The organism is uncultured Tateyamaria sp., from assembly GCF_947497045.1.
In the GTDB taxonomy this organism is placed as follows: Bacteria; Pseudomonadota; Alphaproteobacteria; order Rhodobacterales; family Rhodobacteraceae; genus Tateyamaria.
In genome coordinates, this window is sequence record NZ_CANMEU010000013.1 from 1 (window position 1) to 55,704 (window position 55,704).

Sequence of the window (55,704 nt, forward strand, 5' to 3'; positions counted from 1 at the left end):
CCAAGGGTTACGATGAGCGAAAGACACTCCCTTAGCAAAACAATGCTGTCTGTCTCAAAGGCCGTGACGGGTTACAGACCGTATCGCCGCACCCAACCCGCTGAATTTGGTGGTGGATAGCGAACGGATTGCAGTGATTGGATTTTCCGCAGGCGGTGCGACTGCACTTGCCCTTGGCGGACTACGACCTTCGATGGGCGAAGCGGTAAACCATTGTGAGGCCTATAGCGATCCCTTTTGCCGCTTTGTTGACCCCAAGGATCGACGCTTCGAGGACACCAAGCTAATGTCTGGACTGGGCGATAGCCGCATCCGTAGCATAGTCGCTTTGGCTCCAGTAACGGCCTATTTCAGTGATGCTGAATTGGCCACGCTTACGGTTCCAATCTTCGTGTTTGCACCAGCGCAAGATGCCGAGCTATCGCCTACCGCCAATTCAGAGAGGCTGCGCGATAATATTCAGACTGGGCTGACATTCTATGAGGAGCCAGAGGCAGGACATTTTTCCGTCTTGCCTGTCTTCCCAGAAGCCACATGGGGCGAGGTCCCGATAGTGCTGCGAGCAGATATTGAAGGCTTCGACCGTTCCGCGTTTCATCAGCGGCTTTTTTACCGAGTGGTTGGCTTCTTGGACGAATCTTTAAGCCACTAACAATGGCCAAATTCGCGGCGGTTGGAATGTAACTACTACAAGGCCAAATCGAACCTCCGCTGCTTGGATAAACCCTTCCAAAAAGGACCGTTTTTGGCATGGGAGTTCTGTCAGGGGGTTTTTGTCCGGTATGCGGGGCAAGCCGAGCTTCCGCTGTGGTTGCGCCAAGATCTGGTCTTTGGAGATCATCAAGGCTGTCTGACTAGGGCCAGAGGCGTGTGGCTACCCAGCTTTCTCCGTCTTCGGTTCTGTACCGCAGCCGCTTGTGATTGCGGTCAGTGGCACCCTGCCAGAATTCGACAACAGACGGAGCTACGGCATAAACTTGCCACCCCTTTTCGACATGATCTGGATTGTTTTCCAAGAATACCTCTGCTTCGCCCAACTTTCGATTTAGGTCCTCAGGGTCTTCCAGTATGTCGCTTTGTAGCGATGCAATAGCGGCCGTTCGCGAGCCGATTGGGCGATCTAAAAAATCAGATGCACATTCCTCAGGAGTAAGCACAACTGCTGGACCGCGTAGGCGGACCTGCTTACCCAAGTCAGGCCAGTAAAATGTCAGAGATACTTCAGGGTTAGCGTCGATTTGCTTGCCCTTCGGGCTATTGGCCTTGATTGCAAAATGCCAACCGCGTTCATCAACGTTTTTCAGAATTAAAACGCGCGCGTCAGGACAGCCGTTGTCGTCAACAGTTGACAAGGTCATCGCATGAGGCTCGCGTACTCCTGCTTCAAGAGCATTCATCAGCCAAAGCCGAAATGCTTCATGTGGGCATGTCGGCAGCGTCGTCAAATCCTCGTCAGGCAAGGGTCCTTTCAATGAAGGAATTTTGCGGAGAATTTCTTTCATAGGCTGTTCATTATTCATCAAAGTATCTCTTGGATTATCCTTACATTGACCAAGGGTGGTCAATTTACGTTAAGCTTGAAAGTTATGGCTTTGACACGCGTAACAGTATCGCGCCCGAGATTGTCAAAAATGTCGAGAGTACTTTGGCCAGATTGAGGCGCTCCTTTAGGAAGAAAACACCGATAAACAAAGCAAAAACAATCGACGTTTCTCGAAGCGCGGTAACGAGTGCAATTGGCGCTTGAGTGAATGCCCAGATGACTAGCCCATAGGCCATGAATGACGCTGTGCCGCCTGCAAGTCCGAACCATATCGTAGAGCGATCTGCCTTCAGTACCTTGAAAGTACGAGGTCTAAAAAACGCCGTCCAAGCTGACATACCCACGGCATTGCCAATGGCTGCCCACGTCCAAAACCCAACAGCTGTCGTCGCAATTCTTGCGCCGATCCCATCAACGAGGGAGTACGCAGCAATGAATGCACCGGTAACGAGCGCCATGACAACGGCCCGTGGGTTTCTCGATCCATCCGCGCCTCGGACAAGGGCAAGTGACGCGAGACCAAGCGCAATAAAGAGTACGCCAGTGAGTTCCGTCGTTGTGAAGGACACTCCCAAAACCCCAATTGAGACAGCAGTAACAATCAACGGAGCCGATCCTCGTGCGATAGGATAAACGAGCGTCAGATCGCCGATCCGGTACCCGGCAATGAGGGACAGCTGATAGCCCAAATGCAGAATGACACCTCCAATGATCCACGGCACTGCCGTCATATCAATCGTAGGACTGAACGGGAGGATCAACATGGCGATTGGTAGGTGACCGAGGACCACAGCAAGCATCGTTGCGTGTTTGTCCGTGCTACCTTTCACGAGAGAATTCCAAGTCGCGTGCAGACCAGCCGCCAGCAATACTGCCAAGAAAACTGAACTGCTCATTTCGTGCTCCATACCCCCAAAGTTGCTCATAAATATCTATTCTGTGTCAGTAATAACATTTCTACCAAAAGCCAATTGAGATAGCGAAAGCGGACGTCCATGCAGCATCATGCACTTTGGGCTGATTTCGTTGAAAAACTCTTCCTTGATTGGTGCATGAACTGCTGATTCTATTCTCTCAACGAGCGGGAGAATTAGCCATGATGGGACCGAAGCAGGAAGCGCAGGCGAGGCTATTCTATGAGTTTTCGCTGGAAGGCTATGTGCCCCAAGATCACTTATTGCGTTCGATTGATCGGTTCGTTGACCTGAGCAGCATCCGCGAACTTCTGTCAGATTTCTACAGTAACACGGGCCGCCCCTCGGTCGATCCTGAACTTCTGATCCGGATGCTGCTGGTTGGGTATTGCTTCGGCATCCGTTCGGAACGACGGCTCTGCGAAGAGGTCTATCTGAACCTCGCGTATCGATGGTTTTGCCGCCTTGATTTGACGGACCGTATCCCGGATCACTCGACCTTTTCCAAGAACCGGCACGGTCGGTTCCGCGAAAGCGATCTGCTGCGCCATGTATTTGAGACGACGGTCGCGCGCTGCATGGAAGAGGGTCTGGTTGGTGGCCAGGGCTTCGCAGTCGACGCCAGTTTAATCAGCGCCGATGTCCAGAAACAGAACTCGAGCAATCCCGAAGACTGGGCGGCCCGCGAGATTGATCCGAATGATGCCCCCCGCGCAGTGCGAGAGTATCTCGACACGCTGGAGGACGAAGCTTTCGGTGCGGCGACCACGGCAAAGCCCAAGTTTACCGCACATGCTGATCCCGCCAGCCAGTGGACGGCGGCACGTAAAGGTCCAGCTTTCTTTGCGTATTCCACCAATTATCTGATCGATACGGATCACAGCATCATCGTGGATGTGGACGCCAGCCGGCCCAACAAGACCGCCGAAGTAGGGGCCATGCGCAAGATGATCGACCGCACCGAAGACCGTTTTGGGCTGAAGCCCGATTGGATCGCTGCCGACACCGCATATGGATCAGAAGACAATCTGGTCTGGCTTGCATTGAAGCGCCAAATCCTTCCCTTCATCCCGTCTTCGACAAGGGTGAGCGCACAGATGGAACGTTCTCACGATCCGACTTCAAGTGGGACGATGAGAACGATCACTATATCTGTCCAGGCGGCAAAGAAATGCGGCACACTTGGCGCACCTATTCCGACCCCGCCCGGAATGCACCAAGCTGGAAAGCGCGCAAGTATCGGGCGCTGAAGTCCGATTGCACAGGGTGCGCGTTGAAAGAAAAGTGCTGCCCCAACTCCGAGGCCCGCGCGGTCCATCGCGAGAAATATGAAATCGTCAGGGACTTCGCCCGTCAATGCACGGCATCAGACTTCAATCCGACCGCGCAGAAGCGGCGAAAGAAAGTTGAGATGCTTTTTGCCCACCTCAAACGCATCCTCGGGTTGGGACGGCTCCGATTACGAGGCCCCTGCGGTGTCCAAGATGAATTTACCCTCGCAGCCGCAGCCCAAAACCTCCGAAAGCTAGCCAAACTCAAGCCAATGGTGCCTGTCGAAGGGTAGAAAGGCGGCGTAGCCACAGATTGCTCCAAAAAATCAAATCAATAAACCCAGACGTACCGCCAAAAACAACGAGTTTTTCAACGGAATCGGCTCACTCCGGACCTTCTCCGCAGCGCAGGATGTGCCAAAACTCAACCGTTTCTGTCACCGGCGGAAAGGACCGTTTGTTGAACGGTTCACGAAAGCAGCCTTTGGCGCAGCCGCGGCCAGAGTCGGCTTCGCGTTAAGCTGCCATTTGGCCGCCTGTTAATTGTTCCAAGTCCTTAACCTGATATGACTTTGCGTATCAGCAACATCTGGCATAGCGCGGACCTGATCCAGCACGGCGTCTAGTCGTGCGAGCGAGGCGCATCGCAGTTCGATGACCAGATCAAACGTCCCGCTTAAGGTTGAGACTTGGGAGACTTCTTCGAGGCGATGAAGAGAAGCTTTGACGACTGTGTCATCATCGGCTTTCAGGTGTATCAATGCGAACGCGCTGATTTGATTGTCTTTCTCACCGCTTCCGACCTCGATCGTGAATTTCTCGATCACGCGCAGGCGCGTCAATTTATCAATGCGGTTTTGGATCGTGCCGCGTGAAACAGACAAGGCCCGCGCCAAATCTGCCGCCGAAGCGCGCGCGTCGCGTGTGAGGAGGAGGAGCAATCTTTTGTCTATGTCATCCATAAGGGCCATCCTTTCGTTGGATTTGACGAATAGTCATAACTTTCCCGAATAGGAAGGCAAATTGGTGTTTTTCTTGGCGCCACGTCCACCGACATTTGTTCAAACGAGTCGGTAGGGGGAGCGGCAAACAATGCCTGCAACGAAAACGAATACGACCTATTCAGAATTTTTGGCGGCATGCCAATTGAGCAGATATCTTGATGATACGGGCCGTTTAGACGTCACAACGCCTGTCGATGGCAGCGTTGTCGCGACACTTAAAGAACACACGCCAAAGGATGCGAAAGTTGTCATTTCGCGCTCTGCTGCTGCGTTCCAGGAATGGCGCTTGGTGCCGGCGCCACGCCGCGGTGAATTGGTGCGCTTGCTGGGCGAAGAATTGCGCCGCGAGAAAGAGAACCTTGGCCGTCTGGTCACGTTAGAATGCGGCAAGATCGTTCAAGAAGGCTTGGGCGAAGTTCAGGAAATGATCGACATTTGTGATTTCGCTGTAGGCCTGTCCCGCCAGCTTTACGGTTTGACTATTGCGTCGGAACGACCAGGGCATGCGATGCGCGAAACGTGGCATCCGATGGGACCTGTTGGGGTGATCACCGCGTTTAACTTTCCTGTGGCACCGTGGTGCTGGAATGCGGCTTTGGCCTTGGTGTGTGGCGATCCAGTGATCTGGAAGCCATCCGAGAAAACGCCACTGACAGCTTTGGCAGTGCAGGTCATTTGTGACCGCGTGACGAAGACGTTTGGTGATGACGCGCCTGATGGTTTGATCCAAGTGTTGATCGGTCAACGTGATCTTGGTGAAGCCCTGACCGCCGCACCAGAAGTTGCACTTGTTTCCGCAACGGGGTCTGTGCCAATGGGGCGCGCTGTGGCCAATGACATGTCCAAACGTTTGGGGCGAACAATCCTTGAGCTTGGCGGCAACAACGCGATGATTGTGGCCCCCTCCGCTGATCTGGAAATGGCGTTGCGCGCTATCGTTTTCTCTGCCGTTGGGACTGCTGGTCAGCGCTGTACCACGCTGCGCCGCCTGATCGTGCACGAGGACATTTATGATACGCTGATGCCAAAGCTGATAAAGGCATACTCGGGTTTGCCGATTGGTGATCCGCTGGTCGATGGGTCCTTGGTTGGCCCATTGATCGATACCGCCGCGATGGATGCCATGGCGCACGGTTTGATCCAAGCCAAGGATCAGGGCGGCGTTGTGCATGGCGGCGGGCAGGCGCTTGAAGGGGATTTCCCCCGCGCGGCTTACGTCCATCCTGCCATTGTCGAAATGCCATCGCAAACCGCGATCATGCATCACGAGACATTCGCACCCATTCTTTATGTCGTGAAATACCAACGGCTAGAGCATGCGATCCGCATTCAGAACGACGTGCCTCAGGGCCTCAGCTCGTGCATCTTTTCAACGGATGTCCGCGAGACCGAGTTTTTCTTGTCAGCGGCAGGATCCGATTGCGGGATTGCTAACGTCAACATCGGCCCCTCCGGCGCTGAAATTGGTGGGGCGTTTGGCGGTGAAAAGGAAACCGGCGGCGGACGCGAAAGCGGCTCTGACGCGTGGAAAGCCTACATGCGTCGGCAAACCAACACTGTGAATTACTCGCGCGAGCTACCGCTTGCGCAGGGCATTAAATTCGACATTTAGGAAAAAAATATGGAAAATATTGCAGTCCTCGGTTTGGGTAAGATCGGCCGTCTGGCAGCAGAATTGCTGCACAATTCCGGCTTCACAGTTACGGGCATCGACAAAGAAGCCCCGAAGGGTGATCTATCCTTTGCATTTAAGACGCTGGATTTGTCATCAGCAACTGACGTCGTTGAAGAGTTTGGCAAACAAGACGCTGTTCTGTCTTGCCTGCCTTTCCAGTTGAACATCGCATTGGCGCAAGCCGCTCATGATGCAGGTGTGCATTATTTTGATCTGACAGAAGATGTGCCCACGACAAACGCGATCATCGAGATGAGCAAAACTGCCAAAAGCCTGATGGCCCCGCAATGCGGTTTAGCCCCCGGCTTCATCGGAATTGTGGGGGCAAACCTGATTTCCCAGTTTGACGATTGCAGGGCCTGTAAGATGCGCGTTGGTGCGTTGCCACAGCACCCGACCGGGTTGATGGGCTACGCATTTAACTGGTCCCCAGAGGGTGTGGTCAACGAATATCTGAACGACTGTGAAGTCCTTGAGAACGGTGAGCGCAAGTGGGTATCGCCGATGGAATGGGTCGAAGACGTCTACATCGATGGCATGAAACTTGAGGCGTTTACCACGTCGGGTGGTTTGGGCACGATGTGCGAGACATATCAGGGCAGCGTTGCAAATATTGACTATAAGACAATGCGTTACCCTGGCCATGTGCAGCAGATGAATTTCTTCTTCCATGAGCTTCTGATGCGGGACCGTCGTGAAGAAGCGGGCGAGATTTTGATCAACGCAAAACCACCTGTCCAAGACGATGTTGTCTATGTGCATGCCAGTGCCGAGGGCCATATCAATGGTCGTCTGGAACGTCGCGAATTCGTGCGCGGCTTTCGCCCCATTGAGGTCGCAGGCCAACAGCGGACGGCGATTGCATGGACAACTGCGGGGTCCGTCGTCGCGATTATTGAAATGGTCCGCGATGGAAAACTGCCCAATTCCGGTTTTCTCAAGCAAGAAGACATCTCGTTGGATGACTTCCTCGCAATGCCAACTGGCTCGTTTTATGCGGGCTAACGGGCACAAATCATACCTGAACGTCGAGGGATTGCACAAATCCTTCGGCGCACTTGAAGTGATAAAAGGGGTCAGCTTTGACGCCGGTGAGCATGAGGTTGTTTCGCTTTTAGGAGCGTCAGGGTCGGGCAAGTCTACGATCCTGCGGTGTATCAATTTGCTTGAGACACCAACGCGTGGCGAAATTTCGATTGATGGTGACAAGCTTCCGTTGAAACAGGGCAAAAAAGGCATGATTGTCAGCGACCACCGCGCGCTGTGCGTCATTCGTGCGCGCCTTGGAATGGTGTTCCAGCAATTCAATCTTTGGGCCCATATGACCGTCTTACAAAACGTGATTGAAGGGCCTGTTCAGGTCTTGGGCTTGCCAAAAGACCAAGCCATCGCCAAGGCTGAAGCCCTTTTGGATCGTGTCGGAATTGCCGGCAAAAAAGACAACTACCCAAGCCAACTTTCAGGTGGTCAGCAGCAACGTGTTGCCATTGCCCGCACCTTGGCGATGGATCCCAAAATTTTGTTGTTTGATGAGCCAACCTCCGCGCTGGACCCCGAGATGGTTGGCGAAGTTCTAGGCGTCATGAGAGACTTAGCCGCCGAAGGACGAACGATGATCGTCGTTACCCACGAGATGGGTTTTGCGCGCGAAGTTTCAGACAAAGTCATTTTTCTGCACCGCGGAAAGATCGCAGAAGAAGGCACGCCGGACGTTATTTTCGGCGCGCCAAGAACAGCCGAGTGCCAGCAATTTTTGGCTAAGGTTCTTTAAAAACTCAGGGAGAGAGAAAATGAAAAAGACACTCATGGGAGCAAGCCTTGCCGTTCTGGCAATGGCAACAACATCACAGGCGCAAGACGTTCTGCGTATCGCCACTGAGGGCGCATATCCTCCATTCAACAACGTCACCGCAGATGGTGAGCTTGTTGGATTTGACGTTGATATCGCAAAGGCACTTTGTGCCGCGATGGAACGCGAATGCGAAATTGTTGCCCAAGACTGGGACGGCATCATTCCGGGCCTCGTGAACAACAAATACGATGCCATTGTCGCGTCGATGTCCATCACTCAGGAACGTCTGGAGGCGATTAACTTCACTGCGCCTTATTATTCGAATTACCTGAGCGTTTTGGGCAAAGAAGGGTCAGATCTGACACTCGAAGGTTTGGGCGATGTGGCCATCGGTGCGCAGCGGTCGACGGTTGGTTCGCAGTGGGCCGAAGACGAGTATGGCAGCCGTGCTGACGTGCGTCTTTATGACACCAACCCTGCTGCTGTTTCCGACCTGGAAGCTGGTCGCATCGAAGCCATCGTCATGGACTTTTTGCCAGCTGCGGAAGTTCTGAACACCACGAGCGGCCTTGGGTATATCGAAGCAAAAATCGACATCAACGATCAGATCGGCATCGGTATCCGCAAGGGTGATGATGAACTGACCGATGCATTCAACGCGGCCCTCGAGACGATCCGCGCTGACGGCACATACGAAGCTATTAGTGTCGCATACTTTGGCACTGATATTTATTAAAGACACGGTGCGCCCGACGTTATCAATGTGGGGCGCATCGCTGGTATTCGCATGGAAACAATGAATTCATTCCTTGGCCCTTTGGCCTTTGGGAGCACCGGATGGGGCGATGATCTTTTGCGGGGTGCGTGGATCACGATCACGCTCGCGTTGTGGTCAATGACGCTTGGTTTGGTCATGGGCCTTGGTTTGGCAGCCCTCAAGCTGTCCCGCTTCGTGCTGCTGCGCTGGTTGGCCGAAAGCTATACACTTTTCATTCGTGGGATGCCGGAGTTTCTGATCTTACTGATTGTTTTCTTCGGGTCCGATCAGTTGATCAACGCATCACTTAGCGCTTTTGGCAGCGAGGCCCGCGTCGAGGTCCCCAAGTTTGTCGCCACTGTTGCAGGGCTGTCTGCAATTTTTGCCGCATACGCCTGCGAGATTTTTCGCGGCGCTTATCTTGCGGTGCCTGCAGGCCAGATTGAAGCGGCGCAAGCGGTTGGTCTGTCCGCGGGAAAAGTGTTTCGCCGCGTACGTTTCCCGCAGATGTGGCGCTATGCGATCCCGGGACTTGGCAATCTTTGGATGGTTGTTCTCAAGGACACGTCATTGGCAGCGGTCATTGCGTTGGACGAACTGTTGCGCATTTCAAAACTTGGGGGCGAAACCGAGGGACGTCAATTAACGTTTTTTGCCGCCGCAGGCGCGCTTTATTTGATGATGACGCTGCTGTCTGACTTAGGCCGTGCTTGGGCCGAGCAGCGTTCGCGCCGTGGTATTTCAGGAACATAACACGATGTACCAAGATCTAAAATTTGCAGCCTCCGATGGTGTGTGTGCCGGGCTCTCACCTGTCTCTGGTGCCTTGTTTAAAAAGTTTTGCCCGCGTTTTATTGATGGGTTTGCCGTTACAATCGAACTGTTGGTCCTGTCTTCAATCTTGGGGTTTCTGCTGGCCGTGAGCCTTGTGCTTGGGCGCATGTCGGGTCGTGCCGTGCTTTCGTGGCCCGCAAACGTTCTTGTCTATTGTTTTCGCGGCACGCCATTGCTGGTGCAGCTTTGGATCGTCTACTTCGGGATCGGCAGTTTTGGTGCTGACGGTTTGGGGGCCCTTTGGGTGTTCTTCAAAAATCCTTGGGCCGTCGGGTTGTTGGTGCTCGTCCTGAACACCAGCGCTTATGTATCCGAGATTTTGCGTGGCGGCCTTGTCAACTTGGACAAAGGGCAGATGGAGGCGGCGCAATCTGTCGGGATGTCATGGCTGACCGCCATGCGTCGCATCATGTTGCCGCAAGCCATTCGGATCGCATGGCCCGCTTACGGCAATGAACTGGTTTTATTGATGAAGGGGAGTGCGTTGATATCGACGATCACAGTCCTTGATCTTATGGGGCAAACGCGCACCGTATTTGCCCGCAATTTCGACCTGAACACATATCTATATGCCGCCGTTTTCTACCTGATCCTTGCCGGGATCATAACCGTGTTTGTTTCGGTCGTGCAGCGCAACTTCTCAAAATCAAGACTATCCTAGTGACGTTTCAAAAGGCCAATCGCATCGCCAACATGGCGTTATCCGAAATCGTTCAATTGTCCGAAGCTGCGGCGGCGAAACGTGCCGCCGGCGAGGATGTACTGTCGCTTGGCACCGGCGAGCCTGATTTTCCAACGCCCCCACATGTGATTGAAGCGGCGCATAAGGCGATGCTTGTGGGCGATACGCGGTATCCACCAACCGCAGGCAAACCCGCGCTACGTGCTGCGATTGCACAGAATGCACAGGGCGATTTGCGGCCAGAAAACGTGATCGTTTCGACAGGTGCAAAACAGGTGATCGCGAATGCCTTCGCCGCCAGCCTGAACGACGGGGATGAGGTCATCATGCCCGCGCCGTTCTGGACCAGTTACCAAGACGTGGTCGGTCTCTTTGGTGGCAAACCAGTCATCATCCCAACCAGTGAAACTGCGCGCTTTAAGCTGACGCCTGCGCAGCTAGAGACCGCGATTACGCCCAAGACAAAATGGCTATTGCTGAACTCGCCATCCAACCCCAGCGGGATGATTTATACCCCGCAAGAACTGACGGCATTGGGGGACGTTTTGCTGCGTTACCCAAATGTATGGGTGATGGCTGACGAGATTTACGAACATATTCGCTATGTCCCGTTCACGTCGTGCACGCAGGCGATCCCTGATCTGAAACACCGCACCCTAATTGTGAATGGCGTGTCCAAAGCGCATGCGATGACAGGCTGGCGCCTTGGCTGGGGACTTGGGCCCACAACCTTAATTAAAGCTATGACGACCGTACAAGGACAAGTGACCTCGGGTGCGTCTTCGGTCAGTCAGGCGGCGGCTTTAGCCGCGCTCACCAGTCCCCAAGATTATCTGGCGACACGGTGTGCACAATTTCAAAAACGCCGCGATAAACTTTGGACTGAGGTGAACGCAATCGATGGTCTTTCGGCGCTTTTGCCCGATGGCGCGTTCTATCTGTTCCCGTCGTGCAGGGACCTTTTGGACGCTGAGACACCGGACGGCACATTGATCGAAACAGATGCGGATTTCTGCGCCCATGTTTTGCAATCAAGTGACCTTGTGTTGGTGCCGGGCCAAGCCTTTGGTGCGCCTGGTTTTTTCCGCATGTCCTATGCCTATTCCGATTCCGAACTGGTCGATGCAATGACGCGTCTGATACGTGCCGTAAATTTATTGAAATCGAAAGCCTGAAAACCATGTCTGACTTTGTACGTTCCGATGATATCCGCTCTGCCTTTTCTGCCGCAATGTCGACGATGTATCGCGCCGAGGTTCCTGCCTATTCCGATCTTCTTGACATTGTAAATGGCACCAACGAGGCCGTTTTATCGAGCTCCCGCGCCGCAGACTTGCGCATCAACCCGGACGAGGATTTGCAACGTATCTCAGATGAACGCCACGGCGCGATCAGGGTCGGGACCGCCGATGAATTGTCGATGATCCGTCGTATTTTTGCGGTGATGGGGATGTTCCCAGTCAGTTATTACGACCTGAGCACTGCGGGCATCCCCGTCCATGCGACGGCGTTCCGGCCAATCGGGCGTGACGCCTTGGCACACAATCCGTTTCGTGTCTTCACGTCATTGCTGCGGCTCGAATTGATTGAAGACGACGCCCTCAGGGCTATCGCAGAAAACACATTGTCCAAACGCAACATTTTCACCGACCGCGCCGTTGCATTGACGAAACAGGCAGAAGAAACTGGTGGCTTGAACGACGCTGATACGGCCGATTTCATCAAGGAGGTGCTTGAAACATTCCGCTGGGCCGAAGACGCTATTGTGACCGCGGATGTCTATCAAACACTACACGACGCCCACCGGTTGATCGCAGATGTCGTAGGTTTTCAGGGGCCACATATCAATCATCTGACGCCGCGCACGCTTGATATTGATGCGGCTCAACAAGGGATGATCGATTATGGTCTTTCGACAAAAGCGATTGTCGAAGGCCCGCCCAAACGGGCATGTCCGATCTTATTGCGCCAAACCAGCTTTAAAGCATTGGAAGAAAAAGTGCGTTTTGTAGGTGCGCAGAATGCTGGCAACCACACCGCCAGGTTTGGCGAGATTGAGGAACGCGGCGTTGCCTTAACGCCAAAAGGTCGCGCGCTTTATGATCAGCTGCTGGCCGAAACACGTGCCAAAATTTTACCAAACCCCGATGGTAGCAACAGCATGGACTATATCGCCGAGCTCAACAAAACCTTCACGGCCTTCCCTGATGATTGGCGCGACCTGCATGACGATGGCCTTGCATATTTCCGTTACAAAGCTGTGGGTGATACGTCTGGTGATCTTGCAGACATGTTGGATCGTGGCACAGTTGAGATTTCACCAATTATCTACGAAGATTTTTTGCCTGTCAGTGCCGCTGGGATATTTCAATCGAATCTCGGGGATGAAACGTCAAAAGCGAAAATGACCCAATCCAGTCGCATGCAATTTGTCGCCGCTTTGGGTACACAACCTGCAGATGAATTCACCATATACCAAGCGATTCAAGACCAGTCGTTACAACACGCCTTGGGCCGGGCGGTATGACACGTTTCGTTGATCTAAAATCCGCGCTACCGGACATGGACGTGATTGAAGCTCCCGCAGACACCGCCCGTTTTGTCGCGGGTGTTCGGGGGGAAACGGGCAAGGCCCTTGCGGTTTTGCGTCCACGGACAACATCACAGTTGCTTACCGCCATTCAAGCCCTCAAGATTTTGGACATTTCTTACATGCCGCAAGGGGCCAACACTGGTCTGGTTGGCGCCTCAATACCTGATGAAACTGGAACACAAGTTGTCATCAGTTTTGACCGTATGAAAGAGGTCTTCGACGTAGATATTGAGAACCGTTCCTTGCGCGTATCTGCCGGTTTCCACCTGTCTGAGGTTAATGAACGCCTGAGCGAACAGGGATTGCACTTTCCGATTGATCTCGGCTCGGATCCCCAAATAGGCGGCATGATTGCAACAAACACGGGCGGGGGTCGTTTTTTACGTTACGGTGATGTGCGGCGTCATGTGCTGGGGCTCGATATCGTGACAGCCATGGGTGAGCTTGCCCCGCTTGGTGGTCCGGTGCGTAAGGCAAACATCGGGACCGATTGGAAACAACTGGCCATAGGCAGCGGTGCTGACTTTGGAATCATCACACAAGCCGTGCTCAATCTTGAACCGATTGCGAGACAGCAATCAGCGGCGCTTGTCGTGCCTCCAAACGATGCGGCTATTTTCTCGTTGCTTCAGGCGCTTGAACAGATGGCGGGGCCAATGCTGTCGGCATTTGAATTCATGTCACAAAATGCGATGAACGCCGCCTTTGACCACGTACCAACCCTGCGCAACCCGTTTGCGGGTGGCACCGTGCCGCAGATTGCACTTTTGATCGAACTGACACGCCCCAATCAGCCCGTGCCTTGGGAAGTTGATTTGGACGAGGTATTACAACAAATGCTGATGACCATTTGGGAGAACGGTGACGTTGCCATCGAAGACGCGCTTTTTGGTCGGCCAGACGATATGTGGGCGCTGCGCCATGCGCTTTCCGAAGGTGTGCGCACGGCAGGGAAACTCTATGCGTTCGATCTGGGATTTCGCCGGCCAGACGTGTTGGCGTTTAGGCGGGCGATTCAAGATGAGCTGCGGGACTTCGCCCCCGGGGTCACGATTTGCGATTTTGGCCATGTGGGTGACGGTGGACTGCATTTTAATCTTGTTGGCAGCAATGAAACCCATTCAGACGAATTTGAACAAGGCCTTAGAGATTGGGTTGTTGAGCAAGCTGTCGAGCACTTTGGCGCGTCATTTAGCGCGGAACATGGTATTGGACCAAAAAACATACGTTATTTTGAAAAGTACTCACCAAAGCGACCATTTTAACCAATATTAAAATGGTATCAGCAAAAATGTGCCGCGAAACGCTGTACTTTTTGTCAGATTTCTTCTTGACCTAAAGTTACTCAAGGCCGGTATCTGCCGGTCTAGAGGAGTTTTTGAACCATGCGCATCTCTGAGGCTGCGGCCCGGTCGGGGCTCAAAGTTGATACGATCCGATACTACGAGGCTCAGCGGCTCGTCCCGAACGTCGTGCGCGGTTCCGACGGGCACCGGCGGTTCTCGCCGGAAAATGTCGACTGGCTGACACTTCTCTACTGGCTTCGTGAAACCGGTATGCCAATGAAGGTGATGCAGCGATTTGCGGCACTTTATGCGCAGGGGGATGCGACCATCCTGGATCGAAAGAGCATTCTGCTCGATCACTCCCGGCTTTTGGCCAAACGCCGCGATGATCTTGATCGATGTGACGAAATTCTCGCCAGAAAGCTCGAAATCTATGAGGAGTACCTACAGTGAAGATCACTCTTGTTGGTGCTTCGGGTGATGTGGGAGAGGCCGCCTTTGCCGAGCTTTCACAGCGCCATGACGTAGTTCGCGTTGGTCGAAAGGCCGGGGACGCGCGCGCCGATATCTCCGACCGTCGCTCAATTGAAGCCATGTACGAAAAGGTTGGACCCTTTGATGCTCTCGTCTCAGCCGCTGGCCGCGTTCATTTTGCTCCGCTTGCAGAGCAGACGGACATGTCGCTCAAGATGGGACTTGAGAACAAGGTCATGGGGCAAATTAACCTTGTCTTGGAGGGGCTGAAGCGGATCGCGGGCAATGGTTCTTTCACGTTGACGAGCGGTGTCCTGGATCGTGACCCGGTTGTCGCTGGTTCGGGGGCGGCACTGGCAAACGGTGCGCTGGCGGGTTTCGTGACGAGTGCTGCGATCGAGATGCCGCCCGGGGTGCGCATCAATGTGGTGAGCCCGGGGCTTCTTGATGTGTCCGAACGTCGCTATGGCGGTTTGTTTCCGGAGCATGAGCGTGTGCCGTCGGAGCGGGTCGGACGGGCGTTTGCCAAATGCGTCGAAGGAACAATCAACGGTCAAGTGGTGATAGTGAAGTGAAGGTCGCATATCTCATTGAGCCGCCGTTCAACTATGTTGATGAAGCGGGAGAGGTGACCGGATGCGATGTCGAACTGGCGCGATACGCCCTCGATAAACTCGGCATAGACGATGTTGAGTTTGTTGAAACCGAATTCGCCCAGCTTCTGCCCGGTCTCGCCCGAAACGACTGGCAGATGACAACAGGGCTTTTTGCGTCCCCCGAACGGCGGCACGTTGCACTGTTCAGCAGGCCGATCTGGGCCTTACCTGATGGTTTGCTGGTCCGGGCAGCAGATGCAGAACACATAGCGGGGTACCGCAGCTTTGCCACAGCGGGTGATCTGAAACTGGCAGTCATCCAGGAGCAGATACAGCATGTGACCGCCCTTGAACTCGGCGTGACGCCTGGCCAGTTCCGCGTGTTCGAAACCTACACAGACGCGGCGCAGGCGGTGCAGGACGGAACGGTCAACGCTTTTGCCAGCGTCGCTCAGGCGCATCAAGGCTTCCTCCAAAGGAGGGCCGCTCGAGGCCTTGCCGTCGTGAACGTCCCGCTCCGAGAAAGGGCTCCGGCCTTTGGATGCTTCGCTTTTGCACGAGCTGCCACTGATCTCAGATATCGGGTTGATCACGTTCTGAATACGTTCATCGGCGGTACTGAACATCGATTATTGATGAAAGCGTTCGGGTTTGCAGACACCGACGTTGATCGCGTCCTTTGACCTCACGGACAAAGGGTTCGCCTGCGGATGTGGGCCATAGTCACAGCAACCGCGATCATTCTACAACCTGATGAGCGCCGGAAGGTTTGGCCAGTGTCTCGCGCGGGTGAATGTCGGCGAAGATTTCAATGACGTTGTGTTCCGGGTCGTGGAAAAACAGTGTCCTGTGGGGCCAGTCCTGATTTGTCGGAGGCTCGATAACGTCAATCCCGTCCTCGACCAGCTTGTCGTATGCGAAATCAACGTCCTCTGGCGGCACACGAAAGCTGATTTGAACGGATGCGGATAGCGTTGGCAGGCTTGGTCCGTCGTAGGGGCGACCGCGTTTCCTTAGACCAAGAAACAGAGTGCCGACGCGAAAGAAGACCATTTGGTCCGACAAACCCTCTTCGACTTGGAATTCGAACAGCCGTTCGTAGAACATTTTCATCTTTGCGAGGTCATCGCAAAGAAGGATCACATAGTCCAAGCTGCGAATGGTTTTGAAACCTTCATGTTTGTTCATAGCAGTTCAACCTCAGTATCTTGGTTCGTGAAAGCGATCGTCGGGGATCACGGCAATTGGCGCGACTTCCACCAGAAGGTCTGGTGTGATCAGCCCAGCAGCTTGGATGAGAATGCTAACGGGTCCGTCCTCCCGTTGGAGGCGTTCGGCCCTGACTTTTTGGATTGCAGGCATGTCTGCTGGATCAAGGTAGAAGATGGTCAGCGACACGATGTCGTCGAAACGCCCGCCGACAGCCTTTAAGATGCTCTCGACATTATCGAAACATTGCCGGGCCTGTGCTTCACAGTCGCCTTCGCCGATGGCGTTCCCGTCACTGTCCCAAGCGACCTGCCCCGTCATATGGAGAACGCGGCCCTTTGGTTCGACCACGCCATGATGGAAGGGGCGACCAAGTTGCGGCCATCCGGTTGGGGGATTGTATCTGATCGTCATAAGGTCCTCTTTCTGTCTGTTGAGAGGATTTGCATTGATGACACTGTTTTATTCAAACGATAGAAATTGAGCGTGAGACTTAGAAAATCTCGGCCTACTGCGCTGGCCACCCGTGCTAGGAAACTCCATGACCTATCGAATTCCGTCCCTGAACGGCCTCAAGGCGTTTGAAGCGGCCGCGCGACACTTGAGCTTCAAGGCAGCGGCCGCAGAGCTTGGGGTGACGGCTGGTGCCGTCAGCCAGCAGGTTAAACGCTTGGAGATGTCTCTGGGAATTTCGCTTTTCCGGCGGCTGCCACAGGGATTGTTGCTGACACGAGAGGGTGCGGCATACCTCCCCGATGTTTCGCGCGCTTTCGACGTTCTGACAGACGCAACTGAGATGGTTGCGCCTGCGCTCAACGGTCGGAAGTTGAGCTTGGGCGTTGATCCCCTCGTCGCTGACCGTTTACCAAACGGATGGCCTCGGCATTCAAAGGAGCTTGAGCCCTATGTCCGGGAGACGCGGGTGACAGATGACGTCGAACTGATCTGGTCTAACGAACTTGATGCACTGCTACTTGCCGCCAAAACAAGACATGGGTCACTTTCAGAGCGCGCCATTCGCCTAAATGGTATCGCTGCGGCTCTGTATTTCGTAACCCGGCCCGGCCTGGCCGAGTGCCGTCAATCGCGGGCCATACTTGACGCATTGGAGTCGTAGGAGCCAAGTAACCGCTACAGTAAGCAGGATCAGCGACAGACATTTTCAATCGTGAAATTCCGCAGTGAAAGGATGCGGCTGAACGAGTGTGTCGCTAAGGTAAGAGTCCGCCACTGCCGTCATTGAGAGAGTTCGTTTAGCACATCGACCCGCTCAAGCGCGCGCCTTAGGGCATGGTTCGAAACCCGCACGTAAATCTCGGTCGTCTTGAGATTGGCATGCCCAAGAAGGGCCTGAACCATGCGGATGTCGATACCCTCTTCGATCAGCAGCGTCGCGGCCGAGTGCCGGAACCGGTGTGGGGTCAGATGCGGTTCAATTCCGAGGCGCTTGGACAGCGCCCGCAGCCGCTTCCGGAAGGTGGCGGATCGGAGTCGACGTCCCTCATTATTGAGGAACAGCAGTGCGGCGACGGAGCCGTGTTCGGAACGCAGCTGACAGTAGCGCTGAAACTCCGTCTGCAGCTCACGGTTCGGCACGAAGACGATGCGCTCTTTGCTGCCTTTGCCGTTTACCAGGATTTGGCTTCCGTCCGCTGACAAATCGCAGACCTTCAGATTTGTCAGCTCACTGATGCGGAGCCCTGTCACGATCAGCAGCTTGATGATCAGGAGCGTGACGGCAATTTCAGAGGCCAGTGTCGCGTCATGCTCGCCAAGCTTCGACGGCACAGCGGTCGGGCCGTCATCGACTTGAAGAACCGCTCTGAGGACGCCTCGATCGATGGGGCGCGGCAGGCGGCGTGGGATCCTCACAGAGATGCGGACGTCGGCGAATGGGGAGGGCAGGGCGCTGTTCCGATCTGCGCGCCACGCAAAGTAGGACTTGAGGGTCACGAGGCGCCGCTCGATGGTCGCTGGCCGGGCGCCAAGCTCGTCGCGCAGATGCCGGTGGTAGGCGAGGATGTCGTCTTTCGACAGCGGATCGCTGAGTTGGCGTGACTTGATGAAGCGTGCGAATGTGCGCAGATCCTGGGCATAGGCCCGGAGCGTGTGGTGGCCGAGGCTGCGCTCGTCGCGGCGCGAATTGACGAAGGCGATATGATCGAAGTGGGACATGCTGAACTCCTTTGCTTAAGTTCAGCCAGTTCAACACAGACGGGTCGAGCCGACGGGCTTTGCTGCTCCTCCGTTTTCACGGCCACGAACGTCATTCCCGGGCGGGTCGCCGCCTCCGCGATCGCAGCTGCGTCGATAGCGTCGCTCTTGTGCCGCCTCACATACGGTTTGACGTACTGTGGCGGGATCAGCCGCACTTCATGGCCAACCGATTGCGCTACACGTCCCCAGTGGTGTGCGCCGCCGCATGTTTCCATAATGATCGTTGTTGCGGGGATTTCGTGAATGAATTTCGCAAACTGCGCACGGCTCAGTTTTTTCTGCCAGAGCGTTTCACCCTTTTCATTGATCGCATGTGCTTGAAACACGCGCTTGGCGATGTCGATCCCAATGAGATGTGGGTCTGTCATTTTCGTTCCTCCTGTTTACGCGCCGATCATGGCGCAACCGTTCACATTGTGAACCGGCAGGAGGGGCATCCAATCCATCAGTTATCGTTACTTAGTTTTCTTTAATTGATGGCCCCTGTCGCACCCTTGCGGGTGCGTCACCGCGCTCTTCAGACTCCGGTCGGCAATGCCGCCCTCCGCCCGGAACATCCGACCCGGTCAGACCCTGCTCATATTTGGCCCGTTCATCGTCTCCTTCGGAACCGCTGGCCGGGCCGTTCGCATGGGTCTGACTCGGGCCGATGATCCGCCCTTCTAGGGTTTCGATCTCTGGGGCTGCGGAACTGCGTTCCTTGAATCTTCCTGGTCTCATTGTCGGTCGCGCTTTGCGCTCGGTCCAAGGAGACGTTGCTTTAGAACCCGCTGGGTTCTCGCGCACGCAACCAAAATAGACAGGACCCGTGTCCTCGCGGCGCTGCCGCTGCGGGCCGCACCAGTCCCATCGATTTTGGTGGCGTTTGCTCACTCCGGCACTTCGCCAGTGGGTCAGGTTTTAGAGACGACGCCCCTCAAGGGGCTTGGCTCAAAACCAGACAGCAAGGGGCAGAGACCCCATCCAACCACAAAGGAGCAACCGGATGCAGAAAGAGACAGATACCTCAAATGATGCTCAGGCGGAGGCCGCTTTGGCGGCCAAGATCGCGGAACAAAATGACAAGTTTCGGCGGACATGGGGCGCGGATTTCACCGTACCGGGTCAGATCGTTCTGACACGCGGCGTAGCGGACCTGTCACCGGCGGCCAAGGCCATCATCATGCAACGGGTCCAAGGCTTTGATGTCTTCACCGAGGACAATGATCCTTGCGGCGATCACGGCTTCGGTGCGTTCGAGTTCGAGATCGGTGGCAACAGCTATCACATCTTCTGGAAGATCGATCTCTACGACACCGACTACAGCATGGGCAGTGACGACCCGGCGAACCCCACGGTGACCCGGCGCGTCCTCACCATCATGCACGCCTCTGAATACTGAACACCGAGCAGCCGCCGGGGCGAGCCGAATGCGTGCGTCTGCGCGAAGCATGTCCGTCCCGGCGAACCCCAACCAAACCACTTTCCCAACCAACCAAGAAGGATGACTTTCATGACAAACCAATCCAACACCTCACCTGACACGACCATCATCTACGCGTCACTAGACCAGCTTTACCTGCACGCGTTGAACCCACGCCAAGAGGTGGCGCAGGAGGCCGTGGAGGCTCTCGCCGAGAGCATCAAGACCTGCGGGCTTTTGCAAAACCTCGGCGGGCTACAGGACCAAAGCGGCAAGATCGGCATTGTTGCCGGTGGTCGTCGTCTTCGTGCTTTGGCCTATCTGGCCGAAAGCGATCCTGCGCAGGAGACCGCTAAATCCATCCCTGTCTTGCTGGCCAAGAACGCTGCGCAGGCGGAGGTCTGGGCAAATGCCGAAAACACGGCCCGCGCCGACCTCGACCCCGCAGACGAAATCCGCGCTTATGGCCGGATGGCACAATCTCAAGCTAGTGCGGATGACATCGCGAGCGCTTTCGGTGTCACGGTTGTCCATGTAAAAGGCCGTTTGAAACTCGCCCATCTGCCAGACGCGGCTTTGGACGCGCTCAAGGCGAAGACGATTAATCTGACGGTGGCACAGAAGCTGACAACAGCCAATGACGAGAAACTGATCCTCGAGGTGCTCCAGCTTATCGCAGACGGTCGGATCACGCATATGAACCAGATCGATGGAGTGCTACACCCGAAGGCCGTTAAAGCCACGGACCGCCGCGCGGTCTTTGTCGGGGCGGAAGCCTATGAGGCAGCTGGCGGCAAGATCGCACGTGATCTCTTCTCTGACGACGTGTTCTTCGAAGATCGGGATGTGCTCGACGAGGTCTTTGCCGAGCGCGTGAACGCTGCGGGACAGACGGTCGTGCAGGAGGAAGGTTGGGCGTGGGTCATGACCCACGGGGAAGCGTATCTCTCGTGGAATCTCATGGAGGAACACAAATTCGAGCGGGTCTATCCGGTCGAAGGTGTTCTCTCGGATGATCTTACCGAGCGCTACGACGAACTCGCAGAGCTTGCCGAAGGCGACGTGCTGAACGAGGCGGGACAAGCGGAGCTGGAAAAACTGCAATCCATCCTCGATGGCGATTTCACGGAAGACCAGAAGGCGCTGGCCGGATGCGTGGTCCATGTGGGTCAAAGCGGTGAGCTGCAGATCACGGGTGGGTTGATCCGGCCCGAAGACAAGAAGGCTGCGATTGAAGCAGGTGTTCTCGCACCATCGCATCATGGGTCCATCCAGAAAGCTCCAAAGAACCCGTACTCGCAAAAGCTGCGCGATGATCTGGAGGCGATCAAACTGGCCGTACTGCAAAACGCGATGCTGAACCAACCGGATCTGCTCCTCGATCTTCTGACGTTCCAGTTGAGCGGTATGACGGGTTTCCGGGACGTGCTGGGTGTCACGACAGGGCAGCCGACCAACGCACCGTCCTGCGCCGATGGGTTCGATGTGGACAAGCGTTTGAGCAAGCCAGACGCCGCGCCTGCGGATCGCTGGGACGTGGACCTCAAGAAAGCTTTTGCGACCTTCAAGAAGAAGGGCAAGAAGCACCGCGATGCAGAGCTGACTCGTCTGCTCGCGAAGCTCCTGACCGGAGGAGATGCCGACTTCTCCGATTTCCTCGAACAGAAATCAGGTGCGGCGATCCGTAAGGTCTGGACACCGACAGCGGACAATCTCTTCAAGCGGATTTCTGGTCCGATGATGGAAGGCATCTATTGCCACCTTCTGGAGCTCTCTCCGACCGATGACCGGGCCAAAGCCTTCGCCAAGATGAAGAAGGGCGAGAAGGCGGAAACGTTGGATGATCTGTTCTCGGACCCGGCCAAGCAGAAGCTGCATGGCGTGACCGAAGAGCAGAAGGCCCGCATCGAAGCGTGGGTGCCCGACTACCTCGTGTGAATAGAGATTGAGGGCGGTGCCGCACCGCCCTCAATCCGAACAACAGAACCGTATCGCCTTAAGAAAACATCGGCCTCGGTCTCAAAGCCGTTCGCCGATCGAGAAGGACGTAAAAGATGACGACGCTCACCAAATCGCTGCTCAGGGTCTGGAAGTCTGCTCAACTCTATATCGGGTTTCATCGTGATCCGGATGGCAGGGAGCGCAAAGCGCCCCATGTCTGGCCGCCGAAGAACGGCCGAGCGACGATCCACGAAGATCCGGACGAGCAGGAAGCGTTCGTCGTTCTCAAATCAGTCGATGGTGATGCCGCGCAGGATGTCCAGATCAAGTTGCGCCCTGACATGATCGTCTTGCGGCGCGATGCCCCGGACGCCTGGGAGGGCGTGATCGTCGAGCAATATGCCATCTCGGTCAAGGTCGGCGGTGTGTCAATCAGGATGGGTCGATCACCCGCGAGGACGGGGACAGCACAACCTGGGTCGAATCCGATGGTGGTGTTTTGAAGAAGACCGAGTTCGTGGGCGCGGCCATGTCTGCTGATGGCATCGAACTCACGCGTCGAACCCCAGACAACCTCACGGCCATCACAGGTCGCGGGTTGGTTTCTAAAGATCGATAGCGCCACTCCAATCCGCAACAGGTATTCGGTCCCTGTATTCGTGGTGTTGTTTCAACTGCGCAGGATCGCATGTGATGTCGCAGCTTGAGGCGCAGTGGTTGAAACTGGCCGAAAATCAGATATATTCATTTTGAATATTGGAGGTTTGAAATGGCATCCACCAGCATGACGCTCGGCGAGCACTGGGAAGGCTTTATTCAAGAGCAGATCAAAAGCGGTCGGTTCGCGTCGGCCAGCGAGGTTGTCCGGGCTGCGCTTAGAGAGCTCGAAACGAAGTCCGAGACACTTGATGCGTTGCGGGAGCACCTGAATCCCGGCGCAGATCAGGCTCGAGCTGGCGAGTTCGTGGAAGCGTGGTCGCCCGAGGACATCGTTGCGCGGGCCGTCGCACGACGTGGCTAGGTACCGACTGACGCCGCGCGCGTTGAGCGATCTGGATGCAATCGCTGATTACTCCCTGGACCGTTGGGGGCCGCACCAAACGGAAGACTATCTTAGGCAGTTGGCGGATCGGTTTCAGTGGTTGGCCGACAACCCGTCAGTTGGCCGCCCGCGCGACGATGTCGCCGATGGGTATCGGAGCTTCCCGGAAGGCAAACACGTGATCTTCTATCTGGTGATGCCGGAGGAAGAGATCGCCATTATCGGTGTGCCACATGCCGCCATGGACGTGACGGCAGACCTGTTCACCTGAGGCGCAGCATCTTTCCAGTCTCATGCCGTCGGGACTGGTTTGTGAACCCCGCCAGCCATATCGATCTCCTTTCGTTTTCTTCTTGATGCAATCTGCGTGACCTGGCCCGTCTGCCGCTTGCGGTGAATTGCCAGTTCGACGAGCGATCCGCTGCCTCTCGCTGCGCTCGAACGCGGATCACACTCAATTTTGCTTTGAGGCAATTCACCGGGCTTCAAGCAGAACTTTCCCCTGTGCGCTCCGCGCCCATTCCTCGCGAGACAAAGTTCTCCCTGACTTCCGGTCCGGTCGGTCTCGCTTGTTCGTTTGCATCGAAAACGAAAGGAGATCGATATGGCTAAGTACTTCACAGTTACCACACCCGAGACCGGCAAAGACGGCAAAACTCGCTTCCACAAAGTGGGCGTCGCCTTTCCTCAGAGCGAGAGCGCCAAGTCGCACATGACGATCCAGCTCTTCGCCACACCGATCAACGGCGAGCTCGTCCTCTTCGAGCCCCGGTCGGACGATGCGGACGACAATCCCGTCACCGAGTGACCAGCTCAGGGGAGGGGCGTCCCTCCCCGAAACGCCCCCCCTCTCTTTCCTCCCGCGCAAGGGTCGGTCGCTTCGGCATCCGGCCCTTGTTGCTGTCGGTTGGCGCGACGTGATCTGCGTTCGCTAACGAGCCCGATGGCAATGGGGTTTTCGACCGACTTCCCCACCAAGGGCGCCCACGAGGCGAATGCAGAGGTTCAAGCCGAAAGTTGCCGATTTCGGGCGGCCTCGCGCCTATGGCGCTCGGCAAAACGGAATTTAAGGCCGCCTCAAGGGATGATTCATACGTATAGCCATTGACTCGATACTATAGTTATGTAGGATGATGGGCGACCTTAAATGAAGGTGGCAGGAAATAGGGAGGCTTTCTTCCGCATGACCCGGACGAAAAGACTGACCAATGCAGAACGCATGGAGATCGTCCGCGAGGCGCAAGCGGGTGTGTCGACGAAGGAGCTGGCCAAGCGGTTTGGCGTGACGCCCCGGGCGGTACGCTACACGCTGAAGGCAGATGCTGAGCGGCAGACGGATGCTGCCGTTTCGACAGTCGGTGTGACCGTGAAGCTGACGATTGAAGAGGCTGAGGCCTTCGAAGGAGTGCTGCAGGCAGCGGGTATCGAGACGCGTACAGAGGGGCTAAGACGGCTCATTCAGGGGGCTGGGGGGACCTTCGTTCCTGACGCAAATTTGGCCTCTGAGATGGCGCGCTACAGAGAAGAATTGCACCGTGTTGGAAACGGGGTCGCGCAGCTCACCAAACAAATGCTTGAGGCCAACCGGCAAGGGCTGGGGGCAGCGGATGAATTCTCAGATTTGCGGCTTGCGCAGATGCGGGGATTGGCGCGGTTCGTTCTGGATACCGCCGACGAAATTGACCTCCTTGTGCGGCGTCGCCGCGACGCCATGAAGCTGCAGGCGACAGCCGCATTGAGGGAGTTTGCCCATGCGGCTGAATGATGCGCCACGGGCCGCCGCTGCGGTTGAGGCGGTCACCGGGGAGATTTTCCGGGACGGGTGGAGCCGGATCCGAGGCTCCATGCAGGGGCTGCATACATCCAAACAAAAGCAGCTGGTGCGGGCTGCGGTGGGGCATCGCGCGGCCGTCTTCAAGGCCATTCGCGGGGGTGGGACGCATAGCAAATCCCAGCTCACAAATCAGCTCGAATACCTCACCACGAAGTCCACTCATATCGTCGACTCGAGCGGGTTTCTGGACGGCAAAGCGCGGCTTGAAAAGGGTGAAATCAAGGACCTCACAGAGCGCTTTGCGAAGCGCTGGCAGGCGGGGTTCAAGCCCAAGTTGGGACAGACCACACATATGCTGTTGTCCTATCCAATCGGGACCCGAGGCGAGGATGTACGCGACATCACGGCGCAGGTTGCGGACCGGTTTTTTCAGACCGACGAGGGACATTTTGATTACATCATCGCAGTCCATGAGGACCGTGATCACCCGCATGCCCACATCGTTTTGAACCGCCGCTCGCAGGAGGGAGAGTTCTTCTTTTTGGGTCGTGATCACCGGTTCAACTTCGACGATTTTAGGCTCGCTATGGTCGAAGAGGCCGAGAAATATGGGGTGCGTTTGGAGGCCACGCGTAGGCTGGATCGGGGGGTTGTTCACTACCCAGCCAGAACCCGCGAGGTCTACCGCGCGAAGGAGAAAGGACGTCCGCCTGCGGTCCGTGCGCGGGTTGGTGCAGACCTTGAGCGGGCCTTAGAGGAGATCGCAAACACGCGCATTGTTTATCACTCGCTGGCTGCTGAAGCCTCATCTGAAAACCGGGAAGATATCGCGGACGCGCTGTTCCGGGCGGGCGAGGTTTTGGCGAAGGGTAGCAGGCTCAATTTGGAAGGAGATGTGTACATGGCAGAGGAGCAATCATTCGACGATCTCCGCACGCGTTACGCCGATCAGGTGACGCGCATCCAGGGTATGATTGACGACAAGCCGGAAGTTGAACGACCGCGTTTTGAACGCAGCCTCAATGAAATTCAGGCGCGTCTCGCGCATATGCAGCCACTGGGTCTCAGGTCAGTCACTCTTACTGAGCGACCCTCAGATGGTGGGGTCTATTCGGAGGCCAATATCGACCGGGACCAAGTGGAGCGGCTACAGGATCCAAGTGTCCGTGCCCAGGTTGATACGGCGCTGCGCGGGACCGGGATCAGCTCCTCAGTGGTGATCGCTCGGATGGAAACCGGGGCGCAGAATGCAGCGCTTGAGCGGCAATGGATCGCGGATGATCTGACCCGCGTCGCAGAGACCGACGGGCTGAACCTGGAACGCCGTGCGGATTTGGAGACGGCACGCGACAGGCTCAACACGGCCCATGTGCAGCTTGGGATCACGCTCGAGAGGAACGAGGTTCTGCGGCAAGATGGGCTCGTGGCAGAGACCCGGGAGGAGTTGATAGAAGAGCGCGATCGGGTCACGACCGAGGCGCAAGAACCGATCACTTTGGAGCGTGGCGAGGTTGTTGATGCGGATGTCCGGCGCGTCGTCGCGCATGAGCGCGATGGCAATCTGACATCCCCGTTTGCTGATGCCGAGGAGCGCCTTCTCTATCGCGACGCGGTGGAACGCGACCTTGAAGACGACGAGATTGATCGGCTGCGGGACGGCGATGTCGACGTTCTTGAAAGTCAGATCGAGGACCGTCTCGATCGGCTCTATGCCGCGAAGGTGTATCTGCAGTCTAACGCTGATACGGCGAACAGCGAAGCCGCCCGGGCGGTCGTCGAAGAAATCGCAGACCGGGAGTATGAGCTCAACCGCGCTGATCTTCGGGATGGGGAGTCTGAGCGTGGGGAGACGCACTGATGGGCCGTGGACGGCTTGCGGTTGGCGTGGTTCTGATCACCCTTGTGGCGATCGCGATGGGTTACGTGGTCGCCTCTGCGGTGCTCACCTTCAAAGACCTTGGGTTCCAGTCTGACATCGATTTCTACTACATCGCGCAAAACTATCTGGCGATCCGCGCCATCAGACCGGATGATTTCCAGCTAATCAATCTGATCATGGGGGGCGCTGGAGTTGGTGGTTTGATGGTCAGTCTGGCCCTCTCTGGTTCCGCGCTGACCCGCTTTGGGTACACCCATTGGCAGACGCGCCGCGAGTTGAAACGAAATGGGTTCTTTGGCACCCCGGGAACAGGCTTCGTGATCGGCAAGCTAGGCAAGCCGAAATCGCGCGGCCAGTTTCTGTGTTCCAAAACCTATCCGCATGCCCTGATCGTGGCCCCAACTGGACGAGGCAAGACGACGGGCTTTGTCATTCCCAATCTGCTAACCTGGCAGGGGTCTGCAGTCGTTCTCGATGTGAAGGGCGAATGCTTTGAAGCCTCAGCGCGTCACCGGGCGGGGCAGGGGGATACGGTCTATCGGTTTGCGCCGACGGACTGGGAGGACAAACGCACGCATCGCTACAACCCGCTCTTGCGCATCTATGAGTTGACCGATCCGGCACGCCAGCAGATGGAACTGCAGCTCCTGGCAACGCTTTTCTTGCAGAATGACAATGATCGTGTGCAGGGGCTTCTGAAGGGCGGTATCGATCTCTTTGTTGCTGCGGGTTTGCTGGCGTTCCAGCGCAAGCGTCCGACCCTTGGCGAGATCTACCGGATTGCGGCGTCAGGCGGGAATAAGCAAAAGGAGTACCTCACGCGCTGTCATGAGGTGGATAACGCGGCGGCCAAGCTGATTTTCACGCGATTGGCGTCCACCAACAACGACACGCTGACCTCCTATGTCTCGCTGTTGATGACCTCGGGTCTCGATCAGTGGCAAAACCCGGCGATAGATGATGCGACCTCTGTCTCCGACTTTGATTTCCGGACGATCCGGAAGAAGCCGTTCAGCGTCTATCTCGTGGTACAGCCTTTGATGGTAAAGCCGCTGGCACCGCTCATTCGATTGTTCTTCTCGGACCTCTTGTCAGCGCTGCAGGACAAGGAGCCAGGTCCGGATGAGCCTTGGCCGGTGATGATCATGCTCGACGAGTTCAACCGGCTGGGCAAGATGCCGATCGTGGCTGAAAGCATCGAGGTGCTGCGGCATTACCGTGGGCATCTGGCCGTGGTCACGCAAACGATCCCCGCCATTGACGAAATTTATGGGGAGAACACCCGTCGCGCGCTTCAGGGCAACGCCGGCGTGAAGCTCTACCTTACTCCATCGGACGAAAAGACGGTCGAGGAACTCAGCAAAGCCGTGGGCAAAACCACGAAGACGGTGGTGACCCGATCGCGGGCCGTCGGGAAAAACCCTTTCGAAGGGCGCAGCCAATCCGAGCGGACAGAAGAGACGCCGCTGCTCCCAGAGGATGAAGCGCGTCGCTTGCCGCTCGATGAAATCGTCGTCGTTGTCGATGCGCAGATGCCCGTGCGTGCAAAACGGGTCGTCTATTTTGAGGATCCGTTCTTCCAGAGCATTCATGCCGCGCAGCAGGGGGATTTGCCGTTCCCGGAAGGACCGCCGCCACTGCCCTTAGGGAATGTGCCCTTGAGCGTTCAAGCCATGCCGATGTCGCCGAGAGGTTCAGGGCTGTCGGAGCGGGATTTCGAGGCCAGAATGGGAATCGATGAAGCGAATGGGCAGGCGCCCATCAACCACGGTCCGTCGAGTGGGGCGCCACATGCGCGCGTCGCAGTGATAGCTGACGATCGGCGGCAGTTTGAGATGGATTTTGGCGGACAGGCCGACCTGGAGGTCGAAGGGCCCTCTAACAAGGATATCACGGAAGTCGAAAACGCGCTGAGTGACTTGGACGTTCTGGAAGGCGAAATCGGTGGCGTGTCTGTTGCGTGAATTTGAGTGCGCTTGAAAGCGTGTTCGATCTTTGTCCGGCCGGGTCTTGTGCCGTTTGAAATTGCGCTATCAACCAGCGACATGCGGGACGGAGCCGACCTTGCTAAACCGAAGATCAACGACTGCTTATGGTGGCGAGACCGTTTTGCAGGGTGCCGAGTCTGTCAATTACAGCGCCTCGCTTCTCATCGAGTTCCGCCCGAAGCCTGTCGATATGCTCCAGCTTTTCTCGCAACTTTTCCACGCCACCTTCGCACGGGCCTGATCCCTCGTCCGACAGGCAGGCAGCCATGGCGCGGATTTCGCGCGTAGAAAAGCCTGTCGCAATAAAGTCGCGGATGCGACCAGCGCGTCTCAGGTCAGCCTCTGTGTAGCTGCGGTAACCGTTAAGCGTGCGCCCAACTTCCAGCAGCCCTTCTTTTTCGTAGTGGCGCAACATGCGTTGCGTGATCTTCAGCCGTTCGGCAGCTTCTTTCGCTTGCATCTCAGACATCTCCTCCAAAGCCTGACCTACATGTTAACGTTAGACATGTTTATCAAGAAGACCCCGGTGATTGATGTTACCACCGGGGTCCCGTCAGATCATACGCGCAGTGACCACCCACCATCGATGGTCAAAACCTGACCCGTCAGCCATTCGTTTTCAGCACTCCCCAAGCGCAAGATCCAAGGCACGATGTCAGCGGTCACCCCCCGACGTCCCAACGGCACTTGCGCTGCTTCCTGTGCCTCAACCTGTTGGGCCATCTCTTCGGGCAGCCCCATCATTCCGGTCAACGCGCCCGTTTTGACGGGTCCCGGAGCAATAGCGTTGACCCGAATGCCGTCGCCCGCCAACTCTACCGCCCATGATTGGGTCAGATGTTCCAAGGCAACTTTGGTGGCACCATAATGCGAAAACATCGGTGCCGCATTGCGAGACACGGCAGTCCCGATATTCACGATGGCACCTTTGCTTTCGTTCAAAGCGGCACGGGCAGCCTTCACAAGTACGGAAGGGGCGACGATGTTCACAGCAGACATATTTGCAATGACATCCGCATCATAGGCATCTACGGGGGCCGGTTTCCCAGCCCCTGAATTGTTGACGACCAAATCGATACGTCCCCAACGAGACATGGCGGTTTCTACGATCCGCTCGCCACTCGTTGCGTCCGAGCTGTCCATCTGCAGACCTTCGATATTGTCACTCAAAGCGACAACTTCCGCCAGTTTTTCGGCATTGCGTCCCGTAATCAAGACATTTGCACCTTGTTCTGCCAGCGCGGTCGCGGTCGCTTGACCAATTCCAGAACTGCCCCCTGTGACTATCGCTACTTTGCCCTGCCACGCATCTTTGTTTGTCATTTCGCTTCGTCTCCTATTTGCGAATCTTTCGGGGTCGATAGGAGGCGTGCTTAGAGCCCTGACACTAATGTCAGTGTCAAAGGCTTTTTTGGGGGGGTGAACATTTTCCCTGGAAGCCGCCGTTCATGAAAGGCGCAGCATCGGTTAATCTGGGCTCTTCGGTCGCCTTCGCCGCAGAAACCATGAATAGCGGGATAGGGAAAATTCACCGTTCGCTGCGTCGTGCCCGAACTAGAAAGACGCGGACTCTACCGTCATTCGTTCCCATAACGAAGAAGTCTGCTATGAGTGATCGAGCAAAATAGCAGGTCGGGCTAGAACCATGAACATCAAACGCATTCTGAGCAGCGCACGAGGTCGTAGCGACGCTGTAGCTTTCAATGGCATGGCATTTCTAGTCGCCTACGATCCCGACGCGGCAGAAGGAATTCAAGCTCAGACGCGCAACTGTCTGCGGTTTCTTGAGACCAAGCTATCCGAGGTAAAAAGTGGAAAGCAGGCACTTCTTCAGGTTACGGTGTTCTTAAGCGACATGACAATGAAGCCAGCGATGGATGACGTATGGTGTGATTGGATCGGGCTAGAAACCAATTGGCCTCAAAGAGCATGCGTTGGTGCCGACTTAGGCGATGAGGTGACGCTTATCGAGATCACAGCCATTGCCGCACAATCTGAAACCTGACATTCGCCAACGCTGCGACCCTGGGCTCATTCGGGCTAATACACCGCGCGATCTATGAACGAAGGCTCCTAGAAACAGCGTCGTTCGCCGCGCCGTGGACGAACTGGTAAGGTGTGGATTTTTCGTGAATTCGCTGCGGCTGCGCCAATGACTGCTTCTCAAGAATTGGTTCATAGCAACACGATCACAGAAGTTCCCATCACAGTCATCGCAGCCCCAAGGATCGCTTGTGGGCGAGGCAAGATACCCTCTTTGAGCCACAGAATGGGAAGCACAAGAACTGGTGAAAGTGACCCAAGCACAGCGGCAATTCCTGCGTCAAATGTTGCAAATGCGTAGAGCAGCAATGTCGAAGAGACTCCATATCCAATAAAGCCCGGCAAAATGGTGCGACCAAGCAAATAGGGCGTGACAACTGCCTGAGGTTTGAAGGCCTTTGCAGGCCATAACGCCACAACAGAGATCAGAAACGCGGCACCCAACAATCGGATCGCGGAAGCTGCAATCGGGTCGGTACCTGCAAGCATCGCCGGTTTCATGACAAGAAAACCAAACCCTTGAAACGAAGTCGCGGCAACGCCGAGCATTGCAATCATCGCAAGAGTGCCAGTCGCCACATCGCTCTCGGAGCGTTCGTCACTTCCAAAGAACACGGCGACGCCAACACCCGAAAGAGTTATGCCCGCCCCGAGTAGGTCAGTCGTGCTCGGCGTTTCATTGAGCCAGAGATAGGCCATAACACCAACAAGCGGTGCCTTGAGCGAAAGAAGAAGCTCGGTCCGTCTTGGTCCTCCGCGTCGCAGACATTCGATCATGGCAAGGTTTCCGAGAACGATTCCGATGCCGATACTGGCTGTAAAGGAAAGCCAAAATTCCCATCTAACGGTTTGCCAAAGGCCAAATCCACTAACTCCGGCAGCGAGAATTGCCGAGCAGGCGATGAGTTGAATCCGGGTAAACTCGAATGCCCCCAACTGCCGCGCGGGCCACTGAGCCAAAACGATTCCTGTCGCCCAGCCAAAAGATGCACCGAGTGCCGCTAGGATAGGCAGTATGAACATGACAAGGCTCCGCTAGATCACTACAATAAGTGTAGCAATAGAATGCTACGCTTATTGTAGCAACAGGAGATTTCTATGCCTTCACGCGTTCCGGCCCCGGGAAACCCCGTCAGGGGGTCGAAATCGGGTAAGCCCATCATGGCGCTGTTCGACTTACTTGGAAGGAGCTGGTCACTTGGCGTGATCTGGCAGCTTGCGAACGGGCCGCTGACGTTCCGCCAAATCCAAGACAGGTGTGAGCAAATGTCGCCAACGATCCTGAATCGGCGGATTAAGGAACTGACTGCCAGCGGTTTTGTGGAAAAAGGTGATCAAGGATACCAGCTCACATCCGCCGGGGCAGAGTTATTCACCTTCCTCAAGCCGCTTGGTGGATGGTCCAAGAAGTGGGCTGATGCGCTATCTTCGGAGGAGCGCCAACAATAGCTGTTCGAGAGGACATACATCTACGAAACCAACATTCATTCACCGCGCAGCATCATGAAAAATGGGCTCATTCGTTGAATTCGCCGCGTTCTGGATGAAGGTCGGCCTAGCCTGAACTTCTTTGCATTCGAAAGTATGAGTTGGACATTTTGGGGAGGCTCAAAAGAACTACCGACGACCAAGCCTGCCTAGTCTGGCAAGTTGAGCAAGCATTAACGCCCCGGTACCAGTACCGTTGCCAGTGCTAGTATTGGCAGCTGCATCCTGTGAGCTACCTGCACCGGGACGTTGTGGCATTTGCTGAACGCCAAAAAACTGGCGCGCACGAAGTGCAGCGTACTCTGAACCGGTGGCGGAACCCATCAAATAGCGGTTTTGCGCTTGAACCGAACCAAACGCTGCACGTCCAAATGCGTAGGCGCCGCCCAGACCTCCCGAAATCGCTGGCATCATGATGTTTCCAGAAATGGCACGCACTATGAACGGGGTCGCGATGATGAAGCCTTTGGCCATCAGAACCATCATGAAGAACGGGATGAGTGCGCCAATGTTCGAGGCATCTTCGGGATCACCGAGCGATGTCAAAAGTGAGCCTGCGACGCCAGCGATGGTCGAGAATACGCCAGCAATTACGATTGGGTACATTGCAAATGAAACCACGGCGCTCAACCACCGCGCAAAGTAGTCTTTGGTAACGTCAAACAGCGTCAAGAAGATCATGATCGGGGCAAGGCCAAGCAGCAACGCGATCAAAAGCCTTGAGGCGACCATGAGAAATGCGGCGAGCCCTCCGAGCAAGGACAGTAGCAACACCCCAAGTGTATCAAGCAACGCTCCGACCATCCAATTGAGTTCGGAACCAGCGGCATTCAGATAGTCTCCAAGCTCCGCGATTAGATCATCAAACTCCTCGGCAAATGTCCCCGATGGTCCAGGTGTCCCTCCTCCAACAGCGGCAACGAGAGATCCCGCAATACTGTCCAACCCCGAGAGAATTGCGGATGACACCAGATTAAACTGAACCCAGTTCGTCGCAAAAATTCCGATCAGGGCGACTTTGAAAGCAAGCCAAAAGGCCGTCCGTCCATCCATTGCCCTGTATTGATAGATCATGTTGATACAAACGAGGATCAAAACCAACGTCACGGCAACGACGGCGATTGTTCCAACAGTTGCAGCAACCGCTCCAAACTGGGTTTCAGCGGCGTCGTCGAGATAGCCCTGAGCGGTATCGACAAAATAGGCCACGACACTCATGAGGTTGTCCTTCGCTTACCAGTTTCCAGCCTGTTCGCAGATTGGTTTAGCTATTCTGCGAAGTTCATTGGCAGTACGCCTGAAGGCAGAGATCGCCTCACGAAGCTCATTCCTATCTGCAGTTGAGAAGCGCTCAAGATAAACCGCTTCGGCCGCATCCCAAGTTGGGAACCGCGTCTCGCAAGAACATTCGTTTGCGTCCACAATCCTCTGCATGCCTTCGGCGCGATAAACCTGTTGGAGCAGCCGAGCCTTGTTTGGTTCGTCGTCCGCTAGGTCGGTTACAAATTGCGGCTGCGACGGTCGGTCTTGGCAAACATCAAATTCGCGCTCCAGTGTTGGAACAAGATGGCTTTCTGCAAACGCAATTGAACCGATCGATGACGCCAAGACCGCTAAACCGGCGACGAACGTTCTCATGCTGCCTCACTCGAGACATTCTCTGGGACGATATCCCGTTTGAGAAAGGCGCGCATGCCGATGTCAGCAAAGTCAGAGCCGACGACTGAAACTACCTCCCAACCTTGCAGACCATATTCGTTTAGAGAGGCCTGCATTTTTGTGAGCCCATCCTTTTTGTTCATCGGAAAACAAAGAATAACGTTCTCGAACTTTTTCATGCGGCAACCTCCTCGGATTGGCTTGCGCCCGGCAGGTAAAACTCGGTGATCCCGCGTTCGGAACCCTTCCGTCCGGCTTGAATGATGACGTCGATGGAGCTTTCGATATATTGTACCATGTCTTGGTAAGTCATTGGAATTTCTGTCTTTAGAGCGGCGATGGCTAGGCGTTGTACCGCCAATTGCGGTGTTTCGGCGTGCAGTGTCGTCATAGAGCCGCCGTGGCCTGTGTTGATCGCTTCCAGAAAGGTCATCGCTTCCTTGCCCCGGACTTCGCCCAGAATGATGCGGTCTGGGCGCATGCGCAGCGTGGCGGTGAGCAGAACATCAGCCGTTTGGAATTGGGCATCGCGATTTGCGATGAGCGTGACGGCATTTGGTTGCTTAGGAAGCAGCTCTGCGGCCTCTTCGATCGTTACAATGCGCTCTTCATCCCCAACCAGGGACAAGATCTTCCGGGCGGCGACGGTTTTTCCCGTCGAGGTTCCGCCTGACACAATCATGTTGAGTTTGTGCTCGGCGCAAAAGGCCAGTGCTTCATCAATCTCACCACGGGCAACGACTTCGCGAAGCTGGCGATTGGTCTCGTTGCGAAGCTCTTCCAGCTTGCGCTCTTCTCCGTAAAGGTACTTCAATTGAATGTTTTCGAGCGGCAGGGTCGAGAAGAACCGTAGACTGATCGACATGCCCGACACGACAGCCGGGGGTGTGACAACCTGCGCTCTGATATGCCTGCTGCGATAAGTGATGGACACCGAAACAATTGGGCGATCCTTGCTCATGATGGTGCTGGCATCTGAGGCGATCTGGTTTCCGAGGTCCTTGATTTCAGTCTCAGTCAGGGTTTGTCCAAGAGGGCGCATGAAGTGATCGCCATGGAACTCGCCCCAACAAGACCCGTCCGGGTTGATGCAGATCTCAATCACGTCGTCGCGTGCAGCATCTTCAAGTTTGTCGAGTGATGCTTGCAGATAGCTAAGAGACATGGCTCAAAAAATCTCCAGGTCTCGGTCGACCATGACGGTGACGCGCGCACCCTGATCGAGGTAGATGACTGGGCCGATAGAGAGGTAGTCGCTGATCACGCTATCCGTGGCATCCGCCAAATCGTCGCCGATATCTTCCAGAACATCGGCCGCTGCATCGTCTTCGACATTGGAGGCCGCAACGTTTGGCGCGGCCGTAACAATCGAAATAAGCGCCGCAGAACCAAAGCGCTCCGCAAAGCGTGTGTCGACAAATCCGGTAACTCCGGACCGCCCAAGTTCATCACCACCAAAGGAGCTGATCTGAATGGATTGATTGGTTGGCAAGATAATCCGGTCCCAGGCGATCGTGACCCGTTTCTGCGCGATTTCAGCGCCGGAGCGATATCGGCCAATGAGGCGTGAGCCGCGCGGAATAAGCAGGCGCGCACCGTCGTAGCTATAGACGTCTTCTGAGGTGAGCGCGCGGACTTGCCCGGGCAACGAGCTGTCCAGTGCCGTCTCCATAACTGCCTGGATCATGGTTCCTTGCACAACAGTGTTGGACGGATTGGCGATGACTTCGGCTTGCGTCACCGTCGATGGGAGTGCGCCGTTCACGACAAAGTCTGTCACGTCGCCAAAGGTGCGTTCCGCAAGCTCGGTCGCGTTCCCAGTTCCACTTCCACCGAAGGCGATCGTCGGGGAGGAAATCCGACGTTCCTGAAACGCGCGTTCTTCTTCGGCTCTTTGTTGAAGCTCGGCGAGACGGCGGGCTTCCAACTCGCGGCGTAGCCGCTCCTCTTCTCGCAACCGACGTTCTTCGTCGGTCGGTCCAGGCGGCGCAGGGGCAGGTGCTGAAGCTTCGAGCATTGCGAGCTCGAGATCCATCCGCAACTTCTCAAGCTCGGTGTCTCTTGCTGACAGCTCTTCCTGGAACTGCCGTTGTGCATCTTCGGAAGCTGCTTGCAGTGCTGCGATCTGCTCGGTCAGCGCGTTGATCGCCTCTGCAGCTTTCGTGTCGTCTTCGAGCACTGGCTCGGGTGCATTTTGAAACGCGTCGATCTGAGCTTGCAACGCGGCCAGCTGCTCGATGAGGTCTGCATTGGGTTCAGTTGGTTCAGGCGTGACCGTTACGATTTCAGGTTGAGGTGGTGGGGGAGGTACAAAGGGTTCGATCTCTCCAAATCCATCACCTTCTTGCTGGAACTCATCGGGAATTGCCGTCGGAAGTGCCACTTCCTCGGTAGGTTGAGACAGGAAATAGAATACTGCCCCGGCTCCTGCGATGAGCAAAACGACCAGAAGCGCCAGAACCGGCGAGCGCCGCTGTTGTGCGGGCGCCGACGCGGCCCCACCTTGCTCAAGGGCGGCAAGCCGGCGTTCCAGGTCGGTGTCAGATTTGTCGGCCATCAGGATGTCGCTCCTGCAGGGGGTGTCGCGCTGATGCAGACAACGGCTTCAGCAAGGCGCAACACCCATTCAGGGTTCACGCCCGAGACGCGGATCACCCCGTTCTGCACTTGTTGGGTATTGACCGTGCGTTCCCGCCCGTTCGAATGACGGAATATCGCAGGCACGGGGGCGTTTCTGCCAAACTGGAAGTATGTAAATGTTCCGTCATCCCACACGCGCGTGGGTGTGATTTCGATCCGCTCATTGGCCCCATAGTTGTAGTTTGGTGCCTGGGCCGCGACAGCGTTTGCTGCACGCCGATTGTCTTCCGGGTATGTGAACTGAACCACATAGAAGGTAGGTTGGGAGGCTTCCTTGACGTTGAAGTAGTAACTGCGCCGATTGGTGTAGACTGTCACGTTGGTGTGGACTGCGCGTGCCAGCGGTTTGATGGCAAAGGCACGACCACCGGGTACGCCGTCAATTTCAAATCCTTCGGTGTCGCCTGCAATGATGGATCGGATGGTTTCACCTTCGCCGAACTCAACCGTCGTCACATGCGTCAGCGAAACAATCAGCCGGTAGACTTGCCCCTCCTGATACGTGGCGACCCTAACCCTCGCATCACGTGGCCCGCCGCGCGGGATCGCCTCCGCCAAGACCGTCGATGCGATCAACGTAAAGCACAGCGTCAGAATGGTGAGGTTGCCTGCGGTCCTCCACCTGTCCCAAAAAGCGGTGCCGCCAATGCTCCGATGCACCAAACGGCTTCGGTACATCGGCGACAACCAGTCAGGGAGGTTCTGTCGTAGGCGCATTAGTTCTCCAATCTATCGGAACGGATCGAATACTCGGTCACGGTGAAGCCGAACGGATTGGTCCAAACCTGATCGATGGAGCGGCTTTCTTCTGGGCGGAATTCGAAGAGAAGGGTTGCAGTAAAGAGACCGGCCTGTACGCCATTGATTGATGTCAGGCGTTTGCGAAGGCGGGCGGTGGCGCGGTTATTGCCAATCAGATTGATGCTCAGGATTTCGACATCAAGCCGGGCATTTGGTCCATAAACTGTTGGTGGGTAATTCTCGTTGGCGCTGTTCCAGATCTGGCGGACGCCGGCCTCGGCCGCAGCATCTGATCGGCGCAAAACACTACGGACCCGTACATCGTTGTCGAGCTGATTGTAGACCTCGCGATCGGTCACATAGCGGAAGACTTCGGCTTCAATGATGGCCTGGTTTGACGTGACTGTCGTTGCGCCGACAGAGGCTTCAGGAAGCGCAAAACCGGTCTCTGGGTCGTAGGGGACAACGACGGGAGGCGGGTCGACGTCCAGAACAGCAACGGCTGCGGCACTCAGGCATCCCAGAACACCAAAGATCAGTCCAACAAGACCGAGACGTTGCCAGAGGCGCTCCCGACGCAGCGCCCCGTAGACAAGTTCTTCTTCTATGATCGCGCGTTCGTCACTCAATGCTCAAGAAACCCCATTCTCATCACTCGGCGCGCAAGTCCGGCAAGGTGAACTCCATGAACCGCTGTTCTTCGGCAATTGTCGCGGCATCAATGACGCCGCCGGTGCCGTCTCCAACCGTCTGAACCGCTTCGAGCTGCCACATGGCGACGAGCGCGATGGCCAGTTCAGCGGTCACCCGCGTGTTGAGATCGACACTCTCTTTGAGCTCGTCCATGTCGTCGATCAGGCCAACAAGCCTGTCAACGCGCCGGAGCGACTGACCTGCGTCCTCGTAGCTGTTTTGGGCTGCCGCAGAGACCAATGCGCCGGTTGTGGCTTGCGTCGCGATGCGCTCGGCCCCGGCGTTGCCGCTGCGGGCCATTTCACTCAAGGTGTCTTCGTCAAAGCCCAAATCGGCCAGAACACGGTCCATCTGGGTCTCGATCTCGCTTGCCCCGGAGCCGGTCAAGCCCGAGAAATCCCCCGTCTTGATCGCATCGATTGTGGCGAGAATATCTCCGAACTCCTGATCCAGCAGTCCGTTCAACTCGTCTTCCATCTGTGTGCGAATGATCTCCGGCAGCTCAGCCAAGCGTGTCAGCGCCTCGTAAGTGCGTTGCAACTCCGCGAGCTGTTCCGTGAGTGTGGCCAGTTGCTCGTGAAGCTGCGTGAGCTGCTCATTCTGAAGAATTTCGTCTTCGATCATTTGACGCAGCTGTTGGATGTTCTGTACGATATTTTGCGTGTCCACGACCGGGACGCCTTGTGCGTAGGCTGGCACGATCATCGTGGCTGGGATGGCTGCAAACATGCAGCTCGTGAAGAGAGCAAGTCTCACTGTACGTTTGAACATCAATCCAATTCCTCCAGGGTGAAATCCATGAACTCTTGTTCGGCCATGCGCGCCGAGGCTTGCGCCAGTTGCGCTGCACTCAATGGCTGGGTGCGGGCTGCTTTGAGGCGCAACCGTGCCGCAATAAGGCGGACCAGTTCGGCGCGTGCATAGGTGTTGAGTGCGACGCTTTCTTGGACGTCGCTGGTTGTCTCGATCCGTTCCACAATGTCACGGATCCTCAGGGCCGCTTGCCGGATGGCTGCGGGTGAATTGCTCCCATAAAAGGCCGCCCCGTGACCGGTGATTGAGAGATTGGCATTGGCAAGCAGGGTGGGGTCGATGGTTCCGAGGGCTTCGATACCGCCGATGCGCGCAAGGTAGGCATTGTATTTTTGTGGGATGACGGTGACGTAGTGCTGGGTTTCCTTGAATGGCGGCACGCCGCCATACTCGATCACGCGGCCTGGTCCTGCGTTATAGGCGGCCAAAGCGTTGATGATGTTCCCATCAAAGCGATCAAGCTGTGCCGAGAGATATCGCGCGCCGCCATGCACCTGCAGATAGGGGCTGTTGTAGTATTCCGGGTTGATGCCGAGATCACTGGCTGTGCCGGGCATGATTTGTGTGAGCCCAAAGGCACCGACGGGCGAGCGGGCTCCGATCGTGAACCGGCTTTCCTGCCAGATGAGGGCCTGGAGGAGGGCGCGCCACTGCACGGCGGAGAGGCTCGCGCGACCCACGCCTGAAAACCCTGCCGTCTCCTGCGCCACCCGAATGATGAGCTGTTCGATGTTTTGGGCTGCGTCGCCAAACATCTGCTGCCCACCAGGATTTGGGTCAATGTCGGCTGTGCCATAGACCGCTCCTGCCGATCGATCAGCAGAGCCACTGCCGCCCTCAAGGGACGTGACCATGGGGCCAACGCCGGCACCGTCGAAACTGGTTTGCGCATCCAGTATGGCTTGCAGCGTGGCCAGTTGTTCGCGCTTGATCGCGGCCAAAAGCTCCCGCGTTGCCAGCTTATCGGCCTGTAAAGCGAGATCGACTTCCCGATCCCCGGTCTCAACAATGTCGCGGGCCGTTAGCCCGCTGTCATTTGTCGGCACACCTTGCGCGGCAGCGGTGCCAGTGGTGGCCGCAAGTACCGCAAGGATAAGGACGAGCTTACTCAATCTCTGTCGCTCCATCCAACGGCCCGCCAAGCGGCGCGAAGTTGCAGTCTTTCTCGCCCGGAGCCGGAGCGACGAAATTGAAGCAATTGGCCTTCAGCTCGCGGTACTCCGTGCAAGCCGCAAGCGGCGCGATGCAAAGGACTATCTTGGCAATGATACGGATCATGAGAGTCTCCAAAAATCGGGGCGATCCCGGTAGTCGGCACCGACAAGCGCTTCGCCTTTTTCCATGCCACCGAGAATGGTCAGGTGGGAGCCAAGGGCCGACAGATCGGCGTCAACGACCACGGACCCGCCGTCGTCGCGAATGAGTGCGAGACGGCTGTCGCTGCCTGTATTGAGAAGGACATCGAGTTCCTTCTCGTAGAGGTTCAACATCGCATAGTCGGACGCGTGCGCCCGAATGTTGGGCAAAAGGATTTGTGTCGGGACGGCTTCAATGATGGTTTTGCCTGTCCGGGTGCGCTCAAGCTGGCTGGCATATTGCGTCATCATGACGGCGACGGTGTTTTGTTTCCTTGCCGTCACAAGCCAGTTTGACAGGCGCTCGGCAAAATATGCGTTATCGAGCGCCTTCCAGGCCTCGTCGATGATGATGATCGTCGGGCGGCGATCTTCGATCTCACGTTCAACACGGTGGAAGAGGTAACTCAGGACGGCCATGCGTTCGCGTTCGTTCTCGCTGTCGAGAATGCCGGTGAGATCGAACCCTACTGTGTCACCCTTGAGAGAGAATGTGTCTTCAAGGGTTTGGCCGAAGATCCAGCCATACCGACCGTTTTGGGTCCATTCCTGAAGCCGTTCGTGGAGATCGCCGTCGTCGTCAGTGGAGACAAAGAGGGATGAGAAATCCTTCCAGTTCCGCAACTCAGGACTAGCCGCCGTTGCGTTCTGACGCACAACTTCCTGAATGCGATTGGTCTGAGCCGGTGTGAGCGGGCGATCTGATCTGTAAAGAAGGGTGCCAAGCCAGTCAGACAGCCAGGCCGTGCCGCGTTCATCGGTCTCCGTCCAAAGTGGATTGAGGCCCGTTGGCTGGCCCGCTTTGATCGCTGTGTAGGTTCCACCGTTGGCGCGAACGGCCATTTCCATGCCCGCACGATAATCGAAGACGAAGACCCGCGCGTCGGTTCGCCGCGCTTGTGTCATCAGGAAGGCCGAAAGAACGGATTTCCCTGATCCCGGTTGCCCGAGGATCAGGGTATGCCCGCTCGTAGGCTCTTTGTCTGGCGATCCCTGCTCATGGTAAGAAAAGCGATAGGCGCTTTGCTCCGGGGTCGGGAACATAGAAATCACCTTGCCCCAGGGCAGATGCTCATTCGATTTACCGAGCTGCGTGCGATGGAAGGCGGCGAAATCGGCAAAGTTTCGATTGGTCACGGCACTGGCCCGGACCCGCTTGGGCTGATTGCCCGGGTGCTGGCTGAAGTAATGGCTTTTGGCGGCAGCACGCTCGCCGATCATTTTGATGCCTTCGGCCGCTGCTGCGTTGACGATCTCGGCCCCAAGGGTTTCGAGTTCGTCCAACGTGTCGCATAAGACGGTCACGACCATATGATGTTCGCCGAAGCTTTGCCGCTTGGCTTCCAAATCATCGTGCGCAATGTCGAGCGCTTCGAGGAGCGAAAGCGCTGCATCCTGAGACGCCTGCATCTGTCGCTTCTGGCGTTTGATGCGTCCAGCCATGAGATTTGAATTGATTGGGGTAAAGGAGTGCGTGACGATCATGTCGACCGGCAGGTTCAGCATATCGAACATCGTGCAGCTTGTTTGCTCGGAATACTCACCGATCGTGAAGCTCTTGCCGTAGCGCTGTCCGACCACACCCTCGGAAAGTTCGAAATGCGTGCCTTTGAACGTCACGCGGGTATTGGCAGTATTGTAGGAGAGAAACCCGTATTTTCCCGCCGGAAAGAGTGGCATTTCCTGGCCCGTGTTGAGCGCCCCAAGAAAACCAACAAGTTCACCTGAGGGCGCCGAAAGGACATGAGGGTCCATCTCAGACAGCCCGGACAGGAAGACGCCGACAGCCTCGTTCAATCGCCGGATACGTTTTTGGGTTTCTTCTTTGAGCCGGTTTGGATTGCTGCGGCCCAGAAAGGGCAGGGCGCTCTTTGGTGGAGGGCGATGGATTACTGTCAGTGTCAAAGTTTTGTCGCGCAAGCCCGACGTAGCGAGCTTCTTGCGCCACTTGGCGTCAACGGCCCCTGCAAAGTTGTCGCTTGAGATAGGACTTAAGTCTGGTGTGATAGCCTTGGAGACCTTGTGTACGTAGTAGCTGAATTCCGGGCCGAGCTGCGCAATGAGGCGCGCAAAAAGGGCCCGGACCTTATCGAGATGACTGTCGTCGGTGGTATAGCTGTTCACGCCGCGCAGTCGGATACACTGGAAGAGTTCGTTGACCCGCGTACGCACGGTTTGATCGTCAGCAAGGCTGACATAGGGCAGCATATGCGCCAGCCGGCTTTCGCGTTCAAACCACTCCGGTAGGAGCGTGCGGTGATCCATGGTGTCGTCACGGGGCATAGCTATCCCCACCATGGATGGAACGATTGCGGGTCGGTGGCGTCTCTTGCAAGACGGTCATCATCACGTCGATGAAGCGCGGATCCCAGTCCGCGGCCTTCCACAGGACCGGGTAAAGAACGGCTGCGATGCCGAGGACGACAATGTTCTGAATCCAAATGAAGAGCAGAACCGAGCCAAAGAGCCAGACCATGGCATACATGATCGGAAGCCCAAAGAGCTTTGGCGGGCGCACCAGGCCCAGAAAAAGGGGGGAGCGCTCCGCCATCAGGGAATTACCCGCCCGAGAAGACGGCGGCGACAATCGTGGGGGCGGCGGCAATGCCCGCAATCCCAACAAGCACCCAGAGGGCCTGCCGCAGGTCAATGATATTGAAGAACCAGCTCAGAAACACGCCGATCACAGCGAGGGTGGCGATAACGACACCAAGTGGTCCCGTAAGAGCGTCCACGATCCCTTGCAGCAGGCTTTGGATGGGCGACAGATCGATGCTTTGTGCCATTGCGGGCTCTGCAGCGAGCATCAGAAGCGCCACCAAGGCTAAAGCCAGTTGTATTGTCCTGTTCATGAATTCTCTCCTTCCAACCGTTCAAATACTGAAAGCACACGAACAACGTGGTTCTGCGTTTCGCGATAAGGGGGGATGCCATTGTGCTCGATCACGGCGTCGGGGCCAGCATTGTAGGTAGCAAGTGCGAGGCGGCGATCGCCAAAGGTCTCCAGCATCAGCGCCAGATATCGGGCGGAACCGTCAAGGTTCTGACGCATATCATGAGGATCGACACCGAGCTCTTTGGCTGTGCCTGGCATGAGTTGGCCCAGACCGATCGCGCCTGCTGAACTCACGGCGCGCGGATCATATGCGCTTTCGATTTCGATGTTTGCGCGAAAGAGATTCAGCCAATCCGTGACGGAAAGGTCGGCGCGCCGCAGACCAGAATGGCTCGCATAACGCAACGCGGCCTCGTTTATGGCAGAGAGGATCTCAGGGCGCGGAATGCGCGGTGCGGCAATCTGTGGAGAGGATCTTGTAGAAAGAGCCGCAATCTCTTCTGCGCCGATAATTTCGAGTGGTCGGGATGTGGTCCCCACTGCAACGCCGTCTCGATAGTTCCGCGAAAAGCTGCTTTGAGATTGCGAAGGACGAAGACTGCCGTCGTCCTCCATGACCAGCACCATTTGCGCGGCCGAAGGGCTGGCAAGCGAGATGGCGAGTAGTGTGCCAGCTGTGGCTTCAATCAGCCTTCGGTGTGAGCCTGTGGGTTGTGCGTTGGCCCTCTTCGAGAGGGATATTGGCGTTACGGAACCCCATGCCACTGAGGAAGGACACCACCCCAGTAACCGTCTTGAACTCGCGGATCTTGATATCGTTGAACGTTGTGCGCGTGCGCGCAGTGACCAGCAGTTTTTCCATACCCTCGTCGCTGACGGCTCGGACAATCCATAGGCCGTACCAGGATGGCCCTTTCTTGAAGGCGTCCGCTTTACACACAACCTCTGCTTGATAGCCGCTCTCGACCAGATCTCTGAATCTGGGTTCCGTAACCACATTCGGTGCTTCTTTTTCTAAATCTATCACCTCAGTCACGTCCTCGTTTGACAACGTATGACCGGGCGTCCCCCATGGACACCACAACCATACGATGATATAAATATTTTACGCAAGCTATAGTTTTGTCGCGTACGGATTTTCTCCCATTCGTTAATCATTACGACTGAGAGGGGGTTTTAGGCAAGAAAATAGGCAGGTTGGATGGTGCCACCATGAAACTGTATGCTGTGCCAATTGCTATAATTTCGCTTGTTCTTATGGCTCCTGATGCGTTTGCTTTTTCTTGTGTCAGCCCATTGAGACCTTTTGTTCCGACTGAGTCGGTTGCTGCCATGGAGTATCGTGACCTCATCAAACAGGACTTTGAGTCGTATCTGAGCGATGTGCAGGGGTATTTGCGATGCCTAGAAGAGGAGCGTGTTCGCGCATTTGAAGAAGCTCGGGACGTCACCAACGAGTATGGCGCTTTTTTGGATCTAACTACGCTCATCAAGGAAGGACCCGTATCCAGCAACTGATTCAACCAAGACGGTCACGCAAGCGTCAAACTTTTTGAACTCGGGTACCCGTCGTGATCCTAGACTTTTCGGCTAGCTCGCCCCCATCGAGCAAAAGAATACATGTCTCTACGACTTGGGAGAAGTCAAAGACCAGATGATCATTGGTGACGCGCTTCCAGAATAAGGTCGCTTGCCTTTTCGCCGATCATGATTGTCGGAGCATTTGTATTGCCTGAAACGATTGAGGGCATAACCGAAGCGTCCGCGACGCGTATTCGACCTGCGACCGCGTGCTTTGTGGCGGATCGCTGCTGGCCCATCTGACTGAAACGCCTTCAGAAGCCTGTGAACCTGTCGTCGGCTTAGTCCCAACACATTGGCCGCTGCCACAGCCGTCATCCGGCCTTGGGTCACTTGGCTTAGTACTTCAATGCGGTTCAGCTCGCGCTCGCTCATGATCACCCATCCCACGGCCACACTCCAATCCTGCTTCAACAGGGAAGTGTGACACTTCTACTTTGCAGATGTGAGACATTCTAACTTTCTGTGTGAACTCACGCTGAAGTGCAATTTCTGATATGTTATTTTATTCCAACCGGTTCTGTATTTCCATCAGCTTGGTCTCGAAGACTTCGGCTGGCGTCCGGTAGCCGAGGCACTTGCGCGGGGTTGAATTGAGGCGATGGCAAATCGACCTCAAATATCGATTTGTCAGCGCCGTCGGTTCGGTTGATCTGGGGAGGTACTTCCTGAGCCTGTTGTTCGTGTTCTCGACCGTGCCTTTCTGGTAAGGCGCTTGTGGATCGCAAAACCACGCATCCGCGCCGATCCCGGCCTTGAGATGCTTCCAGGCCGAGAACTCCGTGCCGCGATCGAACGTGATCGACTGGCGCGCGTCGGCGGGCAGGGGAGCCAGACCCTGGATCAGTGCCTCCATGATGGGCTTGGACTGGCGATCCTCGTTACGCATCACCACGGCGAAACGGCTGACGCGTTCGACCAGGGACGTGACGTTCACCTTTCCATGCTCCTTGCGGAACATCATCAGATCGCACTCCCAGTGGCCAAACTCCGCACGTTCAGAGATGCAATCGGGCCTGTGAGACAGGCTTTGAACGTCGAAGATATGGGTCCGGCTGTGCCTGCGGTAGCCGCGTGGCCTGCGGCGTCTGCGATGCTTGGGGAGGTGACGATAGAACTGCTCGTCGCGACCGTCCTTGGAATAGGCAAACCGGTAGATCGTCTCATGGCTCACGCGGATCGGATGATGTTCGAGCTGCATCCGGCCTGCGATCTGTTCGGGCGACCATCCGGCTTTGAGCCTGTCCTCAATAGCAGCCTTCAGCTCAGGATGCACAACCATCTTGCGGTGGATGGCGCGACGTTTCTCGTATTTGCCCTGAGCAACGACAGCGTGATAGCCATTCAGCTCCGGCAGTTCGGTGTCCGTGTACCAGTTCCGTTTGATATCGCGGTAGATTGTCGAGGCATCTCGGCCTAAGCGATCCGCAATCTCAGCAATTGGCATTTTAGCCTCAAGCCACTTTGCTAACTTGCGCCGTTCTTCCAGTCTCAGGTGAGAGTAGTGGGTTCCCATTCTTCATACTCCATGCAAAGCTCTGTTTTAATACAGAATTCGTACTTCGTTTGTGAATCCACCCAGCTACAACATGATGACGTATAATCTGTCTTATGCTAAATCTAATGAAGACGTATAGGGTTTATTATGTAACACTTTGCTGTTTTTCTGTTTGCACGCTAAGTGATGACGACGCTTCGCTCTTGTTTTGATGAACGATTATCACGCAGTACAGATTGCATTCACCGCGGACTCAATATCGGCCGGTGAATTGTAGATGTGAGGCGACATTCTAAGTCGCTCACTGCTTTTGCCGTGATTTGCGAGCGGCTCATCCCATTCCGCATCGCACCATTTCACAATGATACCCTCAGCGCGCAACTTCTTTTCCAAGACAGGCTTGGCCGCGGCGCGGACAAGGCAGGTGACAGTGCCGACATAGCCAACTGAACTCAACTTGATCATCTTGGCGCCATTCAGGCCGTCGCGGAGTTGATTATCTAGCTGACTGACCCGGTCCGCGATCGTAATGACGTCCGACGAAAGTTCCAATGCCCGCGAAAGTCCGGCGAGCAGTGCGAGGTTCAGGTCAAAAGGTTCAAGAGTACGGGCATCGCATCCCAACATGCGTTCGGCGCGGGTCGACAACCACATCATTGCCGTCTGCCGTGGCGCACGGAGCCACTTGCGCGCAGTTCCAACGACTACGTCACAGTTCATATCGTCCGGCACGATAGATACCCGGCCCAAGGCTTGTGCTACATCAAGCACAACGAGAGCATCCTTGGGTCTAGCGATCGATGCAATCTCTTGAGCAGGATAGCAAAGGCCGTCGATGGAAGTTACAAGCGGTAGGCACAGCGCGCGTACATCTTCGTCCATCCGCGCAGCCCACGCCGAAACATCCGGTGGAGCGCCTCTCTTTCCCCTAATGACATCGATTGTCATACCACTTTTAGCAGACAATCGACGCAGCCAGCGGACGTTGTCTCCCCATTCGTGCTCTGCGACCAAGATACGTCCAGAGCGTGGCGGCAACCGGTCCATCGCAGAGGCCCGAAGCTGGAATGTCCCGTTTCCCATAGCTAGCGATGGTGCCGCTGAGTTAAGGAAAGCAGCACAGGCCCGGCGTGCATTCTCTCGGAGAGTAACTTCCTCATCCCTTCGACCTAAGGAATTTCGAGCTTGTCGGGCAATCGCTTCGGCACAAGCTCGATCGGGCAAGCCATGGCTGCATGCATTCAGATATATTGTAGCAGTGGCGGTCATGAGAGTCAGAGCATCATGATGCTAGAGGTGGCGCAAGTATTCTGAAGAGATGCAAACAGCCGCAGCCTTCCAAAAACACAAACCGTCTAGGTAGCGGTCAGTTGAACACTCCTGGAGCTTGTGTTTCATCCCAGACCGCTTTTCACTTCTGCATGAAGCAAGTCGGCTTCTTGTGCCGAGAGTCGTCTATAGGGTGGAAGCACGTTGGCCCATGTTGAGTCATTCAACCGCTCGGCAATTAATGCTTTGATCCTCGGAACCAACGGGCCCTTCGCAACAACAGATCGAATAGAGGAAGCTTTTTCAAGTTCGGCTTTATCACCATCTTGAAAGGCCGATGCACAGGACTGCACAGACAAGTTTGCCGTCGCCGAAATAGTTCCAGCAAATTCTCCCGCTCTCGCCTCCATCAAAGTGCCTTCGTTCGACGGAAAAACACGAAGGCTACGGAATTGTTGGGCAATCGCAGCGGCGTAATCCAAGTCGCCTGACGAGTCCTTCAAGCCCGCTATTCGGTCTCCAAATCGATCGACAAGGGCGGAAACGAGATCTGGTGTAAATGGCACCCCGGAAAGTGCTGGGAAATTGTAGAGATAGATTGGGATCGCTGTTGTAGCGGTCCCTTCTACTACCGCCCCGAAGTAGCGCAGCAAGCCATCGAAAGACGGATCTTTGAAGTAAAATGGCGGGAGGAGAAGTGCTGCTGCAAAGCCATTATCTGCAGCTGTGCGTGACAGCGCCACCGCGTCTACGACCGCCGCAGCACCGGTCCCAACCATGAGCCTGCTTTTGTCGATGCTGCTCTTCCCCAGATCAGAAATAATCTGGTGCCGCTGCTCCCTGGAAAGCGAAGTTGCCTCTCCAGTGGTTCCGGTGATGTTCAACGCATTCGCGCCTTCGGCCAGAAGAGAGGAGCCGAACTCAATTAATCGGCCTGTGTCAAGTTCACCCTTTGAAGAGACGGGTGTTGGGACGGCTGGAATGACGCCCTTGATGTTGGTCGTGGTCAATTGTCGATCCCTTCGAAAACTCGAGAAAAATGGAAGCGCATTTTTGAGCTCTAGGTTAAATCGTCCAAGAGCCTCTGGATCCCGGCCTCGGCGCAGAGTGTGTCTTGTTGCGGTGATCCAGAACTCACGCCGATACCCCCGACGACCTCGCCATCGACGACGATAGGTAAACCGCCTCCGACGACGACCAGCCGCCCGGCTATCGTGGAGTTTATTCCGTACGCGGGGCTTCCTGGCTGACTTGCTTCTCCGTACTCGTGCGTCGCCTTTTTAGCACCCGCTGCGGTGAAGGCTTTATCGATTGCAATCGTCGAAGAGGTCACCTTGCCGCCATCCATTCGCTGAAACGCGACAAGACTGCCACTTTCATCGGTCACGGCGATGCACATTGGAACGCCAATCTCGCGGGCCTTCTCTTTGGCACCTTCGATCAGTTTAGCGGCTTCGTCGCAGTCGATACGATTGATATTCAACACGTTACTTTCTCTCTCTTGGATTTTGCTTCACGGCGGCGCCGGTGCAGTATTGGTTCGGTATAACCAGAGGGTTGGTCGGCCCCATCAAAGACCAACTCCAGCGCGGTTTTGAACGCGATAGACGAGCCGAAGTCAGGTGCCACGTTGCGATAGGCTTGATCCGATGCGTTCTGTTCGTCGACAGCAGCGGCCATCCGTTTGAATGATGCTTCGACTTGTTCACGCGAACAGATCCCGTGCATCAACCAGTTCGCAAGGACCTGCGATGAAATGCGCAGTGTGGCGCGGTCCTCCATAAGTCCGATGTCGTCGATATCCGGCACCTTCGAGCATCCGACGCCTTGATCGACCCATCGAACGACATAGCCAAGGATGGACTGGCAGGAGTTGTCGATCTCACGGGCAATTTCGGCTGCAGACAATACACGCTCGCCGAGCAGAGGAGGAGAAAGGAGATCGCCTGGCACACCAGCTTGGCGGGATGCGATCTCTTGCTGCCGGGAGTGAACATTGATCTCGTGATAATGCATGGCATGAAGCACAGCTGCCGTTGGCGAAGGCACCCACGCCGTACTTGCTCCAGCATCAGGATGAGAGCCTTTGCTCTCGAGCATCTCCGCCATCGCATCTGGTTTCGCCCACATTCCTTTTCCGATCTGAGCGCGACCGGCGAAGCCTGCCTCGAGGGCGACGTCAACGTTGTTGTTTTCATATGCAGAAAGCCAAGTCGCCGACTTCATGTCCGTCTTGGGTAAGACGCCATCAGCGTGCATCACCGTGTAGATTTCATCACCCGTTCGATCAAGGAACCCGGTATTGATGAACACGATACGTTTTCGTACTGCTCTAATGCACTCCTTGAGGTTCAAGCTCGTTCGCCGCTCTTCATCCATCACACCGATCTTGAGCGTGTTGCGGGGAAGTCCGAGCACATCCTCCACCCTCCCGAACAGAGTGTTGGTAAATGCCGCCTCTTCGGGGCCATGCAGCTTCGGTTTGACGATATAGACGCTCTTGCTGCGGGAGTTTTGCATGCCGGAGTTCTTCTTTAGATCGTGCATCGCGCAAATCGATGTGATCATGGCGTCGAGGATACCTTCTGGGATCTCGTTACCATTTCCGTCGAGCAGGGCATCCGTCGTCATCAAGAGTCCGACATTGCGGACGAGCATCAAGCTCCGCCCCGGAAGCGTGAATGTCTTGCCGTCAGCCCCGACATACTCGCGATCCGATTTAAGGCACCGCGTGATGCTTTCGCCATCTTTCTCGAAGACCTCCTGAAGATCGTCCTTCATCAGGCCAAGCCAGTTTGCATAGACGCGCACCTTGTCGTCGGCGTCGACCGCGGCGACAGAGTCCTCGCAGTCTTGGATCGTCGTGACTGCGGCCTCAAGGATGATGTCGCTGAGATCAGCAGGGCTTTGGGCCCCTATAGGGTGTGCAGGATCGAACCGGCATTCGATGTGAAGACCGTTGTTGCGGAAGAGTATTTTGCGCTGATCGCTATCGTGCACATAGCCGGCGAACTGGGATGGATTGGAAAGCCCTGTCTCAGAGCCATCCGAAAGTCTGACCAAAACCTCCTTCACGTTCGACGAAACCTCATATGCTACAGCAGCGGCATGAGTGCCGGCAGTGAGCGGGATCGCCAAATCTAGAAACGATGCACTTTTGCGGATGACCTCAGCGCCTCTCTGTTCGTTGTATTCCAGACCTGGAGACAAAGAACCGTCGGTTGGGATCGCGTCAGTTCCGTACAACGCATCGTATAGTGATCCCCAACGCGCGTTCGCGGCGTTCAATGCAAAACGCGCATTGCTTACGGGAACAACGAGCTGCGGTCCGGCTGTCGTGGCGATCTCAGGATCGACGTCCGAAGTTGCGATCGAAAACGTTGGTCCTTCTGGTGCCAAATATCCGATGTCTCGTAAGAAGGCTTCGAAAGCAACGATGTTGGAAGGGTCGTTGTTCTCCTCGCGATACCAGTCGTCGATTGCAATCTGCAGGGTCGTTCTTTGCTCTAGCAGGCGCTCGTTGACCGGCACGAGCTCAGCAAGAATTGCGGCAAGACCAGACCAGAAGCGGTTGAGTTCGACGCCAGTGCCAGGGAGTGCTTTCGTCTCAATGAAATTGGCGAGCTGCGCATTTACTCCAAGGCCGCAGCGCATTTGATATTCGGTGGGCATATTCATGCTACTTCGCGCCCAACACTATCCACGAATTCGCGGATTTCTTCGATGATCGCGACGTGGTCAGCCAATGGCAGGCGGTCGCAAGTCATTTGAGGTTTGCCGGGCCGATCAAGCCGACTGTCGTCAATGGCCTGACCGAGTTCTACTGCTGCTCGCAGATAGCGTTCTTCCATTTCCCCGGTGAACTGGTCAAAAAGGTCCTCTTTCAGCTGATTATCGAGACGCGCCATCGCGCCAATCAGCGCGTAGGCCCCCCAGTTCGCAACCGATGCCACGATCAGGAAGTCGCAGGGCGTAGTCGAAGCGATCAACGCGCCGTTCGGAATGTCGTTTTCTACAATTTCGGCAGGTAACGATCCCATGCCGATCTCATTGCCGCCATCGCCGATTCCAATGGTCAACCAAGGCGCTTTCCAGCCGTCCTCGTGGAAAAGCAGATCAAGAGGTGCGGATTCTTCCGACATGTCCCAACCATGCTCGCGATGCGGCTTACCGTCAGACCCGGGTGATGCTCTCTCGATTGCGATAAAGTGCGTGGGCGGGTTCTTCATAGATTGAAGTCTGCTGCGGAGTTCAAGGACCTGCTTACGGTCCACTCCGACGACTTCCAGCCGGATCGCAAATGGCACTTCGGTCAGTGTCGCCCACATGGCTTTGGCGCATGGCGCATCCGTAATGACAGTTACGCGATACCCGAGCTTTGAGAAAGCTGTCGCGAGGTGGGCCGTTCCCATCAGCCCATCGGTTTCGGCTGACGGCGGCTCTGCATATCGGATGAAGAACCCGGCGACGATGCAGATATGCGGTCGTTCGCAGTCAAAAAGCGACTGAGCGGCCTTCTCAATGTTGCCTTGCGCCGCGCCAACAAGACGGGAGATATCGCGGCGGATTGTGCGTCCGACATGAGCTTCAATCTTCGCGATGCAGACGTCGTCTGCACGGGTAGCGGCATCGTCATTCGTATCCATGATGTATATGTCTCCTACGGATAAATGAAAGTCGTAGCGGGCTAGTTTTGCAAACGAACGGTCAGCTCGATTTCTGCCAAGCCTTTGGAGGGAAGACTTCCTGCCCCAAGGGCTGAACGACTGTGGCGTCCCCTCACCTCTCCAAAGATGTCTATGGCCAGTTGTGAAACATGGTTGAGGACTTCACTGTGCCGGTCGAAGCCTTCTGCCGCGTTGAAGTAGCCACGGATGAACAGGATGCGGTCGATCTTTTCGAGATCGCCGAGCGCATCATGCAAGGCTACAAGTCCACGCACGAAGCATAGTTGAGCTGCCTCGGCGGCCCGGTCCAAAGTATCATCCTCCTTTATCCGCCCAGCGATGAGCGCTCCGCTGTTGTCTAATCGGGATAGCTGCCCGCTGGTCATCGCGATCCCGTCCGAAACGGTGACCATGTCGTAAAGTCCATTGGGCTCAGGAGAAGGTGGTATCGGCAGGCCAATTTTTTTGATTTTGCCGAAGACGTTTTCGGATGATGGCACGCGCGCCTCCTATAGTATCGCCAGTTCGGCGTTGCGTTTGTCGGTCACCAGCATATGCGCTGGCTTGTGTGTGATGCAGATTGGCAGATTGGCATTGGCAAGCGCTACTTGAGGGGTGACGCCGCAGGCCCAAAACACCGGTACCTCACCATCATGAATAGGCACCGCATCTCCGCCGAATTCGACTTCAGTGAGATCGGTGATGCCAATCGCCGCGGGATCTCCGAAATGAACTGGTGCGCCGTGCACACCTGGATATCGACTTGTAATCTGTATGGCCCGAATGGCCCCAGCGGGTGTGAAGGGGCGCATCGTTACAACCATCTCGCCTCGAAACGGGCCGGCTGCCACAGTTTCGATATTGGTCGTGAACATCGGATTTGTCAGCCCCAGCGAGTTATGCCGCACATCGAGGCCAGCATCCTCCAAAGCTTCTTCAAACGAAAACGAGCAACCGAGCGCGAACGTCACAAAATCGGATCGCCAAAGATGGGCAATGTCAGCAACCTCTTCCGTAGGCACCCCATTCTCGAACACACGATAAGCACTGACATCCGATCTGATGTCGATGTCGTCGCCCAGAGTTGGCAGCGTAGGATCACCGGGCGTTCCCATAGCCAAAAGTGGACATGGCTTCGGGTTCAACTGACAAAAGGCAAGGAATTCGGCGGCATACCGTTCAGGGAGGATGACGACATTGCACTGCACGAAGCCCCTTGCAAGACCACCGCTCAGCCCCGAATACTCGCCAGAGCGAATAGAACCACGCAAAGCTGCCGGCGAAATCAAAGGCCCTATGGTGTCAGAACTCATTTAGACCCCCTGAAGAAATTCGAGCGTCTGACGCGCGATTTCCTCGGGCTGTTCTTCGGGCATATAGTGGCCACAATCATCAATGATTCCGCCAGAAAGGTTTTCTGCAAGCGGCTTCATCGCATCGTGAAGGCCCGGTGACATACCGACATCGCCACCCAAAGCCAGAATCGGCGTTTTGATCTTCTTGTTTGCCAGTTCGCGGTTTTGCTCAATGTCCTCAAACACTGCCCGGTAGTAAGCCAGCGCCCCGCGCAAGTTCCCGGGCTTCCGATAGGCCTCCGCGTAAATCTCGATATCCGCCTGCGAAAACGTGCCAGCAGGATTGTACGTCTTACGCTGAAAGAACCATTCGATGTATTCACGCTCGCGACCAGTCAACAGTGTTTCAGGAAGATCTGCAACTGGGTGAAACAGAAAATGCCAGGCTTTCCAGTTGTCAGGGCCAACAGTTATGGTGTTGCTGAGTGTCACGCCTGGGATGTTCGCGTCCAGAAGCACGAGGCGGTCAACTTCAGCTGGGTGCTTCGCGACATATGGGTATGCAATCCATGCGCCGATGTCGTGGGCAAGGATGCTGTACTTCGAATGCCCAAGTGCTCGCATTAGGGCGTGTATTCGGTCGCCCGTTGTACGGGTGTCATACCCATCGATGGGCTTGTCGGATTCGCCCTGACCCGGGAGGTCGATGGCGATCACGCGATACTTATCCGCCAAGAGCGGCATCATACGACGCCACGCATACCACGTCTGCGGAAACCCGGCGATGAGCAGCAAGGGATAGCCGGTACCACCACTTACGGTGTGAAAACGGATGCCATCTGCATCGACCATGTCATGCTCGAAAGCCTTTCCACCAAGTTCAACGATGTTTCTGTTCGCGCCCGTCATCGTGCCTCTCATCGCTGATTGCCAAGCTGCGGCATTGTCTCCCAAGTGCCGTCCAATCGACGGACCAAAGCCTCGGGAAATAGATAGGCAGTCGTACAGGTATGGCGCGGGATTAGTGGTACGAACTGTCCGACATTCAGTGCATCGGTCTCAATGACAGCGTGCTCCTCTTTCATTGCCGTGATCGCACCAGGGCCGAAGAAACGCTCGCTCAGTCTCATGTCAGGCGAGATCGCTTTCGATCCGGCGTCCAGTGTGGCACTTCCCGGCCTAGCGGAAACAACGCTGGACAAGACGTAAGCGGCCATTTTCCAATCCAGGTGGGGCAGCTCCTTGGTGTGTTGCGCGCTCGAGTAAATGAAACTGCCGGGCGAGACGTAATCCGCAACGTCTTTTGGCCAAATGTCAAAGCTCCAGCTGCCGCTTGCGGTCAGCTGGGTAGGCAAACCAGCATCTTTCGCACGCTCGAACAGGTCTTTGACTCGTGTGACGATTGCATCGTTCTTCTGAATCCGGACGCTTCGCTCAATGTCCTGAATATGACCATCGTAGATGTGAAAACCGCTGAACCTGGTGCGCCGCGCCGCGTCGGAGGCGAGGTCAAACGCATTGCCTTCGATATCCGCACCCGTCCTGCCCATGCCAGGATCAAGATCGAGGACGAGCGACAGGTTATCGACAGTCGCCTCTTGCAGCGCCGAGTCCCAGGCATCAAGACCTTCCACACAGTCAAAGAGAACCTGCACCTCGCTATCGGGATGGCTTTCGGCTGCGGCAAGGACTTTGGCAATATTGGCTCCGTTTGCCGTTGGATAAGCCCACAGAACACGTGGAGCTTTTGCATCTAGGCACATGCGCACCTCAAGAGGTGTCGCTGCCTTAAACGCTGTCACGCCGCGGCCCAACATCCAAATGCATATCCAAGGTGCTCGATGGGTCTTTACGTGGGGCATCAAGCGATCAATGCCACCAGCGGCAGTCGCTGTCGCATCCAGATTATGCGCCATAGCAGCTTCGTCGATAACAAATGCTGGAGTAGCAACCGTTTCGGTCGGCAGCATCAGCCTCGATACTTCGTCAGCCAGCTCGGAATGCGATTTCACGGTCATCTCTGTCACCTTTAATTTTAAATATCCATTACATATATTTATTCGTAGATCAAGCACCTACACTGGCTACCTGGCATCAATTTTCCCGGTTCAGGCCAGAAAAATCGACGCCGGTCGCACGACCACTATTGCTTTCATAGAACGCCGAAAGTCGGAACTGAGTTTGCAGGGCATGGTTCGGCAGCTGCCCTTTCAATGCGTCCTGATCTTTCATCTTAACGGAATGTATGATCGC

Annotated in this window: 61 protein-coding genes and 4 pseudogenes (1 of these 65 only partly in view); 27 read left to right on the top strand and 38 right to left on the bottom strand. The window is 55.8% G+C overall.

The genetic code is table 11. The annotated features are described in order from the left end of the window. Positions 1–193 precede the first annotated feature (193 nt). The gene (locus tag Q0859_RS18625) at positions 194–652 is read left to right on the top strand and encodes a hypothetical protein (RefSeq protein WP_299154060.1); all 459 of its coding nucleotides are present in this window, start codon (positions 194–196) and stop codon (positions 650–652) included. Positions 653–854: 202 nt separating this feature from the next. Here the strand turns inward: Q0859_RS18625 and Q0859_RS18630 are convergent, their stop codons facing one another. Beyond that, positions 855–1,520 carry a pyridoxal 5'-phosphate synthase gene (locus tag Q0859_RS18630; RefSeq protein WP_299154061.1) on the bottom strand — a complete coding sequence of 222 codons (666 nt, stop codon included), beginning with the start codon at positions 1,518–1,520 and terminating at the stop codon, positions 855–857. 64 nt (positions 1,521–1,584) lie between these two features. After that, on the bottom strand, positions 1,585–2,439 hold the full coding sequence (locus tag Q0859_RS18635) for a DMT family transporter (RefSeq protein ID WP_299154063.1): 855 nt from the start codon (positions 2,437–2,439) through the stop codon (positions 1,585–1,587). Between the two features lie 200 nt (positions 2,440–2,639). Here Q0859_RS18635 and Q0859_RS18640 point away from each other — a divergent pair. Next, a pseudogene (locus Q0859_RS18640) lies at positions 2,640–4,021 on the top strand (IS1182 family transposase). Between the two features lie 246 nt (positions 4,022–4,267). Here the strand turns inward: Q0859_RS18640 and Q0859_RS18645 are convergent. Then, entirely contained in the window at positions 4,268–4,690 is a 423-nt protein-coding gene (locus Q0859_RS18645; RefSeq protein WP_299154066.1) for an Lrp/AsnC family transcriptional regulator, read from the bottom strand. Positions 4,691–4,820: 130 nt separating this feature from the next. On the opposite strand from Q0859_RS18645, the gene Q0859_RS18650 reads away from it, so the two are divergent. The 12 genes from Q0859_RS18650 (at position 4,821) to Q0859_RS18705 (ending at position 16,104) form a co-directional block, all read left to right on the top strand. Beyond that, positions 4,821–6,344, top strand: a complete 1,524-nt coding sequence (locus Q0859_RS18650) for an aldehyde dehydrogenase family protein (protein WP_299154069.1) — start codon at positions 4,821–4,823, stop codon at positions 6,342–6,344. 9 nt (positions 6,345–6,353) lie between these two features. Next, positions 6,354–7,412, top strand: a complete 1,059-nt coding sequence (locus tag Q0859_RS18655; protein WP_299154071.1) for a saccharopine dehydrogenase C-terminal domain-containing protein — start codon at positions 6,354–6,356, stop codon at positions 7,410–7,412. Beyond that, a complete protein-coding gene (locus Q0859_RS18660; RefSeq protein ID WP_299154073.1) occupies positions 7,402–8,178 on the top strand; it encodes an amino acid ABC transporter ATP-binding protein in 777 nt (258 codons plus the stop codon). The genes Q0859_RS18655 and Q0859_RS18660 overlap by 11 nt, the downstream gene beginning before the upstream one ends. A 19-nt stretch (positions 8,179–8,197) precedes the next feature. Continuing rightward, complete coding sequence (locus tag Q0859_RS18665) at positions 8,198–8,935, top strand: transporter substrate-binding domain-containing protein (protein ID WP_299154075.1); 738 nt, start codon at positions 8,198–8,200, stop codon at positions 8,933–8,935. Positions 8,936–8,995: 60 nt separating this feature from the next. Further along, the gene (locus Q0859_RS18670; protein ID WP_299154292.1) at positions 8,996–9,709 is read left to right on the top strand and encodes an ABC transporter permease subunit; all 714 of its coding nucleotides are present in this window, start codon (positions 8,996–8,998) and stop codon (positions 9,707–9,709) included. 4 nt (positions 9,710–9,713) lie between these two features. Continuing rightward, entirely contained in the window at positions 9,714–10,451 is a 738-nt protein-coding gene (locus Q0859_RS18675; RefSeq protein WP_299154077.1) for an ABC transporter permease subunit, read from the top strand. A 32-nt stretch (positions 10,452–10,483) separates the two neighbouring features. Next, the gene (locus Q0859_RS18680; protein ID WP_366523229.1) at positions 10,484–11,647 is read left to right on the top strand and encodes a pyridoxal phosphate-dependent aminotransferase; all 1,164 of its coding nucleotides are present in this window, start codon (positions 10,484–10,486) and stop codon (positions 11,645–11,647) included. Between the two features lie 5 nt (positions 11,648–11,652). Next, a complete protein-coding gene (locus Q0859_RS18685) occupies positions 11,653–12,999 on the top strand; it encodes a VOC family protein (RefSeq protein ID WP_299154081.1) in 1,347 nt (448 codons plus the stop codon). Beyond that, complete coding sequence (locus Q0859_RS18690) at positions 12,996–14,330, top strand: FAD-binding oxidoreductase (protein ID WP_299154083.1); 1,335 nt, start codon at positions 12,996–12,998, stop codon at positions 14,328–14,330. Before Q0859_RS18685 ends, Q0859_RS18690 begins: the two co-directional genes overlap by 4 nt. A 120-nt stretch (positions 14,331–14,450) precedes the next feature. Next, the gene (locus tag Q0859_RS18695) at positions 14,451–14,804 is read left to right on the top strand and encodes a MerR family transcriptional regulator (protein WP_299154085.1); all 354 of its coding nucleotides are present in this window, start codon (positions 14,451–14,453) and stop codon (positions 14,802–14,804) included. Next, positions 14,801–15,400 (top strand): short chain dehydrogenase, encoded by a 600-nt coding sequence (locus Q0859_RS18700; protein WP_299154087.1) that lies wholly within the window; start codon positions 14,801–14,803, stop codon positions 15,398–15,400. Before Q0859_RS18695 ends, Q0859_RS18700 begins: the two co-directional genes overlap by 4 nt. Further along, the gene (locus tag Q0859_RS18705; protein WP_299154089.1) at positions 15,397–16,104 is read left to right on the top strand and encodes a transporter substrate-binding domain-containing protein; all 708 of its coding nucleotides are present in this window, start codon (positions 15,397–15,399) and stop codon (positions 16,102–16,104) included. The genes Q0859_RS18700 and Q0859_RS18705 overlap by 4 nt, the downstream gene beginning before the upstream one ends. Before the next feature lie 55 nt (positions 16,105–16,159). Here Q0859_RS18705 and Q0859_RS18710 read toward each other — a convergent pair whose 3' ends face one another. After that, positions 16,160–16,609 carry a VOC family protein gene (locus Q0859_RS18710; RefSeq protein WP_299154091.1) on the bottom strand — a complete coding sequence of 150 codons (450 nt, stop codon included), beginning with the start codon at positions 16,607–16,609 and terminating at the stop codon, positions 16,160–16,162. 12 nt (positions 16,610–16,621) lie between these two features. After that, entirely contained in the window at positions 16,622–17,044 is a 423-nt protein-coding gene (locus Q0859_RS18715; protein ID WP_299154093.1) for a RidA family protein, read from the bottom strand. A gap of 127 nt (positions 17,045–17,171) precedes the next feature. Between Q0859_RS18715 and Q0859_RS18720 the strand changes: the two genes are divergently transcribed. Next, positions 17,172–17,747 (top strand): LysR family transcriptional regulator, encoded by a 576-nt coding sequence (locus tag Q0859_RS18720; protein ID WP_299154095.1) that lies wholly within the window; start codon positions 17,172–17,174, stop codon positions 17,745–17,747. 119 nt (positions 17,748–17,866) lie between these two features. Here Q0859_RS18720 and Q0859_RS18725 read toward each other — a convergent pair whose 3' ends face one another. Together Q0859_RS18725 and Q0859_RS21555 are read right to left on the bottom strand one after the other, a co-directional pair. Further along, complete coding sequence (locus Q0859_RS18725; protein ID WP_299154097.1) at positions 17,867–18,805, bottom strand: tyrosine-type recombinase/integrase; 939 nt, start codon at positions 18,803–18,805, stop codon at positions 17,867–17,869. A 77-nt stretch (positions 18,806–18,882) separates the two neighbouring features. After that, a pseudogene (locus Q0859_RS21555) lies at positions 18,883–19,215 on the bottom strand (transposase); the annotation flags it as partial. Positions 19,216–19,832: 617 nt separating this feature from the next. On the opposite strand from Q0859_RS21555, the gene Q0859_RS18730 reads away from it, so the two are divergent. The 9 genes from Q0859_RS18730 (at position 19,833) to Q0859_RS18770 (ending at position 28,849) form a co-directional block, all read left to right on the top strand. Further along, positions 19,833–20,228, top strand: a complete 396-nt coding sequence (locus Q0859_RS18730; RefSeq protein ID WP_299154098.1) for a DUF3768 domain-containing protein — start codon at positions 19,833–19,835, stop codon at positions 20,226–20,228. Between the two features lie 111 nt (positions 20,229–20,339). Next, positions 20,340–22,187, top strand: a complete 1,848-nt coding sequence (locus Q0859_RS18735) for a ParB/RepB/Spo0J family partition protein (RefSeq protein WP_299154100.1) — start codon at positions 20,340–20,342, stop codon at positions 22,185–22,187. A gap of 116 nt (positions 22,188–22,303) precedes the next feature. After that, the gene (locus Q0859_RS18740) at positions 22,304–22,693 is read left to right on the top strand and encodes a hypothetical protein (protein ID WP_299154102.1); all 390 of its coding nucleotides are present in this window, start codon (positions 22,304–22,306) and stop codon (positions 22,691–22,693) included. 266 nt (positions 22,694–22,959) lie between these two features. Next, positions 22,960–23,211: a type II toxin-antitoxin system ParD family antitoxin gene (locus Q0859_RS18745; protein WP_299154104.1), complete on the top strand. Its 252-nt coding sequence runs from the start codon at positions 22,960–22,962 to the stop codon at positions 23,209–23,211. Continuing rightward, positions 23,204–23,503 carry a type II toxin-antitoxin system RelE/ParE family toxin gene (locus tag Q0859_RS18750; RefSeq protein ID WP_299154106.1) on the top strand — a complete coding sequence of 100 codons (300 nt, stop codon included), beginning with the start codon at positions 23,204–23,206 and terminating at the stop codon, positions 23,501–23,503. Before Q0859_RS18745 ends, Q0859_RS18750 begins: the two co-directional genes overlap by 8 nt. A gap of 333 nt (positions 23,504–23,836) precedes the next feature. After that, positions 23,837–24,040, top strand: a complete 204-nt coding sequence (locus Q0859_RS18755; protein WP_299154107.1) for a hypothetical protein — start codon at positions 23,837–23,839, stop codon at positions 24,038–24,040. A gap of 375 nt (positions 24,041–24,415) precedes the next feature. After that, positions 24,416–24,997, top strand: a complete 582-nt coding sequence (locus Q0859_RS18760; RefSeq protein WP_366523231.1) for a helix-turn-helix domain-containing protein — start codon at positions 24,416–24,418, stop codon at positions 24,995–24,997. Beyond that, a complete protein-coding gene (locus Q0859_RS18765) occupies positions 24,984–26,864 on the top strand; it encodes a relaxase/mobilization nuclease domain-containing protein (RefSeq protein WP_299154111.1) in 1,881 nt (626 codons plus the stop codon). Before Q0859_RS18760 ends, Q0859_RS18765 begins: the two co-directional genes overlap by 14 nt. Beyond that, on the top strand, positions 26,864–28,849 hold the full coding sequence (locus tag Q0859_RS18770; protein ID WP_299154113.1) for a type IV secretory system conjugative DNA transfer family protein: 1,986 nt from the start codon (positions 26,864–26,866) through the stop codon (positions 28,847–28,849). Before Q0859_RS18765 ends, Q0859_RS18770 begins: the two co-directional genes overlap by 1 nt. A 115-nt stretch (positions 28,850–28,964) precedes the next feature. Here Q0859_RS18770 and Q0859_RS18775 read toward each other — a convergent pair whose 3' ends face one another. Both Q0859_RS18775 and Q0859_RS18780 read right to left on the bottom strand, forming a co-directional pair. Continuing rightward, positions 28,965–29,342 carry a MerR family transcriptional regulator gene (locus Q0859_RS18775; RefSeq protein ID WP_299154115.1) on the bottom strand — a complete coding sequence of 126 codons (378 nt, stop codon included), beginning with the start codon at positions 29,340–29,342 and terminating at the stop codon, positions 28,965–28,967. Between the two features lie 89 nt (positions 29,343–29,431). Beyond that, the gene (locus tag Q0859_RS18780) at positions 29,432–30,196 is read right to left on the bottom strand and encodes an SDR family oxidoreductase (protein ID WP_299154117.1); all 765 of its coding nucleotides are present in this window, start codon (positions 30,194–30,196) and stop codon (positions 29,432–29,434) included. A 322-nt stretch (positions 30,197–30,518) separates the two neighbouring features. Here Q0859_RS18780 and Q0859_RS18785 point away from each other — a divergent pair, with 322 nt between their 5' ends. Beyond that, entirely contained in the window at positions 30,519–30,878 is a 360-nt protein-coding gene (locus Q0859_RS18785; protein WP_299154119.1) for a Rid family hydrolase, read from the top strand. Between the two features lie 170 nt (positions 30,879–31,048). Here Q0859_RS18785 and Q0859_RS18790 read toward each other — a convergent pair whose 3' ends face one another. Then, positions 31,049–31,939, bottom strand: coding sequence for a DMT family transporter (locus Q0859_RS18790; RefSeq protein ID WP_299154122.1), 891 nt, complete (start codon positions 31,937–31,939; stop codon positions 31,049–31,051). A gap of 138 nt (positions 31,940–32,077) precedes the next feature. Here Q0859_RS18790 and Q0859_RS18795 point away from each other — a divergent pair, with 138 nt between their 5' ends. After that, positions 32,078–32,365: a helix-turn-helix domain-containing protein gene (locus Q0859_RS18795; protein WP_299154127.1), complete on the top strand. Its 288-nt coding sequence runs from the start codon at positions 32,078–32,080 to the stop codon at positions 32,363–32,365. A 168-nt stretch (positions 32,366–32,533) separates the two neighbouring features. Here Q0859_RS18795 and Q0859_RS18800 read toward each other — a convergent pair whose 3' ends face one another. Genes Q0859_RS18800 through Q0859_RS18870 form a run of 15 tightly spaced genes read right to left on the bottom strand, consistent with a single transcriptional unit; the run spans position 32,534 to position 44,165 of the window. After that, entirely contained in the window at positions 32,534–33,622 is a 1,089-nt protein-coding gene (locus Q0859_RS18800) for a type IV secretion system protein (RefSeq protein ID WP_299154129.1), read from the bottom strand. A 15-nt stretch (positions 33,623–33,637) separates the two neighbouring features. Continuing rightward, positions 33,638–34,042 carry a hypothetical protein gene (locus Q0859_RS18805; protein ID WP_299154131.1) on the bottom strand — a complete coding sequence of 135 codons (405 nt, stop codon included), beginning with the start codon at positions 34,040–34,042 and terminating at the stop codon, positions 33,638–33,640. Further along, on the bottom strand, positions 34,039–34,242 hold the full coding sequence (locus Q0859_RS18810) for a hypothetical protein (RefSeq protein ID WP_299154133.1): 204 nt from the start codon (positions 34,240–34,242) through the stop codon (positions 34,039–34,041). Before Q0859_RS18810 ends, Q0859_RS18805 begins: the two co-directional genes overlap by 4 nt. Next, on the bottom strand, positions 34,239–35,228 hold the full coding sequence (locus Q0859_RS18815) for an ATPase, T2SS/T4P/T4SS family (protein ID WP_299154135.1): 990 nt from the start codon (positions 35,226–35,228) through the stop codon (positions 34,239–34,241). Before Q0859_RS18815 ends, Q0859_RS18810 begins: the two co-directional genes overlap by 4 nt. Positions 35,229–35,231: 3 nt before the next feature. Further along, positions 35,232–36,620 (bottom strand): TrbI/VirB10 family protein, encoded by a 1,389-nt coding sequence (locus tag Q0859_RS18820; protein WP_299154137.1) that lies wholly within the window; start codon positions 36,618–36,620, stop codon positions 35,232–35,234. Further along, on the bottom strand, positions 36,620–37,420 hold the full coding sequence (locus Q0859_RS18825; RefSeq protein ID WP_299154140.1) for a TrbG/VirB9 family P-type conjugative transfer protein: 801 nt from the start codon (positions 37,418–37,420) through the stop codon (positions 36,620–36,622). Before Q0859_RS18825 ends, Q0859_RS18820 begins: the two co-directional genes overlap by 1 nt. Then, complete coding sequence (locus Q0859_RS18830; protein ID WP_299154142.1) at positions 37,420–38,073, bottom strand: virB8 family protein; 654 nt, start codon at positions 38,071–38,073, stop codon at positions 37,420–37,422. The genes Q0859_RS18825 and Q0859_RS18830 overlap by 1 nt, the downstream gene beginning before the upstream one ends. A 22-nt stretch (positions 38,074–38,095) precedes the next feature. After that, positions 38,096–38,866, bottom strand: coding sequence for a type IV secretion system protein (locus Q0859_RS18835; RefSeq protein WP_299154144.1), 771 nt, complete (start codon positions 38,864–38,866; stop codon positions 38,096–38,098). A 41-nt stretch (positions 38,867–38,907) separates the two neighbouring features. Continuing rightward, entirely contained in the window at positions 38,908–39,996 is a 1,089-nt protein-coding gene (locus Q0859_RS18840; RefSeq protein ID WP_299154293.1) for a lytic transglycosylase domain-containing protein, read from the bottom strand. Positions 39,997–40,054: 58 nt separating this feature from the next. Continuing rightward, on the bottom strand, positions 40,055–40,228 hold the full coding sequence (locus tag Q0859_RS18845) for a hypothetical protein (protein ID WP_299154146.1): 174 nt from the start codon (positions 40,226–40,228) through the stop codon (positions 40,055–40,057). Further along, complete coding sequence (locus Q0859_RS18850) at positions 40,225–42,588, bottom strand: type IV secretion system protein B4 (protein WP_299154149.1); 2,364 nt, start codon at positions 42,586–42,588, stop codon at positions 40,225–40,227. The genes Q0859_RS18845 and Q0859_RS18850 overlap by 4 nt, the downstream gene beginning before the upstream one ends. Next, a complete protein-coding gene (locus tag Q0859_RS18855) occupies positions 42,578–42,856 on the bottom strand; it encodes a VirB3 family type IV secretion system protein (protein ID WP_299154151.1) in 279 nt (92 codons plus the stop codon). The genes Q0859_RS18850 and Q0859_RS18855 overlap by 11 nt, the downstream gene beginning before the upstream one ends. A gap of 7 nt (positions 42,857–42,863) precedes the next feature. Beyond that, entirely contained in the window at positions 42,864–43,157 is a 294-nt protein-coding gene (locus Q0859_RS18860; protein WP_299154154.1) for a TrbC/VirB2 family protein, read from the bottom strand. Further along, entirely contained in the window at positions 43,154–43,768 is a 615-nt protein-coding gene (locus Q0859_RS18865) for a lytic transglycosylase domain-containing protein (protein ID WP_299154156.1), read from the bottom strand. Before Q0859_RS18865 ends, Q0859_RS18860 begins: the two co-directional genes overlap by 4 nt. Positions 43,769–43,823: 55 nt before the next feature. Further along, complete coding sequence (locus Q0859_RS18870) at positions 43,824–44,165, bottom strand: hypothetical protein (RefSeq protein WP_299154294.1); 342 nt, start codon at positions 44,163–44,165, stop codon at positions 43,824–43,826. Positions 44,166–44,353: 188 nt separating this feature from the next. On the opposite strand from Q0859_RS18870, the gene Q0859_RS18875 reads away from it, so the two are divergent. Beyond that, positions 44,354–44,659: a hypothetical protein gene (locus Q0859_RS18875; protein WP_299154160.1), complete on the top strand. Its 306-nt coding sequence runs from the start codon at positions 44,354–44,356 to the stop codon at positions 44,657–44,659. 140 nt (positions 44,660–44,799) lie between these two features. Here Q0859_RS18875 and Q0859_RS18880 read toward each other — a convergent pair. The 13 genes and pseudogenes from Q0859_RS18880 to Q0859_RS18940 form a co-directional block, all read right to left on the bottom strand. Beyond that, a pseudogene (locus Q0859_RS18880) lies at positions 44,800–44,934 on the bottom strand (GMC oxidoreductase); the annotation flags it as partial. Positions 44,935–44,959: 25 nt separating this feature from the next. Then, positions 44,960–45,097: pseudogene (locus tag Q0859_RS18885) on the bottom strand (helix-turn-helix domain-containing protein); the annotation flags it as partial. A gap of 130 nt (positions 45,098–45,227) precedes the next feature. Next, entirely contained in the window at positions 45,228–46,238 is a 1,011-nt protein-coding gene (locus tag Q0859_RS18890) for an IS30 family transposase (protein WP_299154162.1), read from the bottom strand. A 204-nt stretch (positions 46,239–46,442) separates the two neighbouring features. Then, positions 46,443–47,489, bottom strand: a complete 1,047-nt coding sequence (locus tag Q0859_RS18895; protein WP_299154163.1) for an aminotransferase class V-fold PLP-dependent enzyme — start codon at positions 47,487–47,489, stop codon at positions 46,443–46,445. Between the two features lie 125 nt (positions 47,490–47,614). Then, complete coding sequence (locus tag Q0859_RS18900) at positions 47,615–48,499, bottom strand: dihydrodipicolinate synthase family protein (protein WP_299154166.1); 885 nt, start codon at positions 48,497–48,499, stop codon at positions 47,615–47,617. A gap of 50 nt (positions 48,500–48,549) precedes the next feature. Continuing rightward, positions 48,550–48,975, bottom strand: coding sequence for a heme-binding protein (locus tag Q0859_RS18905; protein WP_299154169.1), 426 nt, complete (start codon positions 48,973–48,975; stop codon positions 48,550–48,552). After that, the gene (locus Q0859_RS18910) at positions 48,969–51,161 is read right to left on the bottom strand and encodes a malate synthase G (RefSeq protein ID WP_299154171.1); all 2,193 of its coding nucleotides are present in this window, start codon (positions 51,159–51,161) and stop codon (positions 48,969–48,971) included. Before Q0859_RS18910 ends, Q0859_RS18905 begins: the two co-directional genes overlap by 7 nt. Positions 51,162–51,163: 2 nt before the next feature. Next, positions 51,164–52,135 carry a glutamate cyclase domain-containing protein gene (locus tag Q0859_RS18915; protein WP_299154173.1) on the bottom strand — a complete coding sequence of 324 codons (972 nt, stop codon included), beginning with the start codon at positions 52,133–52,135 and terminating at the stop codon, positions 51,164–51,166. Positions 52,136–52,176: 41 nt separating this feature from the next. Then, positions 52,177–52,656, bottom strand: a complete 480-nt coding sequence (locus Q0859_RS18920; RefSeq protein ID WP_299154176.1) for a RidA family protein — start codon at positions 52,654–52,656, stop codon at positions 52,177–52,179. Between the two features lie 9 nt (positions 52,657–52,665). Further along, entirely contained in the window at positions 52,666–53,469 is an 804-nt protein-coding gene (locus Q0859_RS18925; protein WP_299154179.1) for a putative hydro-lyase, read from the bottom strand. Beyond that, positions 53,470–54,405, bottom strand: a complete 936-nt coding sequence (locus Q0859_RS18930) for an alpha/beta hydrolase (protein ID WP_299154181.1) — start codon at positions 54,403–54,405, stop codon at positions 53,470–53,472. After that, complete coding sequence (locus Q0859_RS18935) at positions 54,369–55,469, bottom strand: alanine racemase (protein ID WP_299154183.1); 1,101 nt, start codon at positions 55,467–55,469, stop codon at positions 54,369–54,371. Before Q0859_RS18935 ends, Q0859_RS18930 begins: the two co-directional genes overlap by 37 nt. A gap of 76 nt (positions 55,470–55,545) precedes the next feature. Further along, on the bottom strand, positions 55,546–55,704 hold the final stretch of the coding sequence (locus Q0859_RS18940; RefSeq protein WP_299154185.1) for a GntR family transcriptional regulator. 606 nt of this gene lie beyond the right edge of the window; only the last 159 of its 765 coding nucleotides appear in the window; its start codon lies off the right edge, out of view — the gene reads right to left on this strand; its stop codon occupies positions 55,546–55,548.

Coding starts and splice junctions, on each gene's coding strand:
- Q0859_RS18755 (WP_299154107.1), top strand. CDS start 23,837: ATGGCTAAGTACTTCACAGTTACCACACCCGAGACCGGCAAAGACGGC.
- Q0859_RS18720 (WP_299154095.1), top strand. CDS start 17,172: ATGACCTATCGAATTCCGTCCCTGAACGGCCTCAAGGCGTTTGAAGCG.
- Q0859_RS18765 (WP_299154111.1), top strand. CDS start 24,984: ATGCGGCTGAATGATGCGCCACGGGCCGCCGCTGCGGTTGAGGCGGTC.
- Q0859_RS18695 (WP_299154085.1), top strand. CDS start 14,451: ATGCGCATCTCTGAGGCTGCGGCCCGGTCGGGGCTCAAAGTTGATACG.
- Q0859_RS18780 (WP_299154117.1), bottom strand. CDS start 30,196: ATGACAAACAAAGATGCGTGGCAGGGCAAAGTAGCGATAGTCACAGGG.
- Q0859_RS18645 (WP_299154066.1), bottom strand. CDS start 4,690: ATGGATGACATAGACAAAAGATTGCTCCTCCTCCTCACACGCGACGCG.
- Q0859_RS18760 (WP_366523231.1), top strand. CDS start 24,416: ATGACCCGGACGAAAAGACTGACCAATGCAGAACGCATGGAGATCGTC.
- Q0859_RS18625 (WP_299154060.1), top strand. CDS start 194: ATGGGCGAAGCGGTAAACCATTGTGAGGCCTATAGCGATCCCTTTTGC.
- Q0859_RS18790 (WP_299154122.1), bottom strand. CDS start 31,939: ATGTTCATACTGCCTATCCTAGCGGCACTCGGTGCATCTTTTGGCTGG.
- Q0859_RS18675 (WP_299154077.1), top strand. CDS start 9,714: ATGTACCAAGATCTAAAATTTGCAGCCTCCGATGGTGTGTGTGCCGGG.
- Q0859_RS18725 (WP_299154097.1), bottom strand. CDS start 18,805: ATGTCCCACTTCGATCATATCGCCTTCGTCAATTCGCGCCGCGACGAG.
- Q0859_RS18680 (WP_366523229.1), top strand. CDS start 10,484: ATGGCGTTATCCGAAATCGTTCAATTGTCCGAAGCTGCGGCGGCGAAA.
- Q0859_RS18715 (WP_299154093.1), bottom strand. CDS start 17,044: ATGACGATCAGATACAATCCCCCAACCGGATGGCCGCAACTTGGTCGC.
- Q0859_RS18915 (WP_299154173.1), bottom strand. CDS start 52,135: ATGGATACGAATGACGATGCCGCTACCCGTGCAGACGACGTCTGCATC.
- Q0859_RS18820 (WP_299154137.1), bottom strand. CDS start 36,620: ATGGCCGACAAATCTGACACCGACCTGGAACGCCGGCTTGCCGCCCTT.
- Q0859_RS18890 (WP_299154162.1), bottom strand. CDS start 46,238: ATGGGAACCCACTACTCTCACCTGAGACTGGAAGAACGGCGCAAGTTA.
- Q0859_RS18815 (WP_299154135.1), bottom strand. CDS start 35,228: ATGTCTCTTAGCTATCTGCAAGCATCACTCGACAAACTTGAAGATGCT.
- Q0859_RS18730 (WP_299154098.1), top strand. CDS start 19,833: ATGCAGAAAGAGACAGATACCTCAAATGATGCTCAGGCGGAGGCCGCT.
- Q0859_RS18745 (WP_299154104.1), top strand. CDS start 22,960: ATGGCATCCACCAGCATGACGCTCGGCGAGCACTGGGAAGGCTTTATT.
- Q0859_RS18785 (WP_299154119.1), top strand. CDS start 30,519: ATGAACATCAAACGCATTCTGAGCAGCGCACGAGGTCGTAGCGACGCT.
- Q0859_RS18660 (WP_299154073.1), top strand. CDS start 7,402: ATGCGGGCTAACGGGCACAAATCATACCTGAACGTCGAGGGATTGCAC.
- Q0859_RS18740 (WP_299154102.1), top strand. CDS start 22,304: ATGACGACGCTCACCAAATCGCTGCTCAGGGTCTGGAAGTCTGCTCAA.
- Q0859_RS18735 (WP_299154100.1), top strand. CDS start 20,340: ATGACAAACCAATCCAACACCTCACCTGACACGACCATCATCTACGCG.
- Q0859_RS18925 (WP_299154179.1), bottom strand. CDS start 53,469: ATGAGTTCTGACACCATAGGGCCTTTGATTTCGCCGGCAGCTTTGCGT.
- Q0859_RS18685 (WP_299154081.1), top strand. CDS start 11,653: ATGTCTGACTTTGTACGTTCCGATGATATCCGCTCTGCCTTTTCTGCC.
- Q0859_RS18800 (WP_299154129.1), bottom strand. CDS start 33,622: ATGAGTGTCGTGGCCTATTTTGTCGATACCGCTCAGGGCTATCTCGAC.
- Q0859_RS18825 (WP_299154140.1), bottom strand. CDS start 37,420: ATGCGCCTACGACAGAACCTCCCTGACTGGTTGTCGCCGATGTACCGA.
- Q0859_RS18850 (WP_299154149.1), bottom strand. CDS start 42,588: ATGCCCCGTGACGACACCATGGATCACCGCACGCTCCTACCGGAGTGG.
- Q0859_RS18895 (WP_299154163.1), bottom strand. CDS start 47,489: ATGACCGCCACTGCTACAATATATCTGAATGCATGCAGCCATGGCTTG.
- Q0859_RS18795 (WP_299154127.1), top strand. CDS start 32,078: ATGGCGCTGTTCGACTTACTTGGAAGGAGCTGGTCACTTGGCGTGATC.
- Q0859_RS18805 (WP_299154131.1), bottom strand. CDS start 34,042: ATGAGAACGTTCGTCGCCGGTTTAGCGGTCTTGGCGTCATCGATCGGT.
- Q0859_RS18670 (WP_299154292.1), top strand. CDS start 8,996: ATGAATTCATTCCTTGGCCCTTTGGCCTTTGGGAGCACCGGATGGGGC.
- Q0859_RS18635 (WP_299154063.1), bottom strand. CDS start 2,439: ATGAGCAGTTCAGTTTTCTTGGCAGTATTGCTGGCGGCTGGTCTGCAC.
- Q0859_RS18665 (WP_299154075.1), top strand. CDS start 8,198: ATGAAAAAGACACTCATGGGAGCAAGCCTTGCCGTTCTGGCAATGGCA.
- Q0859_RS18655 (WP_299154071.1), top strand. CDS start 6,354: ATGGAAAATATTGCAGTCCTCGGTTTGGGTAAGATCGGCCGTCTGGCA.
- Q0859_RS18910 (WP_299154171.1), bottom strand. CDS start 51,161: ATGCCCACCGAATATCAAATGCGCTGCGGCCTTGGAGTAAATGCGCAG.
- Q0859_RS18710 (WP_299154091.1), bottom strand. CDS start 16,609: ATGAACAAACATGAAGGTTTCAAAACCATTCGCAGCTTGGACTATGTG.
- Q0859_RS18810 (WP_299154133.1), bottom strand. CDS start 34,242: ATGAAAAAGTTCGAGAACGTTATTCTTTGTTTTCCGATGAACAAAAAG.
- Q0859_RS18775 (WP_299154115.1), bottom strand. CDS start 29,342: ATGTCTGAGATGCAAGCGAAAGAAGCTGCCGAACGGCTGAAGATCACG.
- Q0859_RS18630 (WP_299154061.1), bottom strand. CDS start 1,520: ATGAATAATGAACAGCCTATGAAAGAAATTCTCCGCAAAATTCCTTCA.
- Q0859_RS18835 (WP_299154144.1), bottom strand. CDS start 38,866: ATGTTTGCAGCCATCCCAGCCACGATGATCGTGCCAGCCTACGCACAA.
- Q0859_RS18875 (WP_299154160.1), top strand. CDS start 44,354: ATGAAACTGTATGCTGTGCCAATTGCTATAATTTCGCTTGTTCTTATG.
- Q0859_RS18855 (WP_299154151.1), bottom strand. CDS start 42,856: ATGGCGGAGCGCTCCCCCCTTTTTCTGGGCCTGGTGCGCCCGCCAAAG.
- Q0859_RS18865 (WP_299154156.1), bottom strand. CDS start 43,768: ATGGTGCTGGTCATGGAGGACGACGGCAGTCTTCGTCCTTCGCAATCT.
- Q0859_RS18845 (WP_299154146.1), bottom strand. CDS start 40,228: ATGATCCGTATCATTGCCAAGATAGTCCTTTGCATCGCGCCGCTTGCG.
- Q0859_RS18770 (WP_299154113.1), top strand. CDS start 26,864: ATGGGCCGTGGACGGCTTGCGGTTGGCGTGGTTCTGATCACCCTTGTG.
- Q0859_RS18690 (WP_299154083.1), top strand. CDS start 12,996: ATGACACGTTTCGTTGATCTAAAATCCGCGCTACCGGACATGGACGTG.
- Q0859_RS18935 (WP_299154183.1), bottom strand. CDS start 55,469: ATGACCGTGAAATCGCATTCCGAGCTGGCTGACGAAGTATCGAGGCTG.
- Q0859_RS18650 (WP_299154069.1), top strand. CDS start 4,821: ATGCCTGCAACGAAAACGAATACGACCTATTCAGAATTTTTGGCGGCA.
- Q0859_RS18860 (WP_299154154.1), bottom strand. CDS start 43,157: ATGAACAGGACAATACAACTGGCTTTAGCCTTGGTGGCGCTTCTGATG.